The 56,982-nt window shown below is 58.9% G+C and carries 52 protein-coding genes, 1 tRNA gene and 3 pseudogenes (2 of these 56 running past the window's edge); 24 read left to right on the top strand and 32 right to left on the bottom strand.

All coding sequences use genetic code 11. The features are described from left to right. Positions 1–490 carry the final stretch of an MDR family MFS transporter gene (locus I6I72_RS02130; RefSeq protein ID WP_049145238.1) on the top strand. 1,112 nt of this gene lie to the left of the window's left edge, so the window shows 490 of its 1,602 coding nt (coding positions 1,113–1,602); its start codon lies beyond the left edge, outside the window; its stop codon occupies positions 488–490. Positions 491–591: 101 nt separating this feature from the next. Here I6I72_RS02130 and I6I72_RS02135 read toward each other — a convergent pair whose 3' ends face one another. The 5 genes from I6I72_RS02135 to I6I72_RS02155 all read right to left on the bottom strand — a co-directional run bounded on the left by I6I72_RS02135 (position 592) and on the right by I6I72_RS02155 (position 5,139). Beyond that, a complete protein-coding gene (locus tag I6I72_RS02135; RefSeq protein ID WP_049152252.1) occupies positions 592–1,125 on the bottom strand; it encodes a type 1 glutamine amidotransferase domain-containing protein in 534 nt (177 codons plus the stop codon). Positions 1,126–1,291: 166 nt separating this feature from the next. Beyond that, positions 1,292–1,861, bottom strand: a complete 570-nt coding sequence (locus tag I6I72_RS02140) for a GNAT family N-acetyltransferase (protein ID WP_049152251.1) — start codon at positions 1,859–1,861, stop codon at positions 1,292–1,294. Between the two features lie 121 nt (positions 1,862–1,982). Continuing rightward, positions 1,983–3,341, bottom strand: coding sequence for a PhoH family protein (locus I6I72_RS02145; RefSeq protein WP_049145242.1), 1,359 nt, complete (start codon positions 3,339–3,341; stop codon positions 1,983–1,985). Between the two features lie 296 nt (positions 3,342–3,637). Further along, positions 3,638–4,240: an LGFP repeat-containing protein gene (locus I6I72_RS02150; protein ID WP_049145245.1), complete on the bottom strand. Its 603-nt coding sequence runs from the start codon at positions 4,238–4,240 to the stop codon at positions 3,638–3,640. 107 nt (positions 4,241–4,347) lie between these two features. Then, positions 4,348–5,139, bottom strand: coding sequence for a LysR family transcriptional regulator substrate-binding protein (locus tag I6I72_RS02155; RefSeq protein ID WP_034657176.1), 792 nt, complete (start codon positions 5,137–5,139; stop codon positions 4,348–4,350). Between the two features lie 153 nt (positions 5,140–5,292). Between I6I72_RS02155 and I6I72_RS02160 the strand changes: the two genes are divergently transcribed. Further along, on the top strand, positions 5,293–5,655 hold the full coding sequence (locus I6I72_RS02160; RefSeq protein ID WP_046645446.1) for a DUF5997 family protein: 363 nt from the start codon (positions 5,293–5,295) through the stop codon (positions 5,653–5,655). A gap of 25 nt (positions 5,656–5,680) precedes the next feature. Here I6I72_RS02160 and I6I72_RS02165 read toward each other — a convergent pair whose 3' ends face one another. From I6I72_RS02165 to glyA, 3 genes are read right to left on the bottom strand one after another with little or no spacing between them, the layout of a single operon-like run. Continuing rightward, complete coding sequence (locus tag I6I72_RS02165; protein ID WP_049145248.1) at positions 5,681–6,388, bottom strand: aminotransferase class IV; 708 nt, start codon at positions 6,386–6,388, stop codon at positions 5,681–5,683. Next, positions 6,378–8,315: a chorismate-binding protein gene (locus I6I72_RS02170; protein ID WP_049145251.1), complete on the bottom strand. Its 1,938-nt coding sequence runs from the start codon at positions 8,313–8,315 to the stop codon at positions 6,378–6,380. The genes I6I72_RS02165 and I6I72_RS02170 overlap by 11 nt, the downstream gene beginning before the upstream one ends. A gap of 37 nt (positions 8,316–8,352) precedes the next feature. Then, positions 8,353–9,654, bottom strand: a complete 1,302-nt coding sequence (gene glyA, locus I6I72_RS02175; protein ID WP_005529962.1) for a serine hydroxymethyltransferase — start codon at positions 9,652–9,654, stop codon at positions 8,353–8,355. A gap of 147 nt (positions 9,655–9,801) precedes the next feature. Here glyA and coaA point away from each other — a divergent pair, with 147 nt between their 5' ends. Continuing rightward, complete coding sequence (gene coaA, locus I6I72_RS02180) at positions 9,802–10,728, top strand: type I pantothenate kinase (protein ID WP_049145253.1); 927 nt, start codon at positions 9,802–9,804, stop codon at positions 10,726–10,728. Here coaA and I6I72_RS02185 read toward each other — a convergent pair. Genes I6I72_RS02185 through mca form a run of 4 tightly spaced genes read right to left on the bottom strand, consistent with a single transcriptional unit; the run spans position 10,687 to position 13,093 of the window. Beyond that, positions 10,687–11,058 (bottom strand): flavodoxin domain-containing protein, encoded by a 372-nt coding sequence (locus I6I72_RS02185; RefSeq protein WP_152681346.1) that lies wholly within the window; start codon positions 11,056–11,058, stop codon positions 10,687–10,689. The genes coaA and I6I72_RS02185 overlap by 42 nt on opposite strands. A gap of 6 nt (positions 11,059–11,064) precedes the next feature. Continuing rightward, positions 11,065–11,835 (bottom strand): isoprenyl transferase, encoded by a 771-nt coding sequence (locus tag I6I72_RS02190; RefSeq protein WP_005529965.1) that lies wholly within the window; start codon positions 11,833–11,835, stop codon positions 11,065–11,067. Between the two features lie 46 nt (positions 11,836–11,881). Then, positions 11,882–12,196 carry a hypothetical protein gene (locus I6I72_RS02195; RefSeq protein ID WP_005529966.1) on the bottom strand — a complete coding sequence of 105 codons (315 nt, stop codon included), beginning with the start codon at positions 12,194–12,196 and terminating at the stop codon, positions 11,882–11,884. A gap of 3 nt (positions 12,197–12,199) precedes the next feature. Next, positions 12,200–13,093, bottom strand: a complete 894-nt coding sequence (gene mca, locus I6I72_RS02200; protein ID WP_005529967.1) for a mycothiol conjugate amidase Mca — start codon at positions 13,091–13,093, stop codon at positions 12,200–12,202. Positions 13,094–13,185: 92 nt separating this feature from the next. Between mca and I6I72_RS02205 the strand changes: the two genes are divergently transcribed. From I6I72_RS02205 to I6I72_RS02215, 3 genes are all read left to right on the top strand, one after another. After that, the gene (locus I6I72_RS02205; protein ID WP_049145254.1) at positions 13,186–13,671 is read left to right on the top strand and encodes a DUF4307 domain-containing protein; all 486 of its coding nucleotides are present in this window, start codon (positions 13,186–13,188) and stop codon (positions 13,669–13,671) included. 250 nt (positions 13,672–13,921) lie between these two features. Continuing rightward, on the top strand, positions 13,922–14,443 hold the full coding sequence (gene greA, locus I6I72_RS02210; RefSeq protein WP_201807384.1) for a transcription elongation factor GreA: 522 nt from the start codon (positions 13,922–13,924) through the stop codon (positions 14,441–14,443). 43 nt (positions 14,444–14,486) lie between these two features. Further along, positions 14,487–14,774 carry a hypothetical protein gene (locus tag I6I72_RS02215; protein WP_049145257.1) on the top strand — a complete coding sequence of 96 codons (288 nt, stop codon included), beginning with the start codon at positions 14,487–14,489 and terminating at the stop codon, positions 14,772–14,774. Between the two features lie 61 nt (positions 14,775–14,835). Here the strand turns inward: I6I72_RS02215 and I6I72_RS02220 are convergent, their stop codons facing one another. From I6I72_RS02220 to I6I72_RS02260, 9 genes are all read right to left on the bottom strand, one after another. Beyond that, positions 14,836–16,599 carry a hypothetical protein gene (locus tag I6I72_RS02220; RefSeq protein ID WP_236592654.1) on the bottom strand — a complete coding sequence of 588 codons (1,764 nt, stop codon included), beginning with the start codon at positions 16,597–16,599 and terminating at the stop codon, positions 14,836–14,838. Positions 16,600–16,617: 18 nt separating this feature from the next. Beyond that, positions 16,618–17,346, bottom strand: a complete 729-nt coding sequence (locus tag I6I72_RS02225) for a DUF3558 family protein (protein ID WP_201807387.1) — start codon at positions 17,344–17,346, stop codon at positions 16,618–16,620. A gap of 397 nt (positions 17,347–17,743) precedes the next feature. Next, positions 17,744–18,586: a Bax inhibitor-1/YccA family protein gene (locus I6I72_RS02230; RefSeq protein WP_005529976.1), complete on the bottom strand. Its 843-nt coding sequence runs from the start codon at positions 18,584–18,586 to the stop codon at positions 17,744–17,746. Positions 18,587–18,934: 348 nt separating this feature from the next. Then, positions 18,935–19,011: transfer RNA gene (locus I6I72_RS02235), tRNA-Leu, on the bottom strand. An 82-nt stretch (positions 19,012–19,093) separates the two neighbouring features. After that, positions 19,094–20,050: a Ppx/GppA phosphatase family protein gene (locus I6I72_RS02240; protein WP_049146931.1), complete on the bottom strand. Its 957-nt coding sequence runs from the start codon at positions 20,048–20,050 to the stop codon at positions 19,094–19,096. A 65-nt stretch (positions 20,051–20,115) separates the two neighbouring features. Further along, positions 20,116–20,664, bottom strand: a complete 549-nt coding sequence (locus tag I6I72_RS02245; protein WP_005529980.1) for a DUF501 domain-containing protein — start codon at positions 20,662–20,664, stop codon at positions 20,116–20,118. 87 nt (positions 20,665–20,751) lie between these two features. After that, a complete protein-coding gene (locus tag I6I72_RS02250) occupies positions 20,752–21,411 on the bottom strand; it encodes a septum formation initiator family protein (protein ID WP_046645434.1) in 660 nt (219 codons plus the stop codon). 182 nt (positions 21,412–21,593) lie between these two features. Continuing rightward, a complete protein-coding gene (gene eno / locus I6I72_RS02255; protein WP_201807392.1) occupies positions 21,594–22,871 on the bottom strand; it encodes a phosphopyruvate hydratase in 1,278 nt (425 codons plus the stop codon). Between the two features lie 143 nt (positions 22,872–23,014). After that, positions 23,015–23,806 carry a lysozyme family protein gene (locus I6I72_RS02260; protein ID WP_046645433.1) on the bottom strand — a complete coding sequence of 264 codons (792 nt, stop codon included), beginning with the start codon at positions 23,804–23,806 and terminating at the stop codon, positions 23,015–23,017. A 211-nt stretch (positions 23,807–24,017) separates the two neighbouring features. Between I6I72_RS02260 and I6I72_RS02265 the strand changes: the two genes are divergently transcribed. Continuing rightward, entirely contained in the window at positions 24,018–24,455 is a 438-nt protein-coding gene (locus I6I72_RS02265) for a hypothetical protein (protein WP_049146929.1), read from the top strand. Here the strand turns inward: I6I72_RS02265 and I6I72_RS02270 are convergent. Continuing rightward, positions 24,452–25,108 carry a MazG nucleotide pyrophosphohydrolase domain-containing protein gene (locus I6I72_RS02270; RefSeq protein ID WP_046645431.1) on the bottom strand — a complete coding sequence of 219 codons (657 nt, stop codon included), beginning with the start codon at positions 25,106–25,108 and terminating at the stop codon, positions 24,452–24,454. The genes I6I72_RS02265 and I6I72_RS02270 overlap by 4 nt on opposite strands. Before the next feature lie 82 nt (positions 25,109–25,190). Between I6I72_RS02270 and I6I72_RS02275 the strand changes: the two genes are divergently transcribed. The 4 genes and pseudogenes from I6I72_RS02275 (at position 25,191) to I6I72_RS02290 (ending at position 29,886) form a co-directional block, all read left to right on the top strand. Continuing rightward, positions 25,191–26,690 carry an amino acid permease gene (locus tag I6I72_RS02275; RefSeq protein ID WP_049063189.1) on the top strand — a complete coding sequence of 500 codons (1,500 nt, stop codon included), beginning with the start codon at positions 25,191–25,193 and terminating at the stop codon, positions 26,688–26,690. 209 nt (positions 26,691–26,899) lie between these two features. After that, positions 26,900–27,593: pseudogene (locus I6I72_RS02280) on the top strand (FTR1 family iron permease). A 54-nt stretch (positions 27,594–27,647) separates the two neighbouring features. Next, positions 27,648–28,661, top strand: a pseudogene (locus tag I6I72_RS02285) (imelysin family protein). A gap of 170 nt (positions 28,662–28,831) precedes the next feature. Next, positions 28,832–29,886 (top strand): annotated as a pseudogene (locus I6I72_RS02290) (Dyp-type peroxidase). Between the two features lie 38 nt (positions 29,887–29,924). Here I6I72_RS02290 and I6I72_RS02295 read toward each other — a convergent pair. The 4 genes from I6I72_RS02295 to I6I72_RS02310 form a co-directional block, all read right to left on the bottom strand. Further along, entirely contained in the window at positions 29,925–30,950 is a 1,026-nt protein-coding gene (locus I6I72_RS02295) for a zinc-dependent alcohol dehydrogenase (protein WP_005530002.1), read from the bottom strand. A 277-nt stretch (positions 30,951–31,227) separates the two neighbouring features. Continuing rightward, positions 31,228–32,187 carry an HNH endonuclease signature motif containing protein gene (locus tag I6I72_RS02300; protein ID WP_049062556.1) on the bottom strand — a complete coding sequence of 320 codons (960 nt, stop codon included), beginning with the start codon at positions 32,185–32,187 and terminating at the stop codon, positions 31,228–31,230. Between the two features lie 302 nt (positions 32,188–32,489). After that, on the bottom strand, positions 32,490–36,140 hold the full coding sequence (mfd, locus tag I6I72_RS02305) for a transcription-repair coupling factor (protein ID WP_049062776.1): 3,651 nt from the start codon (positions 36,138–36,140) through the stop codon (positions 32,490–32,492). A 12-nt stretch (positions 36,141–36,152) separates the two neighbouring features. After that, positions 36,153–36,761 (bottom strand): TetR/AcrR family transcriptional regulator, encoded by a 609-nt coding sequence (locus tag I6I72_RS02310; protein WP_065420416.1) that lies wholly within the window; start codon positions 36,759–36,761, stop codon positions 36,153–36,155. A gap of 798 nt (positions 36,762–37,559) precedes the next feature. Between I6I72_RS02310 and I6I72_RS02315 the strand changes: the two genes are divergently transcribed. Further along, positions 37,560–37,898, top strand: coding sequence for a hypothetical protein (locus I6I72_RS02315; RefSeq protein ID WP_049147582.1), 339 nt, complete (start codon positions 37,560–37,562; stop codon positions 37,896–37,898). 36 nt (positions 37,899–37,934) lie between these two features. Here I6I72_RS02315 and I6I72_RS02320 read toward each other — a convergent pair whose 3' ends face one another. Then, entirely contained in the window at positions 37,935–39,563 is a 1,629-nt protein-coding gene (locus tag I6I72_RS02320) for a multicopper oxidase family protein (protein WP_049062753.1), read from the bottom strand. Between the two features lie 79 nt (positions 39,564–39,642). Between I6I72_RS02320 and I6I72_RS02325 the strand changes: the two genes are divergently transcribed. The 8 genes from I6I72_RS02325 to ppk2 all read left to right on the top strand — a co-directional run bounded on the left by I6I72_RS02325 (position 39,643) and on the right by ppk2 (position 47,353). Continuing rightward, entirely contained in the window at positions 39,643–40,866 is a 1,224-nt protein-coding gene (locus I6I72_RS02325) for an MFS transporter (RefSeq protein ID WP_049062752.1), read from the top strand. A 102-nt stretch (positions 40,867–40,968) separates the two neighbouring features. After that, entirely contained in the window at positions 40,969–42,414 is a 1,446-nt protein-coding gene (glmU, locus tag I6I72_RS02330; RefSeq protein WP_049062751.1) for a bifunctional UDP-N-acetylglucosamine diphosphorylase/glucosamine-1-phosphate N-acetyltransferase GlmU, read from the top strand. A 15-nt stretch (positions 42,415–42,429) separates the two neighbouring features. Next, a complete protein-coding gene (locus I6I72_RS02335) occupies positions 42,430–43,404 on the top strand; it encodes a ribose-phosphate diphosphokinase (protein WP_049062750.1) in 975 nt (324 codons plus the stop codon). Between the two features lie 209 nt (positions 43,405–43,613). After that, positions 43,614–43,727: a DNA alkylation repair protein gene (locus I6I72_RS13950; protein WP_366557303.1), complete on the top strand. Its 114-nt coding sequence runs from the start codon at positions 43,614–43,616 to the stop codon at positions 43,725–43,727. 330 nt (positions 43,728–44,057) lie between these two features. Further along, on the top strand, positions 44,058–44,693 hold the full coding sequence (locus tag I6I72_RS02345; RefSeq protein ID WP_005530025.1) for a 50S ribosomal protein L25/general stress protein Ctc: 636 nt from the start codon (positions 44,058–44,060) through the stop codon (positions 44,691–44,693). A gap of 109 nt (positions 44,694–44,802) precedes the next feature. Continuing rightward, a complete protein-coding gene (pth, locus tag I6I72_RS02350) occupies positions 44,803–45,351 on the top strand; it encodes an aminoacyl-tRNA hydrolase (protein ID WP_005530027.1) in 549 nt (182 codons plus the stop codon). Between the two features lie 17 nt (positions 45,352–45,368). Further along, positions 45,369–46,241 (top strand): fumarylacetoacetate hydrolase family protein, encoded by an 873-nt coding sequence (locus tag I6I72_RS02355; RefSeq protein WP_049152295.1) that lies wholly within the window; start codon positions 45,369–45,371, stop codon positions 46,239–46,241. 233 nt (positions 46,242–46,474) lie between these two features. After that, positions 46,475–47,353 (top strand): polyphosphate kinase 2, encoded by an 879-nt coding sequence (gene ppk2 / locus I6I72_RS02360; protein ID WP_005530031.1) that lies wholly within the window; start codon positions 46,475–46,477, stop codon positions 47,351–47,353. A 66-nt stretch (positions 47,354–47,419) separates the two neighbouring features. On the opposite strand, the gene I6I72_RS02365 is transcribed toward ppk2, so the two are convergent. Next, a complete protein-coding gene (locus tag I6I72_RS02365) occupies positions 47,420–48,874 on the bottom strand; it encodes a glyceraldehyde-3-phosphate dehydrogenase (protein ID WP_046646387.1) in 1,455 nt (484 codons plus the stop codon). Positions 48,875–48,934: 60 nt separating this feature from the next. Then, positions 48,935–49,927, bottom strand: coding sequence for a nitronate monooxygenase (locus I6I72_RS02370; protein WP_049062748.1), 993 nt, complete (start codon positions 49,925–49,927; stop codon positions 48,935–48,937). A 37-nt stretch (positions 49,928–49,964) separates the two neighbouring features. Here I6I72_RS02370 and pth (I6I72_RS02375) point away from each other — a divergent pair, with 37 nt between their 5' ends. Genes pth (I6I72_RS02375) through I6I72_RS02385 form a run of 3 tightly spaced genes read left to right on the top strand, consistent with a single transcriptional unit; the run spans position 49,965 to position 53,252 of the window. Further along, the gene (pth, locus tag I6I72_RS02375) at positions 49,965–50,669 is read left to right on the top strand and encodes an aminoacyl-tRNA hydrolase (protein ID WP_070509186.1); all 705 of its coding nucleotides are present in this window, start codon (positions 49,965–49,967) and stop codon (positions 50,667–50,669) included. A gap of 39 nt (positions 50,670–50,708) precedes the next feature. Next, positions 50,709–51,548, top strand: coding sequence for an SDR family NAD(P)-dependent oxidoreductase (locus tag I6I72_RS02380; protein WP_070509185.1), 840 nt, complete (start codon positions 50,709–50,711; stop codon positions 51,546–51,548). A gap of 60 nt (positions 51,549–51,608) precedes the next feature. Beyond that, positions 51,609–53,252, top strand: a complete 1,644-nt coding sequence (locus tag I6I72_RS02385) for a peptide chain release factor 3 (protein WP_201807395.1) — start codon at positions 51,609–51,611, stop codon at positions 53,250–53,252. Positions 53,253–53,371: 119 nt separating this feature from the next. Here the strand turns inward: I6I72_RS02385 and I6I72_RS02390 are convergent, their stop codons facing one another. Further along, the gene (locus tag I6I72_RS02390) at positions 53,372–54,874 is read right to left on the bottom strand and encodes a GntP family permease (protein WP_005530045.1); all 1,503 of its coding nucleotides are present in this window, start codon (positions 54,872–54,874) and stop codon (positions 53,372–53,374) included. Positions 54,875–54,934: 60 nt separating this feature from the next. Here I6I72_RS02390 and I6I72_RS02395 point away from each other — a divergent pair, with 60 nt between their 5' ends. After that, positions 54,935–55,552 (top strand): TetR/AcrR family transcriptional regulator, encoded by a 618-nt coding sequence (locus I6I72_RS02395; protein ID WP_005530047.1) that lies wholly within the window; start codon positions 54,935–54,937, stop codon positions 55,550–55,552. 1 nt (position 55,553) lies between these two features. Here I6I72_RS02395 and mmsB read toward each other — a convergent pair whose 3' ends face one another. Both mmsB and I6I72_RS02405 read right to left on the bottom strand, forming a co-directional pair. Next, positions 55,554–56,432 (bottom strand): 3-hydroxyisobutyrate dehydrogenase, encoded by an 879-nt coding sequence (gene mmsB / locus I6I72_RS02400; RefSeq protein ID WP_005530049.1) that lies wholly within the window; start codon positions 56,430–56,432, stop codon positions 55,554–55,556. 16 nt (positions 56,433–56,448) lie between these two features. After that, positions 56,449–56,982: the 3' end of a CoA-acylating methylmalonate-semialdehyde dehydrogenase gene (locus I6I72_RS02405; RefSeq protein ID WP_005530051.1), read on the bottom strand. 981 nt of this gene lie beyond the right edge of the window; 534 of the gene's 1,515 nt are visible here — the last part of the coding sequence; the start codon falls outside the window, past its right edge — the gene reads right to left on this strand; it ends in the stop codon at positions 56,449–56,451.

Here is a 56,982-nt window from a genome sequence, read left to right on the forward strand (position 1 = left end):
GCTGACCGTGGATACGACCCTGGTTCAGCTCAGCGCTGAGTTCTTTGCCTTCGGCGTGGGCCTTGGCTTCGTGCAACAGGTTCTGGTCCTCATTGTCCAGAACTCCTTCCCCATCGCTTTGGTTGGTACTGCGACTGCGGCCAACAACTTCTTCCGCCAAATCGGCGCTGCGGTGGGAGCTTCCCTGGTTGGCTCGCTCTTCATCCACAACATGAAGGATGAAATGGCAGCAAATATGCCAGCAGCAATCCAGTCCATGGGTCCTGAGGGCGCGCAGTATGCACAGCAGTTCGCAGCCGCAAGCGGCGGTTCTTCCCACTTGACTCCTTCCCTCGTTGTACAGCTTCCGGATGCAATTCAGTCTGTCATCCTGAATGCCTACAACGACGGCCTCACCCCAGTCATCCTGCTGATGGTCCCACTAGCCATCGTGGCGCTGCTTCTCGTGCTTCCAATTACTGAGGAACACCTCAAGGAAGAAATCTCCTAGCGGCACCTTCTCTAGGACGGTAGCTTCGCAACCGATACGTCAAAATCCCCGGCTCAACAGCCAAAGTACCTGTTGAGCCGGGGATTCTTTGCTATATCTCGCTAGTGACTGCCCTCAGCAAATTCCTCAACGATCTTCGCATTGAACGCAGGAAGGTCATCCGGGGTGCGGGAAGATACGAGGCCCTGATCGACGTGGACTTCTTCATCCACCCAGGTTGCACCTGCGTTTCGCAGATCCGTTTTGAGCGATGGGAACGACGTAAGAGTGCGGTCCTTGAGCACGTCAGCGTCAGTAAGAATCCAACCACCGTGGCAGATAACGCCCAGTGGACGGCCTGCCTCAACGTGCTTCTTCACGATTTCCACTGCGGCTTCGTCCATACGCAGTGCATCTGCATTACCCGTGCCACCAGGGAGCACGATTCCGTCGAACTTCTCACCTCGTACATCAGCAGTGGTTGCATCGACGTCGATGCTTGCGCCCTTCTTACCGCTAATGGTGCCTGCCTCAGGGGCAATGACCTTTACGGTTGCACCCGCCTCGCGAACGGCATCGGCCGGCGACGTCAGTTCGGAATCCTCGAAACCGTCGGTTGCGATAATGGCAATTGTCTTAGTGGAAAGATCCGCCATGATTTACTCCTTAGTGTTTCGTTGCTAAGTACAGTTCCCACCATAACCGCGACTCGCAGTTCTCGCAGAGCCGTGGAGCCCATCCCTGTCAACGGCATGCCGGGCGTCAAGCCCCCTGCAATTCAAGCTCTTCGCACATTGAGAACAGCAAACACAGAGTTGGTACCTAATCGGCTACTGGTTGCGCCGCCTTGCGCTTTTCCTCCGGCTTAGGAAGCAGCAGCTCATAGACGTCGGTATCGCGCCACTGGCCCGCCAGTTCGCCGTACGTCATCTTCGCCATGTGCGAGTAAGTTCCAACCTTGACGAATCCGCGCGACTTGTGCAGGCCTGCCGAGCCTTCGTTCTCCGGGAAAATCCAGGAGTGAATGGCCCATTTATGTAGGTCGATGCAGGTCGCAATGAGCTTATCCAAAAGAGCACCTGCAATACCGCGCCCCTGTGCCTGGGAACTGATATAGATGGAGTCCTCAACAACGCCGTGGAACACCGACCGGGAGGAAATCTGGGCAGCGGAAACCCAGCCCAAGACTTTGGAGTCATCGTCAGCTTCAACTGCAACGAAGACGGAGGGCATGATCTTTGCCTTGGTGAATTGCTCAAGGGTAAGCGAACGCGTCTCATACGTCGCGTGGCCGGTGTTCAGGCCCTCTTCATAAATCGCCCGCATTTGGGGATAGTCGGCCGTGACGAACGGACGAATAGTGAAATTCTTCGCGGGTTTGTTTTCTGTCATGTTCTTTATTATTCCAAGACGGTTGCCTATACGGCTATATAAATAATGCAGCGTTAGCTAGCAGTGATCATCCCTGGGCACGTGGGATAAACGCGACGTCGCCAAGCACTGTGTGCACGGCTTATGTTTCGTTTTCCAACAAGTCCGTGACCAGCTCCGCGATGGCCGAGCGTTCCGATCGCTGCAACGTGATGTGTGCAAAGAGCTGATGCCCCTTAAGCTTCTCAATCACCGCCTGGACACCATCGTGGCGGCCCACGCGTAGATTGTCGCGCTGGGCGACGTCGTGAGTCAGCACCACGCGCGAACCCTTACCCAAGCGGGAAAGAACCGTGAGCAAGACATTACGCTCCAAAGACTGTGCCTCGTCCACGATGACGAATGAATCGTGAAGGCTGCGTCCGCGAATGTGCGTCAGCGGCAGGACCTCGAGCAAACCGCGATCCTGCACTTCCTCCATCACGTTGTCAGAGACCAGCCCCTCCAAGGTGTCGTAGACCGCCTGTGCCCACGGATTCATTTTCTCGGACTCGGTGCCTGGCAGGTAGCCCAGAGACTGGCCGCCCACTGCATACATCGGGCGGAAGACCACGATGCGGCGGTGCTCCCCCCGCTCGAGAACCGCTTCCAGTCCTGCGCACAACGCCAGGGCTGACTTACCTGTACCGGCGCGTCCGCCCAAAGATACGATCCCTACATCGGAGTCCAAGAGGAGGTCCAACGCCACTCGCTGCTCTGCTGAACGGCCCTGCAAGCCGAATGCATTGGCTTCGCCGCGGACCAGGCGAATGGTGCCCTCTGCTGTAACACGCCCCAATGCCGACTGACCGCCAGCGTTCAGAGTCACGCCACAATGCACAGGCAGCTCTTCTACGGCAACGCCCGCCTCCGTCAGTGCACCATCGACCATGACTTCCCCATCACGGTAGAGCGCGTCAACGACATCGGGAGAGGTCTGCACTACGGCCATGCCCGTGTAACCAGTAAGCACAACGTCCTGTGCGTGATACTCATCCGCGGGGAGCCCAACCGCGCCGGCTTTGACACGCAGCGGTACATCCTTGGTTACCAGTACCGTGTCCTTGCCCTCATGAGCCAGGTTCAACGCACACGCAAGGATACGGTGATCACCTTCGGACCCACGGAATGCTGCTGGCAGCAGGGACTGGTCTTGGTGATTGAGCTCTACGCGCAGCGTTCCGCCATCAATGTTTACTGGAACCGGCTGATCCAAGGCGTCATAAGAGCCACGAAGGTCCTCCAAAAAGCGAAGAGCTTGACGGGCGAACCAGCCAAGCTCAGGGTGATGACGCTTTCCTTCCAACTCGGAAATGACAACGATAGGAAGGACGACCTCGTGCTCTGCAAATTTGCGCAGCGCCCACGGGTCTGAAAGAAGGACGGAGGTATCAATAACGTAGGTCTTGGTGGCCACAGCGCCCGGGTGCATCGATTCGGTCAGGACAGACGGGTTAGTCATGATGGCAGGGTTCTCCCTTTAGCTGCCACCTCCCCGCGTGTTTCCACGTGCACTGCGCAATGTCAGCGCCGCATGGATTGCGAGGAAGTAGCGGTAGTGAAGCTGGTTAATTTTCGAAACCCAAGAAGCTCCGCCACGGTGATGGTCCTCGCCGATAGCTTTCCTCTTGGTTGTCTTCCAAGCTAGGGGCCGAAGGTTGAAATTACATGGGTGAAAGATGAACATTGCGAAAACGCGAAAAAATCCCTTGGCTCTTTGAACCAAGGGATAAAGCGGTGAAAGCTTAATCGACGAGCTTATTCAACGGTAGCTTCGTACTGGCCGGAGGCACCCTTCATCCACTTGATGGTGCCGTTGGTGAACTTCTGGACCCAGCCGTTGCCTTCTGCCTGCTCAGGAGCGGTCGGCAGACCAACCTTGTTAGCAAGGCCGCCCTCGCCCTTCCAGGTTTCAGCGATCTTACCGATGATTGGCTGCGCACCAGACTCTTCGTTGAAGGCAAGCAGCTTGTCTTCCGCGAAGGTTGCTAGGGAACCGGCGTCAGTGTTCTCGATGCTCTGGACATCGCCCCACTCGCCAGCCTTCTCCTCGATTGCGGAAGCGAATGCTGCCGGAACCTCAAAATCGCCCGCTGGGGTGCTAATGGTCTTCTTCTCGCCAGAGTCCTTGCCCGCAGCGCCTTCAGAAGCATCTGCGCCCTCAGATTCAGACTCAGAGCCCTTCGCGCCAGTTGCGTCAGCGACAGCGGAACCAGCCTTCTCGGTTGCCTCGTTGGCTGCAGACTTAGCTGCGTCACCTGCGGAGTTAGCTGCGTCCTCAGCGTCGGAGCACGCTACTAATGCAAGCGAAAGGGAAGCTGCTGCGAGCCCTGCTGTGAAACGACGGGTGATCTTCTGCATGGGCTACGTTCTTTTCTAAATTTGTTTTCGTAGGAACACAAATAACGCTACGGACGGAAGGCTCACAGCAGCCACCTAATTTTCCGCGATTTGACAAGGAAAATGGCCTATTTCCGCCGTTTCCCCCGCTGAGAGGATTTCTTACTTTTTGATAACAGATAATTTTTTCGTCCCTGAACAGCTCTTTTGTTACCAGCCTGTGACCCACCGCTGGTCTTTTTCTTAGCATTGTTCTGCTTGTGCGCCTTGCCTTGCTCCTTGGCCAGAGCCTCCCGGCGCGCCTGCTTTGCTTTGGACTTCTCTCGAGCACTGAGTTTTACCGCGGTACCGCGCGAAGAATTTTTGGTGCGCCCCTTGGCCACGCCAACGAAAGCCTGGACGTCATCAGCATCGCGTTCCTTTGACCACACCAGCGCAATAGCGGTCCGCGCAACGGTTGGATCATTAAGCCCCAGCGGGACCACCTGCTTTTTGCTCAGCACCTTGAGCAAAGGCCGCGGCGCGATGACGATACCCACGTTCGCGGCCACCACCTGGAGTCCTTCGCGGACCGCGGGAACATCGACCAGTGCGTCATCGCCAATGCGATAGTTCACGTACTCATCCGCCACGTCCGCAGGCTCCACATCCTCCCCTACCTCGGCATAGACGGAGTCCTTCGGCACGGCGATGCCCACGGCTTCTTCATACAGGCGCACCATATGGAAGTCATCGCTAATGCGCTTGTCGACGCCGTCCGCCGGCACGCGCGCCAGCGCCAAGTCGGCGTCGCCCGCCAGTAAGGTGTCGATGGCATCGTCGGAGTCGACCGTGGTGAGGCCACCGTAGTCCGGGTTCGACCGGTAGCGCTCAAACCATTTCCCTGGTTCTGTTCCGGTACTAAAGACGAGTCGCAGCATGCAGACAATATTAGACAATATTACTGGGTGCTATCGCGGGCATCGTTACGCGGCGGGCACAGCACCACCGGGATAACACGAGCCCTAACTTGCGGCATGACATAGGCATGACATGTACTGCGCAATACTGCTACCGTAGGCAACGTGAATGACATGAATAAACAACCTTCCGGCACCGCTATGCGCGCTCAGACCGCTGCTAAGAAGCTGGGCATTTTCCTGCCCGCTACCCCGGAAGAATTCCAAAATAACGCAGTATCGCACGCGGAGCTGCGCGAATTACAGGACAATCCGCCGGAGTGGCTGGTCAAGCTGCGCCTTGAGGGTCCGCACCCACGCCCGGTAGTCGCGCAGAAGCTCGGCATCTCGGTCACGGCCCTTAAGAAGAATGACGTGGATCGTCCGATGACCACCGCCGAGATCAAGGAGCTCCTCGCCGAAATGCCAGAGTGGCTGGAGGCTGCCCGCAAGGCACATGCCGAGAACCGCGATGGTTCGGGCGAGTCGGAAGACTAAGCTCCAGCAGACAAAAGCGGGGGAGCTACCGCGCGGTTACATCGACCGCGCTTTCCCACAGCCGGGCGTTGATGCGCCCGGTTTTTGTGTTTTCTGGGTCTGCTGTGTTTGCTGCTGCCTGCACCATCTTGCCCTCTACAATCCATCGGGTAACTCGCGTCCAGCCATGCAAAGCGCTCGCGCACCAGGCTTGCAGCTCCAGCGCTTCCGCAAGCCGAATCTCCGCCCGGCGCGGTTTAGGCATCAGACCTGCCTCAACCGTGGCGCGCAGCGTGGTCGATTCCAGCACCCAATTCGCGGGCCCCATGGCAGGCCCCTCCTCGTCGAAAAATATGAGAGCAGCGTTGGCCGCCTCGTGTACTACGCCTTCTTCACCATAAAGGAGTGCATCATCCGCGCCGTGGCTTTGGGCTTCGGCGCGCAGCGTGCCCAGCAGCGCTAGGTCCGGGCCCTTGGTCAGCGGATGTATGCGCGGATCAGGTGTGGGAGGTACCCACAGCGTGGTTTCAGTGCGCAGCCGTGGCGCCGGGCGCCACACGACGCCGCCGACCGTCACGCGGGGGAACCACTCGCCGTGCTGCGGGGCGTCGTCAAGCGCCGGGTAGCCCGCGCCAAAACGCGCGCGATGCAGATCCGGGCGGATGGCTCTCCCCTCCCGTACAAGGAAGGAATCCACCCGCGTATCGGCAAGCGCCTCATTGTGGGCCGCAGCTTTATCCTCACTACGCGCCATGACTGCCACCTTGCAGCTGCGCAGGGCTAAGCCCCAGGTGATTGAGAAGCGGGCGGGCCTTGACCATGGTTTCTTCCCATTCGGCTGCCGGATCACTCACGGCGAGGATCGCGCCGCCCACTCCGTAATAGGCACCTCGCTCATTGCTCACGACGGAGCGGATGACCATGGAGAAGTCCGCAGTACCGGTCAGCGAGAGGTAGCCGTAGGCACCCGAATAGACGCCACGCCACGTGCCCTCCAGCTCGCTGATGATGCGCATCGTGCGTTCCTTGGGCGCGCCTGTCATGGAACCACCGGGAAAGGCCGCGCGGATAGCGTCAACCGGGCTAGCGTTGGTCTTGAGCCGTCCGGTCACCTCGCACATAAGCTGATGCACCGTAGCGTAGCTGCGCACCTCAAAGCCACGTGGCACCGTGACGCCATCGCACACGCGGGCCAAGTCATGGCGAACCATGTCCACGACCATGAGCAGTTCAGAGGTGGTCTTGGCGTCCCGCAGCAGCTCCTTGTGCACAGCATCTTCTGCGGGGTCCGCGCTGCGCGGGCTGGTTCCCTTAATCGGTGTTGAGGAGACCATGCTCCATTCGTCGATGCTCAAGAAGTGCTCAGGCGACGTCGAGAGCAATGCGTTTCCAGCAAAGCCCAGGTATCCCGTGCGCTTGCTGGGATTGTCTTCGCGCAGCTTCAAAAAAGTCTCCAGCGGCTGCGGCAAAGGTTCCAGCTCAATGCGGTTGGTCAGGCATACCTCGTATGTCTCGCCGCGTACCTCAAAGTCTTGCGCTGCTGCGATGAGGCGCAAGTACTCCGCCTCGTCATGTATGAGCCTGCCCGAGGATTCCCACGGCTTTGATGTCCCCGTCTGAGCTTTAACTGGTGGCAAATCCCAATCGGCATCGTCCGCGAAGCTCAACAAATAGGTTTTGTTCTCTTCATGATCAATAACGATTGCTCGATCGCAGAACACGAACTCCGCGTCCGGGCCAGGTGCCGGCGGGAAGGCGGTATGTGCCTCCTCGAGTCCAATCTCGTATCCCAGGTAACCCACCCAGCCCAGCGCAAAGTCGCAGCCTGGAATGGGCGCGCCGACGCGCGGTGGCAGGACAAACTCTTCGTATTCACGCGCAGCATGATTAAAGAATCCCGCATCATCCCCTGCTGAAATTGTGTAACTCAGATGCCGCGCACGCGGGCCTGAATCGTCGCCCAGGATGCCGAACCGGCCAGCGTCTAGCCAAAAGACATTGCCGCGCAGTCTCCTGGCGATGTCTTTGATCGGCAGCGGCTCGTCGAGGGTACGCACCGCAAAGTACTCGGCTGCATAGTAGTGCCGAGCGAGTTGGAGGAAGTTGGCTATGAGCCGCTCCCCTGCGTCCGTCATCAGGGATTCAGGGTGAAACTGCACGCCCCAGCGCGGCAGGCTACGGTGTTGAATCGCCATGACGAGGGTGTTCAAGGAAACGTCGTGGGGCGCATCAGTGGCGCGACAGGTGGCGGTGACCTTGAAGCACTCAGGGACTTCGTGAGTGACCAGGGAGTGGTAGCGCACCACTCTATACGGGTTTTCAAGGCCCGCGAACAGGCCAGTCCCGTCATGGTCAACGTGGTCAACCACGCCGTGTGCAGGGGCGGGGGCTGGGCCGACTACACCGCCTTCTAGGTGCACCATCGCTTGGAGTCCAAGGCACACGCCGAGAATAGGACCGGCGAACTCGCGCAGCACATCCGCGCTGATTCCCAAGTCAGCAGGGTTGGCCGGGGTGCCTGGCCCGGGTGAGATGATGGCGGCGTCGTAAAGCGCCAGATCCACCTGAGCCCACGGGGTGTCATTAGGCACCACCGTAGGCTCAGTGCCAGTCACCCGCCGAACGTAGTCCACGAGGTTGAAGGTAAAAGAATCGTGATTATCGACGATCAGCAGGTGCATGGCAATGGGTTGTGTGAATTAGCTTGGAAGGAAGCTTTTAGACGAGCTTCCAGTCCTCGAGGCCATCGTAGAGCGGGTACTGCTCAGCGATCTTGGCAACGCGTCCGCGCAGGGTCTCGACATCAGCGTTCTTGCCCTGTGCCAGAGCAGTACCAATGATGTCAGCAACCTCAGTGAACGCAGCTGCGTCTAGGCCACGGGTAGCAAGCGCCGGGGTACCGATACGCAGGCCGGAGGTAACCATCGGCGGGCGAGGATCGTTCGGCACAGCGTTACGGTTCACGGTGATGCCCACCTCGTGGAGGAGGTCCTCAGCCTGCTGGCCGTCGAGCTCAGAGTTGCGCAGATCAGCCAGAACCAGGTGCACGTCGGTACCGCCGGTCAGAACGTCCACGCCGGCAGCCTTTGCGTCAGCAGCGGTCAGACGCTCAGCAAGGATGCGTGCGCCCTCGAGGGTACGCTCCTGGCGTTTCTTGAACTCCTCCGAAGCGGCGATCTTCAAAGCAATAGCCTTAGCAGCGATGACGTGCATCAGTGGGCCGCCCTGCTGACCTGGGAAGACGTTGGAGTTAATCTTCTTAGCGTAGTCCTGCTTAGCTAGGATCAGACCGGAGCGTGGGCCGCCCAAGGTCTTGTGAACCGTGGTGGAGACAACGTCAGCGTGCGGAACTGGAGATGGGTGCAGGCCTGCAGCAACCAGACCAGCGAAGTGGGCCATGTCCACCCACAGCTTGGCGCCAACTTCGTCGGCGATGGAGCGGAAGGCCGCAAAATCCAGGGTGCGCGGGTATGCGGACCAGCCGGCGATGATGACCTTCGGTTGCTCCTTGATGGCCTGCTCGCGCAGCTTGTCCATGTCGATGCGCATGGTCTCTGGGTCAACCTCATATGCGGCGACGTCGTACAGCTTGCCCGAGAAGTTCAACTTCATGCCGTGAGTGAGGTGGCCACCGTGTGCCAAGGACAGACCCAGGATCTTGTCGCCCGGCTCCGCCAGGGTGGACAGAACCGCAGCGTTTGCCTGCGCACCGGAGTGCGGCTGGACGTTAGCGAACTCAGCGCCGAAGAGCTCCTTGGCACGGTCACGCGCCAGATCTTCGATGACGTCAACGTGCTCGCAACCACCGTAGTAGCGGCGCCCTGGGTAGCCCTCAGCGTATTTGTTGGTGAGGACGGAACCCTGTGCCTGCAGAACGGCACGTGGGACGAAGTTCTCAGATGCAATCATCTCAAGGGTGTCGCGCTGGCGGGCGATCTCACCATTAATGGCGTTAAATACGTCCGGGTCCAGCTCGCGCATCTCTTGGTAGCGCACGTCTGCGGAGTTGTTGGCAGTCATGGAAGCGTTGATTCCCTTCTCGGTTGCTTACAAGGTCGGTTCAAACCTGCTCTACATATTAACTGCCACGCCCCCACGCGGGGGCTGTTGCAGCCACTAAATACATGCAACTTTCACCAAGGACCGATGAAGTGCGACAATTAGGCAATGGCGCGTATTACCGACACCAGTCCTTACCTCGACTTTGACCGCGAAACCTGGCGCCAGCGACGCTTGTCGATGCCCCAGGTTCTTACCGCCACAGAAGTTGAGGCGCTTCGCGGTATCGGTGATCGCATTGATCTCGACGAAGTTGCTGACGTCTACCTTCCGCTGTCGCGTCTTATTCACATGCAGGTCGCAGCACGCCAGGAACTGACCGCCGCCACCGAAGAATTCTTGGGCAACGACCCCGCACACGTTCCTTTTGTCATCGGCATCGCGGGTTCGGTGGCGGTAGGTAAATCCACCACCGCCCGTGTACTCCAATTGTTGCTCCAGCGTTGGGATTCCCACCCGAAAGTGGATCTGGTCACCACCGATGGCTTCCTCTACCCCGCGGATACTCTCAACGAGCGCGGCCTCATGCAGCGTAAAGGTTTTCCAGAGACCTATGACCGCCGCAAACTCATGCGTTTTGTCACCGACGTGAAGTCCGGCAAGGCTGAGGTCAAGGCGCCAGTGTATTCGCACATTTCCTACGACATTTTGCCCGATGAATACCAGGTGGTGCGCCGTCCCGACATCCTGATTCTGGAGGGCCTCAACGTCCTGCAGACGGGCCCTACCTTGATGGTCTCGGATCTGTTCGACTTCTCCGTCTACGTCGACGCGCGGGTGGACGACATTGAGCATTGGTACATCGAGCGCTTCCTCCACCTACGCCACACCGCGTTCCGTGAGCCGGGCGCGCACTTTGCTTCCTATGCGGAGATGGATGACAGCGAGGCCCGCGCGCAGGCCCGCGAGATTTGGCAGTCCATCAACTTGCCAAATCTTGTGGAAAATATTCTGCCCACGCGTCCCCGCGCCTCACTCGTGCTGCGCAAAGGCTCACACCATTTGGTGGAAAAGGTGCGCATGCGCAAGCTTTAGGAGTTGCGCTGTGCCCATTGAACGATGGGCGCCAGCTCCGCAAAGTTGATCCTTCGCGCGCGCTTCCTCAAGCAGCGTCATCCCAACGACCACGACGGCCACTGGGCGGTCACCAAAGTCATGCTTCTTTACAAAATCGGCGGCGGTAATCGATGGGCCATGCACCGGGGACATGACGATGAGCGGTTGCTTGTCGACGCCCAGCTTGTCCAGGTGTGCTTGATTCTTAGCGTCAGCGAGCGGCAAGATTTCGGCGTTGAGCTGATTTGCCAGCTCTTGGGCGTAGCGGTGGGTAGAACCGTAAACAGAGTCGAAGATTACGGTGGTCATGGAGACCTACTTTCCGAAACGGCGGGAGCGTTGCGAGTAATCACGCAGCGCTCGGAGGAAATCGACGCGGCGGAATGCCGGCCAATAAGTGTCAGTAAACCAGATCTCGGAGTATGCCGCCTGCCAGAGCAAGAATCCGGAAAGACGCTGTTCACCGGAGGTGCGGATGACCAGATCTGGGTCCGGCAGCCCCTTGGTGTAGAGGTGGCTAGTGATGGCATCTGCGGTCACCGAGTCGGCGATTTCCTCTGTACTATGCCCCTTCTGAGCCTCGTCGCGGATGAGATTTTGGACGGCGTCGACGATTTCCTGGCGGCCACCATAGCCCACGGCGATGTTGACGATGACGCCCTTGTTGTCCTCGGTGGCCTGCGCTGCGGCGCGCATCTTCTCGGTAACCTCAGCAGGTAATAAATCAAGGTGTCCAACGAGTCGGATTTGGCAGTCCAAGTCCCCCTCGGACAGGTGCTTTACCACGTCGGAGATGATGTCGAAGAGCAGCTGCACTTCTTGGGTGCTGCGCTTAAGATTCTCCGTGGACAGCAGATAGATGGTGACGACCTCAATGTCAGTGTCTTTGCACCACGAGATCATCTCACTGATCTTTTTTGCGCCCTGCCTGTGACCGTGGCTGATATCAGTAAAGCCGGCTTCCCGAGCCCAGCGGCGGTTTCCGTCCGCCATGATGGCTACGTGGCGTGGCTGCGGTTTTCCTTTAATCGCGCGCGCCAAACGTGCCTCATAGACGGGGTACAGCAACTGGCTCAGGAAGCTCACTATTTTTCCTTACACAACATTCCGGTTTCGACGCATAGAACTTCGCCTACAAGAAAGAACGCTTACTGTTGTCAAATACACCGGCTTCCTTCATTGCCGCATCGACGGCTTCGTCGTCGAAAGGATCAATGCCATGGTCTTGAGCAAACATGGTGCGACGGCGGAAACGGGAGTAGCGGCGGTGGAAGTTCCAGCCAGCAAACAGGACGGCCGCGCCCATCAGGGCGAGGATCAACAGGCCGATAGGTGAAGCTTTACCGAACTCTGGGCCCATGGGGCCTTCCTTTGCACCCTGGGCAAGGAAAAAGACATTGGTCTGGATGTCACTTGCAGCAAGAACTAGCGAATCAATTGCGCTCATATCTTAAGACTCCCCTACTTCAGTAATTCCTGCAAATAAATCGCTTTCTGGAAGCTCAGTCGACACACGAGTCTGCGCAAGCTCGAACTCCTCCGTTGGCCACAGGCGCTGCTGGACCTCTACGGATGTGGCCAAGAACGCGCCGGCCGGATCGATCTGCGTCGCATGCGCACGCAGGGCGTCATCACGGTTTTGGAAGTAGTCTGCACACTCAACCTGAGTGGTCACTCTTGCCATAATGTCGCCGAATGCTGTGTCCCATCGCGCGAGCATGGGGCCGTACGGGCTGGACTTGCCTTCTTCCTCGAGAAGGTCGTGGAAGAGCTTCATGCGCTGATAGACAAATCCGTGAGTGTAGTAAAGCTTCTGTGGCTCCCATGGCTCGCCGAGCCCTGGGTGGTAGGACGGATCTCCTGCCTTCTCCCAAGCAATCATGGATGCGCGGTGCACCATGAGGTGATCTGGGTGCGGGTAGCCGCCAATCTCGTCGTAGGTGATGATGACCTGGGGGCGGAACTCGCGAATCGTCTTCACTAGCTCTTGCGCTACCTCATCGTCTGGGATGAGAGCAAAACAGCCCTCGGGCAGCAATCTCTTAAGTTCCGGATCGAATGGATCACCACCGGGGAGACCAGAGTCAACATGGCCGAGCCACTGGTGCTTAACGCCGAGAGCCTTCGCGGCTTGTGCCATCTCTTCGTGGCGGATGGCTCCCATATTTTCTTTAACGCCTGGCTTATCCATGGCGGGATTAATAACGTCACCGCGCTCGCCGCCGGTGCAGGTAAGAACGAGCACTTCTGCGCCCTCGGCTGCATACTTAGCTGTAGTGGCGGCACCCTTGGAGGATTCATCATCGGGGTGCGCGTGGATGGCTAGCAGGCGCTTGTCGCTCACTGTGGGTTCATCTCCTCTAGCACTGGTATAGGAACAGGGGTCCAGTGTAGTGGATAGTTTGAAAATCTTGAGTGTTGGATAGACTATTGACTATGACTTCCGCCGGTACCCCTCGTTCAGGTGCTCGCTACGGTGCCCGCCCCTCGGCAGACAACTCTGCGACTAAGACCTCAAGCTTTACTAATAAGGCCATTGTGCTCGTTTTCGCGGCAATGTTCATCGCCGCGATTTTTTATGGTGTCCAGTACTTCCAAAAGCGCGAGGAGGTCAACGCCAGCATCTCCTACGTCACGCACGAGGTACTGTCCGACGACTCCATCCGCGTCTGGGCTGACGTCACCCGCAACCACATCGATGAGGACGCGTACTGCATTGTCCAGGCCTTCGATTACTCCAAGGCTGAGGTGGGCCGCCGCGAATTTGCTGTTCCTGCCGGCGGCGCTGAGGTGCAACGCATTGCTGTCGACGTCCCCACTAACCACCGCGCGGTAGCCGGCGGCGTTTACGGTTGTTCGGGCAACGTGCCGAGCTATCTCAACATGAATAAACCGGACTATGTGGAGCAGTCCACTAGCTAAACCGGCTCATCTGCTCAGCACAGCAGCAAAGCTGACTCACAACGGTTCTATCCCACAACAGCTTCCCGAACTGTTGCGCTAGGCGACGCCGTGATAATCACCCGCGTGTGCTAGGATTTGTAGCGCTTAGGATAGGTCGCACCTCCTGCGAGTTTGCACGGTGGGAGCTGACCTTTTCCATTAGGTGGGCCCGCAATTGTATAAGGCCCACAATATTTTAGATTCTCCCCGCTTTACGGAAGGTTGCACTATGGCTGAGCAGCAGAAGCAGTACATCACCCCGGAAACCAAGGCCAAGCTTGAAGCAGAGCTGCAAGCGCTTATTGACCACCGCCCGGTAGTCGCTGCGGAAATCAACGAGCGACGCGAAGAAGGCGACCTTAAGGAGAACGCTGGCTACGACGCAGCCCGCGAGATGCAGGACCAGGAAGAGGCCCGCATTAAGCAGATCTCTGAGGTTCTGGCAAACGCCACCACTGAGCGCACCGCTATCCAGGAGGGTGTTGCCGCCATCGGTTCCGTGGTTCACGTTTACTACAACGGTGACAAGGACGATAAGGAAACCTTCCTCATCGGTACCCGCGCTGCTGCTTCTGACAACAAGGATCTTGAGACCTACTCTGAGCAGTCCCCGCTGGGTGCCGCCCTGATCGGAGCGCATGAAGGTGAGACCCGCGAGTACACCGCACCAAATGGCAAGACCATTTCGGTCACGGTGGAATCCGCAGCGCCGTATGCTTCAGCTAAGGCCGCAACTCCGCGCCAGGCCTAATTTCATATTCTTAGTTTCAACTCATTCTGGAGAAAGAGCACCCATGAAGAAGTTCTCCCGCTTCGCAACCGCCGGTTTGGTATTCGCTGCAGGTCTGTCTCTGGCAGCTTGCCACCCACCGAACGAGCAGGATTCCACCAGCGAGAAGATCGACAACGCTTCCACCTACACTGGCAAGGCTCCGAAGCCTGCTGAGTCCACGAAGCCTGCTGAGTCCACGTCTTCGAGCGAGGCATCCGAAAGCACCGCGGCAAACAATCCGGCTGCTTCCGAGTCTGCTGCTGCTAACCCGAACGTCGTGGTTGAGACTCAGGTAGTACCGGCTCTGTAAAACTAAGAAATGGCGCCCATGCACTGTGCATGGGCGCCATTCTTTTTAGTCCGAGTCGGTTCTATCCTTCTTCACGTGCCCATGCTCCGATGACGCCGGGCAGTGCGGCTGGCGGCTCCCCTAATAGATCCCGTCGATTTGGGTCGCTTTCGACTTTGCTGGTGACTGACTTGATACGTCGATCTTCGCCACCACCACGCCCCATCCCGGCCATCATGGGCATCATCCCGCGCCCCATAGTGCCACGAGCAGCGGCTCCCCCACGTGCCGCAGTCAGGGTTGTGTTGGTGCCACCTCCCATGTGCGAACCATTGCCGATGCTTCCTGTGCTGAGCGATCCACCACGAGCGCCCGCCGTGCCCGCCGAACCGGCAAGTGCACCTCCGCCCGCTCCGCTTCCGGTGCTAAATGCCCCAGGTACACCGGCTCCATTGCCTTGATTTAGCGCACCCGTGTTGCTTAGCCCCAGGGCATGCTTACCAGAACCGTAGCTCTTGCTTGCTGGTGCGCCAATCATGGCGGGAACTCCCACATGTGAATTCGCTGGTGTTAGCCCCACACCGCTATTGGCTGCAAGCGTCGCTGGATTGATGTGTTGGTTGGCGCCAGTACTCTGCGGGATGGAGCCAACCCCACCCAAACCAGCCGTGGTGTGGCCTGTCGGCGCGCCTACCGATGGGCTGGCATTGGCACCACTAGTGACAAGGTCTGCTGCAGAGATCGGCGCACCAAGCTGCGCTAGCGACGCCCTGCCACCGTTAAGCAGGTCTTGGTTAAACTTTTGGATCTCAGAATCTGTCATCCCAAGGCCTTCCAGCCCTTCGACCTGACCATCGACGATTCCAAAAGAGCCAGGGCCCAATTTCCCGCTAGCGATTGCTTCTGCAATCCTTCGCGGCCATACGACCGTGTTGGTGTCGAAACGTTGGCCATTGCCATTTACGCCACCAAATTGGCTGCTTACATCGCCGCCGCCTGACGGTGGCATGGTTGTCATTAGCGCATGTTGGAAAGGCATCGCGGCGACCACTTGGGTTTGGAGTGCGTTTTGCATAAACGCCAGGCCTGCCTGCTCGGCGGCCATGCGTGCTGCTGGATCAGGAATCGCCATCGCGGACATGGCCAAGGACATTGCTTTGGGCTGCGACGCCATCAGGTTGGCTTGGAAGCCGAAAAGCTTCTGGCTCATCACCTCAGCATTAGCGATGAAATGATTACCTGATTCCGCCACAGATCGGATCTTTTGTGCTGCCCGCGCGGTTGCTTCACTATCATTTTCGGATTCCAGCGAAGAAGCCGCCTCATTCAATCCATCAACAATTGCCGTGACCTCGTCGGCGAGGCTCTTCCACCGTGAATTGGTTTCTGAGACACTCCAGATTTTCGTATTGAGCAAATCCATTGCAAGGCCAAGAAGGTTATTGCCTACATTCACCACGGGCGTCGTAAACCCGAAAGGACTATATCCAGGTTCCGGTTGGTTCATTACCGGCATTGCTTCGCCCTCAACTGAACCACCGGCGTCAGCGATATCAAGCCCCCGGCTATTCGCTAAATCTTGTGATTCGAAGCCATTGGCATCAGCTTGCAGCGTGTCTGCCAGCCACTGAAGCTGTTGATCAAATGCCTTCAACGAGTTACTTGCCGAGCCAGGATCAGTAGCGATCACCCTCTGATGAATCGTGCCCACATCCCCAACACCATGCACACTCGAAAAGCTTCCGTCGATTGGCGAAGTCGCCATACCGACAGCGCTCGCACTACGACGAGCTAGCCCCAAAATCACCTGATTCGCCGAGTTCAAGCCTTCAATGTTAATTTTCATTTATCCCCCGTACTGTATTTAAAACAAGAGCGTCCCAAGTACGCCCTCAGCAGCTAAGCACTTTTCTAGAAAAGTCTTTTGGTTTCCGGCATACGTATACCCAACACTGACATGTCCTCTTTTTGTGTCAAGAGATAAAGTGCAGTTATTGTCGCCCCCAAATGGACTCTCGAACGCTATCGCCCCCGTCGTCCGACTTTCATATAACACGCGGGAACCATTCTTCAGATCATGGTCGGACATAGATACGTCGCTTGAGGACAAGCCGACCACACCACCATTTTCTTGTTCCTCGACTAAAGAAAAAACGCACATCACAGAATCCGTAAAATTAAACCCCCCTTCTAGTCTCCGCCCTAGGCTGGCTTCAGCGAGCTTTTCGGCGGGGATTTCGGTGCACGGGTCGAACAGGTCAAAGTCCGGGTCCGTGCGGTCGAAGTCGCCGAGCGGGGGCAGAACGCCGTTCCCCTCCCCCTTTGCGGTGATGCTGGAATCCGCACCAGCATCACCGCTGTCGCTCGTGCCATTGGAATCGATGAATCCCCCATCCCCGGTAGCTTCCACAGCGTCCCCCGGATTGTCGGCGTTTTCTGCCGCCTTGTCCATACTTGTGCCGAAAGTGTCCCCCGCCTCCTTTACGGTATCTGGCTGGTTTTCTTTCGCGCTCCATGGAGCAAGTCCTATAGCGCAGCCCGTCAGCACCCCCATGCTGACAATCAGCGCTACGACAATCCCCTGCTGCTTCATGATTACCCTTCATCAGACTTCAATGACGAGCCGGAAGGCCGCTGTTGTAGCTGCTAGCCGCTTGCTGCCTCCCGCAAATAGGATGCACGAATCTGCGCGGTCTGTCGCGCCAAGATGTGAATTGGGTCAAATTCGGGGAGTCTTCTACGACATAAAGATGCCTTGCCTAAACCTCGAAATGGGAAAAATTTCCTGCTCAAACCATATGAAAAGGCTGTAAAAGAGTTGGAAGAACCATGAACTCTCAACCATTTATTAATTCCCCCATTTCTACACCCGAATTACAAGAATGTTACTTAGCAGACTTATGCCCTACCGCTCATATAAGAAACCCCAGCCGCCAAGGGCTCGCCTTGGAAGCTGGGGTCTAAGAAAAGCTATTTTATTCAGAACACCGTTAGCGGTCTTGGAAATAGGACAGCAGGCGCAGAATCTCAGTGTAGAGCCAGACCAAGGTGACAGTCAGGCCGAGTGCAACGCCCCACGCAGTCTTGGACGGAGCGCCAAGTCGGATGAGACGGTCAGCGTGGTCGAAGTCCGTAAGGAAGGACATCGCAGCAAGCACGATGCAGACCAAAGAGAAGATGATGGCAATCGCGCCGCCATCGCGCAGTGGGCTGAACCCGAAGAAGATCGCACCGATGAAGTTACCCAGAGCCAGAACCGCCACACCAGCGATGAGACCGAACATGATCTTGTTGAACTTCGGGGTGACCTTCACAGCACCAGTCTTGTAGATGACAAGCATGCCGATGAATACGCCAACGGTACCCATGATTGCTTGGCCGATAAGTGCCATACCGTCAGAACCAGCAACGTTAACGCCAGCAAAAAGAAGCGAGAAGCCACCAACAAAGAAACCATCGAGTACAGCGTAGGTAAGCGTCAGCGGCGCAGAGCCGAACTTCTTACTAAACGCAGCAATTAGCGTGACGATGAAGCTACCCAAGCCACCAACTACAGTCAACAAGATTGCCGCACCATAGTTGACCTGAGTGCCGATGAAGAAGTTGGCAACTGCAAAGACGATCAACACCGCGAGCGTAATGCCGGTCTTAGTAACAACGTCGTCGACAGTCATTGGTCGCTCAGAAGTCTGACCGGCTGATTGTCCATATCCCTGCTGGCCAAATGAGTTTACATTCTGGCCAGCATCGTAAGGGTTGTTGTTACCGAACGGGTTGGTAGAAGTTCCTTGACTCTTCGTCAAAGAGTTCATTACCGGGTTGCTTGAACGCATTGAGGTACCGATTCCTTTCACAGGTTTAGTCACTAGGGTTAGCGAACGCCCAGCCTAACAGTAATCACGCACCATTTGGGCCAAGCGGTTTCATTTAAGATTCCACTAAGTTCAACGTGTGCAATACTTCAAAAGTTCCCAGCCGTACGGTTTTACTTTGAACTATTTTGCAGTGCCTCGGGGAATCGAAATCCCGGGTTTCACTTATCGTTACGCTTGGGGTTCATTGCGCACGCGCTTTCCGACGTCCCACCTCACCCAATTCACGAAATGACAGGTTTAGCGCACAAATGCAAACTGGTTCTGCAGAGCAAAAGGTCATGGACAAAAGTCCATGACCTACAAATTTGGTGCCCCCAGTGGGACTCGAACCCACACTGAATTGATTTTAAGTCAACTGCCTCTGCCGATTGGGCTATAGGGGCTTTAAGGTGTGCTCCTATTTTAAGGCACCCCACATGCACACGCCGACAGTGGGGTACCCGAGAGGGATGGCGTTTGCGATACTTACAGGTCAGCCGCAATACCGACAACGATCCCATCGAGGATGTCCTTCTCACTAATGAAGAAGGACTTTGCATCACTGTTACGTTCAATCATTCGGATAATTCCCACAACAGCCACCGATCCGCCACCAATAACGTCGGCACGACCAGGATGAATGACTGGGTTAAGCGCGCGGACGTCGGAAGGCACGCCCATCAATTGACGCGTCAGCACACGAAGCGCATCAAAACGCAGCTCAGAACCATGGATAGCATCGGCGTCGTAGCGCTCTAAGCCCTGTGCCAAGGCTGACAGAGTGGTGAAGGTACCAGCACAGCCCACAAAGGTCTGTGCGTCCGAAATCGGAACGATCTTCTCTACTTCCTGCATACGCTGTTCCACGTAGTCAGCAGCGATCTCAATCTCTGCCTCCGTCGGCGGATCCGTCCTCATGATGCGCTCAGTCAAACGGACACAACCCATCTGTGCCGAGTGCGCACCCAGGATCTCACCTTCTGCTGTTCCCACCACGAACTCGGTAGAACCGCCGCCGAGATCGATGACGCAGAATGGTCCCTTGTGTGACGCCAAGTCAGTGACCGCTCCCTTGAAAGACAACAAAGCCTCTTCTTCGCCGGTGATGACCTCAGCCTGTGCCCCTTGTTGGATTTGGCCAAGCAGCTGCGCCGCCATGTCGAAGAATTCACGCTGGTTCTTTACATCTCGCGTAGCGGATGTAGCCACCATGCGCACACGTTTGACATTCTCGAACTTCATCTGCTGGACGTAGCCTTCGAGCGCCACGCGAGTACGCTCCAGAGCTTCAGCAGCGAACTCCCCTGTTGCGTCAACTCCTTGGCCTAAGCGGACGATTTCCATCGTGCGTACGATGTCACGAATCTTTCCGTCTTCCTGAACCTCACAGATGAGGAGTCGAATTGAGTTGGTTCCGCAATCAACGGCGGCGACGCGAGTCATTGAAACTCTTTCCCTTCAAAAATTAAGTGTGCGTTGGCAGCAACGGGGTTCTTATTACGCGTGTGCTACTCGGCGTTCGAGAAATCGAACTGGCTCAAGTCGATACCGAGATCCTCGGTGGTGGGCCATTCTTGCGGAATAGCAGTGCCACGCAGTCGGCCGTGGTCTGCTGCCAATGCAACTGCCTCCGTGCCCAAACGGAAGTGCTGTGGCCCCTCAGCGAGGGCATACGCGATAAGCACGTGGAGACACTTCACGCGATCAGGCATGCCACCGCCGGAAAAGGTGGTTCCTAGGTCCTCGATTTCGTTGCGCTTAGCGAGGAAATACTCGTGCGCACGCTTGTAATCTTCAGCTAGTTCCTTATCCTCTGCCAATCGAGCTTCCATCCACTTCATAACGTGAGCTACCTCGAGGCGCGAAGCCTCCGCAGTCAGGCGCGGGTCAGTCAAGTAGTAGAGGGTAGGAAATGGCGTGCCGTCAGGTAGTTTTGGGGAAGTCTTCACCACGGCCGGCTGGTTGTCCGGCGTGCGATAAGCAATGTCGAGCACACCACGCGGAGCGCGGCCAAGTTGCTCTTTAACAATTTCGAGATCTGCATCGTTGACGGTCATGACCGTTATTGTCTCATGCCAGTGCAACTCTAAGACGCTTAGGATTCACTGCGACCACAAAACTGCACGGTTCTAGACTACAAAGCGCTACTGCGCTGCAGGAGCTGCCGGCGCTGCGGGAGCTCCTGGAACTGCAGGCTCACCGTCGCCAGCAGGGACTTCCTGCCCCGGCACTGCCTCCGGGCCAGACGACGGCGCAACCGTCGGCAGGTGTCCTGGATCGGTGTTTGTCGACCCCGTCACGCTTGTGTCTTCGTCTTCAGAGATAGACCCCCAAAGAATTTCATACCACGGACGAGAATCTACATCGCTCAGCCTGTCGGTAGTCACCGTATTGTTGTGATTCATCCGGTTATCCATGATGCGGTATGCGGTCTCCCCCTCCGCAATAACGCCAAAGCGGCGACGCGCTTCCTGCTGCAAGTAGTCCTCGGAGCGGTACTTATCAATTTCTTCCAGCAGCTCTTCCTTTTCCGCTTGCTTTGCGGCAATGGATCTCTCGAGCCGGGCTGTTTCAGAACGCACGTGATAATAGTTGCGTAATGGCACCGCGATGGTGAGCAGCACGATTAGCACAACCACGAGAATTACGGCAAAGCCAACAATATCCATGCGGCCCATTGACTTAATGCGTTGCGACGCCCCCTTGGCTTTCGCCTTAGCCGCGGCTTCTCGCTGTCTAGTGGCACGCGAAACCACTGGAACAGTGGTCCGGGATTTCTTGGAAGTGTGATTCTGGCGTGCCATAGGGTTCCTATCCTAGCGGCGGGCACTGTTTGAAACGGGTGACGCGCGTGTGATTGGAGTAAATTCTCACAAAAAGAAGCGCCGCCCGCGGCGGTCCCTCCTTGAATGGGAGGAATTACCTGCGGACGGCGGCGTCGTTAACGCTCAAAGGCAATTAACTCTGGGGCGCTAGCCCCGAGGAATTACCCCTGAAAGCGAGGGAATGCGGAGCGGCCTGCGTAGACAGCGCCCTCGCCGAGCTCCTGCTCGATGCGCAGCAGCTGGTTGTACTTAGCAACGCGCTCGGAACGAGCCGGTGCACCAGTCTTGATCTGGCCACAGTTCAGTGCCACTGCAAGGTCAGCGATGGTGGTGTCCTCGGTCTCACCGGAGCGGTGAGACATCATGGTGCGGTAGCCGTTGCGGTGAGCCAACTCGACAGCGTCGAAGGTCTCAGTCAGGGTACCGATCTGGTTAACCTTCACGAGCAAAGCGTTAGCAGCCTTCTTCTCGATGCCCTCAGCCAGACGGGCTGGGTTGGTGACGAAGAAGTCGTCGCCAACGATCTGGACCTTGTCACCAATGGTTGCGGTGAGCTTGGTGTAGCCCTCCCAGTCATCCTCCTGCAACGGATCCTCGATGGAGACGATTGGGTACTCGTTGATGAGCTCCTCGTAAACCTTGGCCATCTCCTCAGCGATGTGCTCGCCGCCCTCGAAGTGGTACTTGCCGTCCTTGAAGAACTCAGAGGAAGCAACGTCGAGTGCCAGGGCAATGTCCTTGCCTGGCTCGAAGCCAGCTTTCTTGATTGCCTCAACGATAAGGTCCAGAGCAGCCTTGGTGGACTCAGCTTCTGGTGCGAAGCCGCCCTCGTCACCGAGACCGGTGGACAGTCCCTTTTCCTTAATGACGGACTTCAGGGAGTGGTAAACCTCAGCGCCCATGCGCAGTGCTTCTGCGAAGGACTCAGCACCGATTGGAGCAATCATGAACTCCTGAACGTCAACGCCAGAGTCAGCGTGTGCGCCACCGTTAACAATGTTCATCATTGGAACTGGAAGAACGTGGGCGTTCGGGCCGCCGATATAACGGTACAGCGGTAGGGCTGCGGACTCAGCAGCAGCCTTAGCAGCAGCGATGGAAACACCCAGGATGGCGTTTGCGCCGAGGCGAGACTTGTTCTCGGTGCCGTCGAGGGCAATGAGGGCCTGGTCGATGAGGCGCTGGTCGTCGGCCTCGAAGCCAGCAATCTCGTCAGCGATCTCTTCGTTGACGTTCTCAACAGCCTTGAGAACGCCCTTGCCCAGGTAGCGCTCGCCACCGTCACGAAGCTCGTGTGCCTCGTGAACACCTGTGGAAGCACCAGACGGGACGCCGGCTACGCCGTGTGCACCGTCATCAAGGAAAACCTCTGCCTCGACGGTCGGGTTACCGCGGGAATCAAGAATCTCTCGAGCAAATACGTGGATGATGTCAGCCATGCTGCTTTCACTCCTATTGAGCCAAATTGGTTTAGATATGTGCTTTGGGTTTCTTGCCCCAAATCACCTGCCGCCAATTGTTCCAGAAAACTTCGGAACGTGTCGGACAGAAAGTCACATAGTGAGCTAAAACGTGATTTTTTCTACGAAGCAGCGGGCTGCGGAATCGAATAAGCATTGGCTGCAGCAGCCACGCGTCGCAGGTAGTCCTCCGACTGGTTGTAATTAAGTACGCCTGCACGCCAATCTTCAGGAACCGACAAATTTCTTCCACCAAAGCATAAGAGTGCCGCCGCACCGAGTGCTGCATCGTCGATTTGGTTGGGATCGGCTACACCATCCCCGTTTGCGTCACGGCCGACATGTTCCCACGAGGAAGGGATGAATTGGAGCGGGCCAACTGCGCGATCAAACTCGGCATCGCCATCAAAATGCCCACCATCGGTATCCGGCGTATGGGCCGTCCCATTCGTTCCATCCAACGCAATGCCAATAATCGGCGGATCGGGATAGCCATTCTCATCCAACTTCGACGGACGGAACCAGTTTCCGTTGTATGTGCCGTGGCGGGTCTCCACCCATCCCAGCCCCGCAAGGGTCGTCCAGTGAAGATTGCATTCTGGCCATGCGTCACGAGCAATAAGCTCTGCATTTCCATAGGCCCGCAACGCTTGACCGGAGATACCGGTTTCAGCTTCCAGTTGGGAGGACCAATACGTTAGTTTGTCGGCTGTACGCCCCTCAGCGTGCACGTCGATATCGGGAACCGCCATTCCCGCCAACGGTGGCATGGCATCTGGCACGGGTTGCAGCTGTTTCAAGGTCGCTGGCTTGCCCAATGCGGAGAGAACCCAGCCCACAAGGGAAACGATAACGACCACAGCGAGGACTGCGGCTAGGCCGCAGCCCCCGAGTTTCCGCAGCCGCTTAGTCATGGGTAGCAATCTTAACGGGCAACACATCCCTGCCCCACCTGACACTTCGACAGAGAGCATCCTCCCAGAAGAAATCCAGCAAACTAGCAAAAATTATGTCGCTATATTCACACCCGTAACATTTTGCGCTACAGTAACCCTGTTAAGTCTGGACTTTTTGACCTAACCCTCCTCTTACTCAACCCCGCATTTCCCCTCCCGAAGGAGTCACATGAACATCCGCCGAATCGCCGCCGCAGCCCTGGCCACCATCGCCCTTGGCGCCGCCACTCCGGCTGCTGCACAGGCCCAGAACCTGCTGGGCGACATCAACAGCCTCGCAGCGCAGCTCATCTCCGGAGCCGACTGCGGCACCGTCCGCACCGCCCTGACACTAATTGATCAGAACACCCCGGGCGTTTTGCTCGATGAAAACACCACCCGCAATCAACTCGCACACAACCTGCAGAATCTCGGTGGCGAGCGGAAGGCTCAGATCTCCCCGCTGACTATCGCAGCCATCAAGTACTCCGGCCTGACCGCCGACCGCGCACTGGCTTGCGGCATCGTCAAGCAGGACACCCTGCTCACCGGCGGCACCGGCCTGTCATCCCAGATTTCGGACTACCTGCCAATGCTCTCCTCCACCCTGAACCTGCCGAAGCTTTAAGACTCCGATTCCAAATTCCCGGAGTCTAAACCCAAGGCTTGCGACTTCTCGCGGGCCTTTCCTTCTGCCCACAGGAGCTCTTGCTTTTCGACGTCGACTAGCTCGCGGGTTCCATCAAAAAGATACGGTGCGCGCGAGCGAAGTTTGGTCACGAAGGAAGCCGCGACGTCGTCAAGCGTAAACGCGCCTCGCCGCGAGGCGAGCTCGGCATGGAAGAGAACTTGCAGGAGGACGTCGCCAAGCTCCTTGCACAATTCTTCATCCCCCGCGCGTTCCCGGACCGCCTCCGCAAACTCTTGAGATTCTTCCGCCAAGTACGGCAAAAGGCTTTCATGAGTCTGCGCCCGCTCCCATTGCCCTATCCGCACCGCTTGCATCATCGCTTCGCGGGCTTGGAGCATCGGATCCTGGCGCGAGGGTGCCTCAATCAGTTTTTCGCCTGCCGCCAGGCGCGCTTCTACCTCTTCGTCGTGCGCGTCGGTAGAAACGAGCAGCCCGAGCCCGGTTGGATCCTCTCCCGAAAGGAGATCGCTGAAGTTCCATCGCACACGCACTGGAACTTCACCCGTAAATGAAACTGGACCCAAGAGCAAGCCCTGGGCCTCCATCGGAATCATCGTGGGCCAGCGTTCATCGAGCAGCAGAACAGTCATGGCCACAAAGTATAGGGCAGTTTAGTAATCAGGTTTTAAATGCTGACTTCGCTCCGTGGCTTTTGCGGGGTATTTTAGTCGAATGACCTCCACTACTTCCTCCCTGGCGAACGCCGAGTCATCGCGCAATCACACGGTGACTCTGTGGACTCTCGTCGCCTTGATTATCGGCTCCACCGTGGGCAGTGGAATATTCTCGCTCCCTCAAAACATCGCCTCGGTTGCAGGTCCCGGCGCAATGCTCATCGGTTGGCTCATCGCCGGCGTGGGCATGCTCTCTGTCGCGTTCGTGTTCCAGTACTTGGCGCACCGCAAGCCGCACCTCGACTCCGGCGTGTACTCCTACGCCCGCGCGGGCCTAGGTGATTTCATCGGCTTTACCGCAGGCTGGGGCTACTGGATTGGCTCCGTAATCGCACAGGTGGGGTATGCCACACTCTTCTTTAACACCGTGGGCCACTATGTGCCGCTTTTCGACGCCGATCATCGCTGGGCCTCCGCCATCGCAGTGTCAGTAATGTCTTGGGCCATTTTTGCAGTTTTGGCGCGCGGCATTAAGCAGGCCGCTGTGATGAACATGGTGACCTCGATTGCCAAGATAGTGCCGATTCTGGCCTTCATGGTCTTCATTGCTTTCCTCGGCTTTAGCTGGGATAAGTTCACCTTTGATTTCTGGGGCGAGGACTCCGGCTCAACCGTCTTTGAGCAGATTCAGGGCATCATGCTCTATACCGTGTGGGTATTCATCGGTGTGGAGGGTGCCTCCGTCTACTCCAAGCAGGCCCGCTCCCGCAACGACGTCGGCCGTGCCACCGTCATCGGTTTCTTCTCCGTGCTGGCACTTTTGGTTTCGGTCTCCACCTTGTCATTCGGCGTGCTCTCCCAAGCTGAACTGGCAGCATTGCCGGATAACTCCATGGCTTCCGTATTAGAGGCTGTCGTCGGCCCATGGGGCGCGGCTTTTATCTCCATCGGCCTCTGCCTTTCTGTGCTGGGCGCTTACGTGTCTTGGCAGATGCTGTGTGCTGAGCCCATCGTAATGATGGCTATCGACGGCCTGCTGCCTCGCAAGATCGGCACCATCAACGTGGCCGGCGCCCCATGGGTAGCGCAGCTTATCTCCACCTCTGTTATTCAGGTCTTCATCATCGTGTTCTTCCTGAATGAGACCTCATATAACGCCATGGTGCAGCTGGCCACCATCATGTACCTGCTGCCTTATATCTTCACCTCGCTCTACCTGCTTTTACTGGGTATCCGCGGCAAGGGCCTTTCACACCCGCACGCAGGTGTGAAGTTCGATCTTTCGGGCCCGGAAATCTCGAAGCGGGAAAACCGCCGTCATATCGTCATCGGCGCCATCGCATTCGTTTACTCGCTGTGGCTTATCTACGCCGCCGACCTGGTTTATGTCTTGCTCGGTGTGCTCGCCGTTATTCCAGGTCTTATCCCTTACGTGGGAACGCGCCTGTATAAGAAGGAGCGCGTCTTCAACGCATTTGAATGGTGCGTCGTGGCCATCGTCTTCATCGGCGCGATCGCTGCGATTTGGGGTCTGAGCACCGGCAGTCTGGCACTCTAAGCTTCTTAACTCCTAAAAGGGGTAGCCACACGACGTGTGAGTTGCCTCTTTTCTTTTTGCGCCAAATCACGCCAAATAAATTTCAAGTTAGCCTTACCTTGGTTAGATAGTTCAAGTGGCGGAACACCGTCCCTTCGTCACTGCCCTGAAAGAAATTGCTGCTTTTTGCTAACTTGCTCATCGGCCTGCGCGAAGGCCTTGAAGCAGCCATGGTCGTTATGATCCTCGCCGCCTACCTAGCCAAGTCCGGCCGCAAGGACCTGATGCGGTGGGTGTGGGTCGGCGTCGCCAGTGGCGTTGGTCACCTACATGCTGCTGTGGATGCGCGGTGCTTCGAAGAACATGAAGGCAGAACTCGAGGGAAAGCTGGAGGCGGCCATCACAGTGGGCGCGGGTTCCGTCTTCGTCCTGGCATTCATGGCCGTGGTCCGCGAGGGCATCGAGACAGCGCTGCTGGTGTTCGATACCTTTGCCTACGGCTCCACCATGACGCCGGCGCTCGGCCTTTCCCTAGGCATCCTCATCGCCGTAGCCGTAGCCGTAGCGATGTACTACGGCGCAGTGCGCATCAACCTCGGCACCTTCTTTAAAGTCACCGGCATCTTGCTGGTCGTCGTGGCTGCGGGCATCCTGCGCTATGGCATCACGGACTTGCAGGAAGCTGGCCTGCTGCCGGGCCTGCACACACTCGCCTTCGACATCTCTAACGTCATTGCGCCTGGCACTGCACTTGCGACCTTCATCGAAGGAATCTTCAACCTCGTGCCGGCGCCGACCTTGCTGTCCATGATCGCATGGGCGGTCTATCTCGTCGTCGCCATGTATCTCTTCCTCCGCCCTGCCCCAGCGCCAAAGCCAGCTAAGCAGGAGCAGCAAGCAGACACGCAAAGCATGGCGCACTAACAACTTTTCTAACTCTTCGCCTCACAACTTTTTAAACCAAGGAGAACAAACCCAATGAAGCGCATCCTCGCTGCCGTCGCCGGCACCGCTGCCGTACTGAGCCTTTCCGCGTGTGCGAACAAGGTCGACGAGGCAGAGTCCACCAACTTCACGGTCACCGCCTCCGACGAGTCCTGTGAGGTCTCCGGAACCGAGGCCACCACTGGTACCTCCACGTTCGACGTGACGAACAACAGCAAGAAGACCACTGAGTTTTACGTCTACACCTCTGGCGGCCGCGTGGTTGGTGAGGTCGAGAACATCAGCTCGGGTGCTACCCGCAAGCTGGTTGTGCAGATCACCGATCCGGGCGAGTACACCCTGACCTGTAACCCAGGCATGGTGGGCGACGGCATTTCCCAGAAGCTCAACGTCACCGGCGAGGCAGTTGCCGCCACCAAGGATGAGGTTCTGACCCAGGCTGTTGACGGTTACATCTCCTACGTCCGCTCCCAAACCAATAACTTGTAGGGCCAGGTAGACGAGTTCGTTGCCGCCATCGAGCCCGTGGCGGAGTCCTTCCCAGATGACCTCGACCCGCGCATCGACCTGCGCGAGGCCGACATCGAAGAGGGCGACACCTGGACCGGCTTCCACAAGATTGAGAAGGATCTGTGGGTGAACAGGAAGATCACCGACGAGACCAAGAAGGATGCCGCCCAGCTCAAGAAGGACATCGCTGAGCTTGTCGACGGCGTCGCAGCCGACGATTACACTCTGACTCCGGTTCAGATTGCCTCCAGCGCCCAGGGCCTGTTGGACGAGATTGCAACCTCGAAGATCACCGGTGAAGAAGACATCTTCTCCCACACCGACCTCTATGACTTCCAGGCCAACCTGGACGGCTCGAAAGCAGCCATCGCCTCCCTGGAGAAGGCTCTCAATGAGCGCGATCCACAGCTGCTGACCGACATCAATGAGCGCTTCGAGAAGGTGCAGACTCTGCTGGACAAGTACAAGGAGCTTTCCGACGCCCTCGATGTCCTGACTGAGAAGGTCTCCACCGTCCAGGAAGTTGTGGCTAAATAATGTCATTCGCATTCAGCCGCCGCGCATTTCTGACGGGCGCATCCGCTTTGGGCGCCACCACGCTTGTGGCTGGTTGCGCGACTAATTCTGCCGGTACCACTTCTGGCGACGCTGCCATCAAGTTCGACGGCGAGCACCAGGCGGGCATCACCACGGCCCAGCAGGACCGCATGCACTTCGCGGCTTTTAACGTGGTGACTAAGGAGCGCTCTGAGTTGGAGGAGCTGCTCAAGAAGTGGACCGCTATGGCGCGCCGCATGACCCGCGGCGAGACCACAGTGGATGAGACGATTGAGGACGTGGGCCAGCACTCGGTGCCGAAGGACACCGGCGAGGCCTACGACTTGGAGCCTGCGAACCTCACAATCACCATTGGGTTTGGGCCTTCGCTTTTCGACGATCGCTTTGGCCTGGCATCGGCGCGTCCGAAAGAGCTCAAAGACTTGCCGAAGTTCTCCGGCGACATGCTGGTGGACAAGCTTTGTGGCGGCGACATCGCCATCCAGGCGTGCTCTGACAACCCGCAGGTGGCTATCCACGCCATCCGCAACCTGGCGCGCGCTGGCAGCGGAGTCGTGGAATACAAGTGGTCCCAGCTAGGATTCGGCCACGCCACTGCCACCACGCGCGGCCAGCAAACGCCGCGCAACCTCTTTGGATTCAAAGACGGTACGAACAACATCAAGGCTGAAGATAAGGACATCGTCAACGAACACGTGTGGGTCTCTGGGACCGACTCGTGGTTTGACGGCGGTACTTTCGCCGCATCCGCATGCTCCTGGAAAACTGGGACCGCCAGGTACTTGCCGACCAAGAGGAGACCTTTGGACGCTCCAAGGGCAGCGGCGCTCCCCTGGGCCGCAGCGACGAATTCGACGAGCTGCCATTGGACGAATACCACGGCACTTCTGGCCCGGTGATTCCGCTGACGGCACACTCGCACTTAGCGAGCCATCAGGAAAACCAGGGCGCGCGCATGCTGCGCCGCGCGTACAACTTCACGGATGGAATCGACGACTTCGGCCACCTCGATGCGGGCCTATTCTTCGTGGCCATCGTGAACTCGCCCGAGCAACGCTTCATCCCGATCCAGTCCAAGCTGGCAAAGTCGGACAAGATGAACGAATACGTGCGCTACGAGTCCTCCTCTATCTTCGCCTGCCCTCCGGGCACCACCGGCGAAGACGACTGGTGGGGCCGCACGCTGTTCGAGGCCACGGCCTAGATGCGTCCGCGCCGCGTTCGTGCGGCGCGGACTCCGCCCTAATAGCGAATGACGCGGCGGCCTTCGATGCCGCCCTTGATAAGCCCCTCGAAGACCTCGTTGACCTCGTTGAGCTTGACTTCCTCGACCGTCGGCTTAATCATGCCGCGGGCGTAGAAGTCGAGCGCCTCCTCGAGATCCTGGCGTGTACCCACGAGCGAGCCGCGGATGGTGAGGCCCTTGAATACGATGTCGAAGATGGGCGCGGGGAACTCTCCCGGCGGCAGGCCGTTGAAGACGATGGTGCCGCCCTTGCGCGCCATGCCGATGGCCTGGCCGAACGCCTGCGGGTGGACGGCCGTAACGAGCACGCCGTGGGCGCCGCCCTTGGTATACTCAGTAACGGCCTCGGCCGGGTCCGCTTCCTTGGCGTTGACGGTGTACTCGGCGCCGTGCTTCTTCGCCAGCGCTAGCTTCTCTTCTGAGATATCCACCGCGATGACGCGCATGCCCATGGCGACGGCGTATTGCACCGCGATGTGGCCCAGTCCACCGATGCCGGAGATGACCATGAACTGGCCCGGGCGCGTCTCTGAGACCTTGAGCCCCTTGTAAACCGTGACGCCAGCGCAGAGAATCGGCGCGACCTCGATCGGGTCCGAGCCTTCCGGAATGCGTGCGCAGTAGCGGGTGTCCACGAGCATGTACTCGCCAAACGAGCCGTCCACGGTGTAGCCGCCATATTCCGCCTCGTCACACAGCGTTTCCCAGCCGGTGCGGCACTTCTCGCACACACCGCAGGCGGACCACAGCCAGACGTTGCCCACGATGTCGCCCACCTCGACGGTGTGCTCGCCTGGTCCCAGCTTGACCACTTCGCCCACACCCTCGTGCCCCGGGATGAAGGGTGGCTCCGGCTTAACCGGCCAGTCGCCTTCCGCGGCGTGGACGTCCGTGTGGCAGATGCCCGACGCAAGGTTACGCACGAGCGCTTGGTTGCGCCCCGGTTCCGGAAGATCCGCCTCACGGATATTCAGGGTAGGTCCGAATTCTTCGACGACAGCGGCGGTGAATGTATCACTCATTATGTACTCCTTTACTACGGGTCGATGACGTCACCCAGACTAGAAATCTCGCCCGCGCGCGTGTACCGCTCTACCCCGCTGCAAATTCCGCAAATCTGTGAATTAACACGAATCCGACGCGATGAGTGATATAGAGCATTCAGCCTGCAAAGATTGCATTTTTACCCCCGACCTGCATAAATGAATACCTATTTCATTAACCGCGGTCGTTTCCCCCCATACCGCGCGAAGGCATGCCGAATCGCCCCGGCCGCGGCCGGGGTTTCGTTTGTGGGGGTTAGTCCACGGTGCAGAGGTAGCGCTTGCCGTAGGGCGTGACGTACCAATAGTTGCCCTCGGCATCACGGGTATACGAGTCCCCGTCGGCCTTGCGTCCGTTATGGAACCGGCATAACGGTACGAGGTTCGCGACGTTCGTGTCGCCGCCCTTGTTCCGCGGGATGAAGTGGTCACGCTCGCACAACAGAGCCGGGGTCACACATCCTGGGTGAATACACTGCGGATGCAGCGCAAACGCCATGAGTGTTTGCTTCTCGTTGAAGATCGGCGTCGACTTAAAACAATCCACCGGCTCGCCCCAATTGGTCACCAGGGTGACGTAGCCGACCTCGGCCAGCTTTTCCTGAGCCAATAGGCGCGCCGGGCGCACCGTCCCGTCCGTGGCGCGAATGAGCTTGTCTTCTTTGAGGTATTCCTCGTGCTCGTCGAGACGAATAACTACGTGCGCAGCACGGGCTGGGGCCTGAATTTGCTCCCCGCCAGCGACGAACTGTTTGAACCCGTCGAGCAGGTCGTCGCCAGGCAGCGCGCCGAGCATGTCCATCAGCCACGGGTCTTGGGTGTTAATCACCAAACGGTGCCAGCCGTCTTTGCCATAGGTATGGCGGGCAGACTCCACGCGGGTCTTCGGCTTGGCAAGACTCGCGCCGACCTCATCGAGCTTGGTCTCCGCCGTGCCACACAAGGTCACGCGGGCGGCGTTGGGGTCGTCGCAGCGCGCGGCGAGCACCTCGATGCGGGCGAGCACGCGCAGGGAATGGCCGGCAGCGCGGGCGGCCTTGCGGGCCTCGGCGATGCCTTTGGGCTTAGTGCGCCAGTAGACGGCGGCCAAGGGGTAGATGAACTTCGCGTCGGCGAGTGTTAGGCCGCGGTCGCGGAGTTCAGCCACGGTGAGGCCAGCGGCTTCCTTGAGAGAATCGACACCGAGAGCAAGAGCATCGAAGATCGAGACGGTCATGCCACGGAGGATAAAGAGGCATCGGAAAGCCTGCAACCGATTGTCCAATGTATTAGTCGAACAGGGGTATTCGAACAGGGGTAATGAGGGGATAAACGTGCAGGTCAGCACTTTTCGACGCGAGCGTGCCGGTGGAATCGCGAGGCGGACACCCCTATCAATTGCGTGGGCCTCGGTTAGCCTGAAGGTCCACTATCAATTTCGCCGCGGCCAGCGAGGCCGGGCTTGGCCCGCTGCTTGCGGGCCCGGCGATGCTCTTTGCACTGAGCTCGCTGTCGTTCCTGCGCAACTTCTAGAAAGCGCTACTCGCTCACGGAAATAACGTTGCCCATCTTCCGCGGGGTCTTGCCGCCGGTGACGTCCGCCTGATCGATGTCGAACATCTGCGACAGGAAGTCCGCGACCCACTGCAGCAGCTCGACGTCGCGTAGCTTCGGGTCCGTGACGTTGCGGCCCGCCTTGGGGAAGTTGAGCTGAATAGCCTTCGCCGCGGCGCGGTAGTTCGAGCCGGGGAACAGGCGCTTGAGACGAACCTGCTTGGAGTCTGGCAGCTCCACTGGGTGGACCTTGATGCGCGTGCCTTGGACCGTGATGTCCGAGACGCCGGCGCGGCGGGCCTGGTGGCGCAAGCGTGCTACCGCAAGCAAACGAGTAACCGGCTGCGGCAGCGGGCCGTAGCGGTCCTCCATCTCCTCCACTGCCAGCTGCAGGTCCGCATTGTCTTTGGACGCCGCAAACTTGCGGTAGACCTCCAAGCGCAAACGCTCAGAGTTGATGTAATCCTCAGGGATGTGGGCGTCGACTGGCAGGTCGAGGCGGATCTCCTTCGGGCCGTCGTCAGTGGCCTTGGGAACCTCGCCACGTGCCAAGGCCTTGAAGGTCTCAACCGCCTCGCCCACCAACCGCACGTACAGGTCGAAGCCCACGCCTGCAATGTGACCGGACTGCTGGGCACCCAGCACGTTACCGGCACCACGCATCTCCAAGTCCTTCATCGCCACGGCCATGCCGGCGCCCAGATCATTGTTCTGCGCAATGGTGGCCAGGCGGTCGTAGGAAGTCTCCGTCAGCGTGGCGCCCTTCGGGTACAGGAAGTAGGCATAGCCGCGCTCACGGGAACGACCCACGCGCCCGCGTAGCTGATGTAACTGGGACAAGCCCATGTGGTGGGCGTTCTCCACGATGAGCGTATTGGCATTCGCGATATCCAAGCCTGTCTCCACGATGGTGGTACAAACCAGGACGTCGTACTCGCGATCCCAGAAACCCTGCACGGTCTGTTCGAGGGCTTCCTCGTTCATCTGGCCGTGCGCAACCACGATGCGGGCCTCTGGCACGAGTTCGCGGAGCTCGCGCGCCTTCTTCTCAATATCAGAGACCTTGTTGTGGATGAAGAAAGTCTGGCCATCACGCAACAGCTCGCGACGAATGGCCGCGGCAATCTGCTTGTCCTCGTAGGCACCCACATAAGTCAGGACCGGATGGCGGTCCTCCGGCGGGGTCAGAATAGTAGACATTTCGCGGATACCCGCCATGGACATCTCGAGGGTGCGCGGAATTGGCGTCGCCGACATCGTCAGCACGTCCACCGAAGCCTTAAGCGCCTTGATGTGTTCCTTGTGCTCGACGCCGAAGCGTTGCTCCTCGTCAACCACAATGAGGCCCAGGTTCTTCCAATGCACACCTGTTTGCAGCAGGCGATGCGTTCCGATGACGATATCGACAGAACCGTCTGCTAGGCCGGAGACAATCTCCTTGGCATCCTTCGTCGACGTAAAGCGGGACAGCACCTGGATATTGACAGGGAAACCCGTCATGCGTTCGCGGAAGGTATCCGCATGCTGCTGCGCAAGCAGAGTGGTAGGTACGAGAACCGCCACCTGCATTCCGTCCTGCACTGCCTTGAAGGCTGCGCGCACCGCTACCTCGGTCTTGCCGTAGCCCACGTCGCCCACGACCACCCGGTCCATGGGAACGGTGGACTCCATGTCCTCTTTGACCGCGTCGATGGCCAGCATTTGGTCCTCAGTCTCGACGTACGGGAAGTTGTCTTCCATCTCCGCCTGCCACGGTGTATCCGGCGCAAACTGGTGGCCCGGCGAAGCCTGACGCTTGGCATAAAGTTCCACCAACTCGCCCGCGATCTCGCGGACAGCGGCACGCGCCTTCTTCTTGGTGTTCTTCCAGTCCGAGCCGCCCATCTTGGACAGCGTCGGCTTCTCGCCGCCGGTGTACTTCGACAACAGGTCCAGCGAGTCCATCGGCACCCAGAGCTGATCGGCCGGCTGGCCGCGCTTCGACGCCGCGTATTCCAAGACGATGTACTCGCGGCGCGAGGTCTCGTCACCAGACTGGATCGTGCGCTCAGCCATCTTCAGGAAGCGGCCGATGCCGTGGGTCTCATGCACCACGTGATCGCCCTGCTTCAATGCGAGCGGATCGACGCGGTTGCGGCGCTTGGCGGGGCGTCGCTTAGCGCCGGCAATGTCGCCCACGCGGTTACCCGTCAGGTCCGTCTCCGTCACCACAACCAGCGGCAGGGCCTCCTTGGTGGCGCCACCCTGGCTGCGTGCCTTGGGGAACACCAGGCCCGCATGCGAGAGCGCCTGGTATAGCGTGACCTCACCCGGGGTCGGTTCCCAGCCGGGCGTTGCGACCTTGGTGCGAATCCCCTTCTCGGCAAAGCGTTCCACCATGCGCTTGATAGCACCCTGAGCCGGCGCGATAAACGCCGCACGCCCGCCATCGCGGGTATGCGCGAGCAGCTGCGCCATCATGGCGTCGATCTCCTTGACGTCACCACGTGGCGTCGGGCCCGGTTCATACTCGAGCGGCAAGGTCTGCGACTCGTCGGCCATGAACATTCCAGGAGGAGCAAAGGTCCACAGCGGCAAATTCGCGTTAGCGCACGTTGCTTCCAAAGACTCGTAGGAACGGTAGCTAGCGGCCTCGGTATCCAGGCCTTCAGCAGCCAAAGGACCATCCGCCCCCATGGCAGCGGCTTCCCAACCGGCAGCCAAGAATTCCGCGTCCGTGGACTCTAGATCCGCAATACGGGTGCGAATCTTTTCCGGCGCGACCAGCAGCACGTGGGTACCCTCCGGCATGAATTCGGGAAGGGTAACCAGCGGGGCGTCGCTAAGCACCGCAAGCAGCGCCTCCATGCCGTCGGCCGGAATATGCTCACCTACCCTGGTCAAAAGCTCCACGAGGGCAGCATTGCCCGGGTGCTGGAGGGCAAGGTCTTGGGCACGCTTGGCGACGTCGTCAGTAATCGGAAGCTCACGCGCCGGGAAGATGTCCACCGCGCCGACCTCAATCTCTGGAATCGCGCGCTGGTCGGCGACGGAAAACTGCCTGATATCGGTAATTTCATCGCCCCAGAACTCCACACGCACCGGGTAATCGAGCGTCGTGGGAAAGACATCCAAGATGCCGCCGCGGACGGCATACTCGCCGCGCTTGGCCACCATGTCCACGTGCTTATAGGCACGAAACTCCAGCTGGGAGACGATGGCCTCGAGCTCTATTTCCATGTCCTCGGCCAGGCTGATCGGGCTGCGGCCTTCCACGTTTTTCAAGATCGGTTGGCTATATCCACGCGCTGCCGTGACGACGACGCGCAGCTTGCCTTCTGCAATGCGGTGCAGCACCTGCGCGCGGCGGCCCACGATATCCGCGCCGGGCGAAAGGCGTTCGTGCGGAAGGGTTTCCCACGCCGGGAACTGGGCAACCTTGTCCCCCATCATCGCGGTTAGCTCCGCGGTGAGGTCCTCGGCCTCACGGCCGGTGGCGGTGACGACAAGCACGGGCGCCTGATTCGCCAGCGTGCCGATAGCCCACGGGCGCGCTTGGTCGATGCCGGTGATGTGCAGGTGTGGCTCGCCTACCTGGGTGGCAAGCCCTTTGAGTTTCGGGTCGGAAGCCGCGACCTTGAGTAGTCCGGCGAGCATCGGCGTTGCCACTTAGTTAGTTCCTCTCAATTTTGGCTTAGCTTCCATTCCAGACAGCCCATTCCAGCACAAGTTTACGATGTGCGCAGCCACCACTTCCTTTGCCGGCTGGCGGGTGTCCAGCCACCATTGGGCGGTCATCGAGACCATGCCGACTAGCGCTTGGGCATAAAGTCCTGCCAGTTTCGCGTCGAGGCCGCGGCGCTCGAAGGCGGAGCCTAGGATATAGGAAACCTGCCCCACGGAGGAATTAAGCAAAGTGGAATAGGAGCGTTCGTCGCCGGGCTTGGAGTCACGCACGAGGATTAAGAACCCATCGGTTTCTTGCTCCACGTAGTTTAAAAGTGCAACAGTGGCTTTCTCGATGCGCTCGCGCCACGTGCCGTCGCTAAGCGAATGCGTAATCACCTCCTCCAGCGCGAGCATCTCACGGTCCACGATGACCGCATAGAGGCCTTCTTTCCCTCCGAAGTGCTCATAGACCACGGGCTTGGAAACGCCAGCTCGCGCCGCAATCTCCTCCACACTGGCGCCGTCGAAGCCCAGCTCGGCAAAAGCCGCTCGGCCAATCACGATCAATTGCTCGCGACGTTCGCGTCCAGTCATCCTCTGTCGAACCATGCGATCAAGCTTAGTGGGTGGCATTTGTAATTAAGGCATGTGCGTCAGGTACTATTAGCAACGCACGCCTTGAGCGCGCGGTTATTCCCCATGGTGTAATCGGCAACACTACGGTTTTTGGTACCGTCATTCTAGGTTCGAGTCCTGGTGGGGAAGCTTCTTCCGGCCCTCGCCGACCATTAAAAATGCTGGTCGGTGGGGGTTTCTAGCTTCGATAATAAGGCCCAAGGCCTAAGTAGCAAAAGGGCATGCGGACGAAATCTTGAAGGATTTCCCGTCTTTCTAGGTTGAGCCGTTGCTCTTTGTAGATTTCTCCTTAACTGGCACAAATACCGCAGCCAAAGCAACAACATCGATTCCTACAAGGAATGCAGCAATCCACGTTTTGCCCAAATACGCGCACCAACCACCCAGGAGCAGCACTGCAACTACGCTGAAAGCGCCGATTAGCTGACCTCTCCTAGCAAGTTTAAATGAACCATCAACCGTTTTTCTGCGGGCATAGTTCTCCGTCTCAATCGAGTCCTGAGTCGTCGCAATCCAAGTTTCATAAACCTCGGGAGCTTTAGCCTTTAGCGACTCAGCTACATCAGGATCTGGGTAGTACTGCTTAAACTCTTGATGAGTTAAAGGAATTAGAGCTTAGACGAGAGTGCGCTCTGAAATTGTCTGTTATTTTCGCCTCGAAAACTTCAAATATTACACATCGTGCCAAGCCTAGTTTTGAAACAGATACTAAACTCTCTTGCGCGACAGCCCCGAGCCTGTAGTTAACCGCTAACGCTAAATAGGGAAAACATGCTGGAAACTCTTTACCTGCACGCCACGGCCACGGATGCCGAGCGCCTGTTGCTCTGCCTGGAAAGTCACCTGCAGGATCAGCTCACCGCAGCCACTGTGATATCCGTAGTTCTAGATATGGATCCGCAAGAAGATTTTGAAATACCACCAGAGGATTCAAGTGGCCAGTGTCAAAAGAGCAATTGTCAGGTGCGCATCGAGCTGCGGCCGACAGACGGGCAAGCGCTCACTGAAGACTACCTAGATCACCTCGGTGAACGACTGCTCGAAATCTTCTTTGCCGTAATGACGGACTTTCCGGAAGTTTGCTTCTTCAGCATCTTGGATCCTGACTAAATCATCTGCACGGCCACAATAAAGGACACTTAAGCGCTAGGAAGCCTCCGCGCTCGGCGTCGCGTACGGGCTACGGGATGAGTCCACTACTTGCCCAGCATGTACGCTATGTGACGACCCAGCAGCCTTCTCGAATACAAGCGCCGCCGGCTTGACGCGAACGTCAGGTTTTTCGCCCTTGTTCACCACAACCATCTGACCCATCATGCCCTTGTCCTCGTGCAGGAGCATGTGGCAGTGGTACATGTACGGAATGGTCTTATCCGGGAAGTAGCCCAACTCCACGAGCAGCTTGGCGGTTGCCTTGGGCGGAAGATTGACGATGTCCTTCCAGCCCATCGTCGGAACCGCGATGTCTTTGCCATCGCCATAGTCATAAGACAAGACCTTGAAACGCGAATTGTGGATGTGGAAGTTGTGCGGCCAATCGCTATTTTCGTTGGTCACAGTCCATACCTCAGGCTTGTCTTCCTCGATCACGGTGTCCACGCGGGCCATGTCCATGGTCTCACCGTTAATCATGAAGGTATTGAGCACGAACTCGCGCTCAGTCAGCCCCTCGGCCGATGGGACGTCGGCAGCCGCGGGGTCCAAGGTTTGCGGCAGAGCTGGCGCTGCAGGCGCATCCTCCCCCGGCGCGGTGATATGCAGGATGTCAAAGCTGTCCCTGAAGCCAAAGTCCGCGGAGTACTCATCTTCGGGGATGCTGAAGTTGTCCTTGCGCGGCACCGACTGCAACACCACGTCCTTGCCGGGCTCCAAGTCCACGAGGACCTCGATGCGCTCGCCTGGTCCGATGAGCAGCTCGTCGACCTCGACGGGGGCGTCGAGAAGCCCGGAGTCAGTAGCGATGACGTTAAACGGCGTCCCATTATCCAGGGCCAGCGTGTAGAAACGCATCGAAGCGCCGTTGAGCAAGCGCAGACGAACCCGGCGCGTGGTCGCGGCGAAAGAAGCATTCGTGATGCCGTTAACCACAGGGGTAGTGCCCAGGAGACCGAGCGTGCCGTCAACCTGGTGATCGAGCTGGCCGTCCTCAGTGAACTTCGCATCCATAATGACCACCGGAATGTCATCCACGCCGTACTCAGAAGGAATGTCGAGCTTATCCGATACGTCGTCGTCCAAGATAAACATGCCAGCAAGTCCGCGGTAGGCATGGGTTGCCGTGGCCATATGCGGGTGCGGGTGGTACCAAACGGTAGCCGCTGGCTGCACGATCTCCCACTGTGGCTTCCAGGTCTTGCCTACCTCAATCGGCGAGTGTGGTCCACCATCGGAATAGGCCGGAAGCTTCATTCCGTGCCAATGCACTGTGGTCATTTCCACCAGGTTGTTGGTGATTTCCGCGCGAACCTTGTCGCCCTTGTGGGCGCGCAGCGTCGGGCCGAGGAACGGGCCGTTAAAGCCCCAGGTGCGGGTGTTCTTGTTGCCCGGAATGACCTCGGAGTATCCGTCTTGGGCGGTGAGCTTGAATACTCGGGTATCGCCTTCCATCTCGCCTTTCAATACCGGCGGGATGGGAAGCGGGCGCGGTTCGGAGTCGTAACCCACCGGCGCAGGCTGATCCTTATTCGAAGAACAAGCTGCCAGCGCAGACCCCGCGACCACTGCCGTAGTAACGAGCAATCCGCCTTTGAAAAACACTCGACGCGAAAAAGCCATGTACCCCAGATTATTAAAATAGCGACGCCACCGCGCCGGATTAGGCTAAAGCGGTCCTGAATCACATACGCTTTAAACCATGTCAATCCCAGACAATGAAACTCGTCCTGCCCGCCTTTTCGCGTGGTCCAATGCGCTGCAAGGAATCGGCGACCAACTGGTGTCCGGCAAGACGGTTCTCCCCTGGCTTTTCGCACAGGTCGGAGTCCCTCACTTCTTCACCGCGCTCCTCGTCCCTATCCGCGAGTCTGGATCGATGCTGCCGCAGGCCGCACTCAGCCCCTGGGTAACCTCCCGGCCAGCGCGCAAGAAGCTGTGGGTCTGGGGCTCGCTCATCCAGGGCTGCTGTGCCGTCGTTGTTGCCGTCGCTGCAGCACTGTTCCACGGATGGCTTCTCGGTGTTGTCACCATTGCCGCATTGGCAGTGCTTTCCGTCTTTCGCGCTTTGTGTTCGCTCACCGGCAAGGACGTTCAGGGACGCACCATCTCAAAGGGCAGCCGCGGTGAGGTCACCGGCCTTGCTGCCCAAGCCACGGGCGCGGTGACGCTGCTTATCGGTTTGGTGCTCGCGGCCCTCGGCCAACTTCCACCGCTCGGGCTAGCCGCGGTCCTGGGATGCGGCGCGGCCAGCTGGTTCATCGCCGCGGCGGTCTTCCACGCCATCGATGAGCCGGTTCCAGACAATGCCCAAGACCCCAGCAAGTCGCATTGGTGGCGCGACACGTGGGGACTCTATACCGAGGATGCGGACTTCCGCCGCTTCGTCAACGTGCGTGCGCTTCTCCTCGTGACGGCATTGTCCACGACGTTCATTGTCACACTGTCTCACCAAGTCGGCAGTACTGCGCTCAGCGGTCTAGGCGGGTTCGTGCTCGCTTCCAGCCTGGCCAGCCTGGTCGGCGGCAAGATTTCCGGCATCTGGTCCGATCGATCTTCCCGGCTGGTCATGGCATGGGCCTCTGCCGCCGCATCAGTGACGTTGCTGGCAGTCGTTGCCTGCGCGCAGTGGGCCCCTCACTGGGTAACTGCGTGGGCGCTGCCGTTGGGATTCTTCCTTGTCAATCTGGCACACACGGCAATTCGCGTGGCACGCAAGACCTACATCGTGGACATCGCTGGCGGTGACAAGCGCACTTTTTATGTGGGCGCCGCTAACACCATGATGGGCGCCATCTTGCTCATGGTGGGCGGAATCTCGGCGGTGATTTCACTGGCCGGCCCAACTGCCGCGTTGCTCTTCCTCGCGGCATTGGGTTGTGTGGGCGCCTGGCGAGCCCGCATGTTGCGTGAGGTCTCGGAATAAAAGACGGCATTCTTGCCGTCGCTTGCTCCCAGTGCGCACCCCGGCGTTAAGATGTGAGGCAATACTCCCCTAAGACCCAACCACAGGAGAACGAAGAAACTCGTGGCAGATACAACTGACTGCGCCATTGTTGTTTTAGCGGCAGGCGCTGGCACCCGCATGAAGTCCGCCAAGCAAAAGACACTGCACGAAATCGGAGGGCGCCCACTCATCGGCCACGCATTACACGCTGCAGCTGGTCTTAACCCCAAGCACCTCGTTGCTGTGGTCGGTCACCAGCGCGACCAGGTCTCCCCTGCCGTCGAGGCTATTGCGGCAGAGCTCGGCCGCGAGGTCGCACAGGCTGTTCAGGAGGAGCAGAACGGCACAGGCCACGCGGTACAGTGCGGCCTTGCCCCACTCCCCGACTTCACCGGCACCGTCATCGTCACCAACGGCGACGTTCCGCTGCTGCGTCCGGAAACCATCCGCGGGCTTTACGACGCCCACGTGGCCGCCGGTAACGCAGTCACCGTTCTGTCGATGCAGCTGGATGACCCAACCGGTTACGGCCGCATCGTGCGTGACACGGACGGTTCCGTCAAGGCCATCGTCGAGCAAAAGGACGCTGCGCCTGAGCAACTGAGCATCGATGAGGTAAACTCCGGGGTTTTCGCTTTCGACGGCGCTATTTTGCGAGCCGCCCTGACCAAGCTGGATTCCAACAACGCCCAGGGCGAGCTCTACATCACCGATGTTCTGGAAATCGCCCGCACCGCCGGTCACAACGTCGGCGCGCACATTGCTGCCGACGCCGGCGAGCTGGCAGGCGTCAATGACCGCGTCCAGCTCGCCGCTGCTGGCCGCGAGCTCAACCGCCGCACCGTGGAAACCGCCATGCGCGGTGGCGCCACCATCGTGGATCCGGAAACCACCTGGATCGGCGTGGACGTGACCATCGGCTCCGACGTTCTCATCCATCCGGGCACCCAATTGTGGGGAAAGACTTCCATCGCGGACAACGCCGAGATCGGCCCTGACACCACCCTGACCGACATGACCATCGGTGAGGGCGCCAAGGTCATCCGCACCCACGGTTCCGAGTCTGTGATTGGCGCTAACGCCAATGTCGGCCCGTTTACCTTCATCCGCCCGAAGACCGAGGTCGGTGAAAACGGCAAGCTCGGCGGCTTCGTCGAGGCAAAGAATGCCCAGATTGGACGCGGTTCCAAGGTTCCGCACTTGACCTACATCGGCGACGCCACCGTTGGCGAGGAGTCCAACATCGGCGCTTCCTCCGTATTCGTCAACTACGACGGTGTTAACAAGCATCACACCGTAATCGGCAGCCACGTGCGCACCGGATCTGACACGATGTTTATCGCACCAGTCAATGTCGGTGATGGCGCGTACTCGGGTGCGGGTACAGTTATCAAGGAAGATGTTCCTCCGGGAGCACTCGTGGTCTCCGGTGGCAAGCAGCGCAACATCGAAGGCTGGGTTCAAAAGAAGCGTCCGGGAACTCCGGCAGCTGAGGCTGCCGCCCGCGCACAGGACAACAACAAGTAAGGGGAATTACCGCCCATGACAGGCAAGGTAACCGGCAGCAGCAAGAACATGAAGCTCTTTTCTGGGCGTGCACACCCAGAACTGGCTGAGGCTGTGGCCAAGGAACTGAAGACGGACCTCGTTCCAACCACTGCTCGCGACTTCGCTAACGGTGAAATCTTCATCCGCTTCGAGGAATCCGTGCGTGGTGCAGACTGCTTCGTGATGCAGTCCCACACCCAGCCGCTGAACAAGTGGCTGGTGGAACAGCTCATCATGATCGATGCGCTCAAGCGTGGTTCCGCAAAGCGCATCACCGCCATCCTGCCGTTCTACCCATACGCACGCCAGGATAAGAAGCACCGTGGCCGCGAGCCGATTTCCGCTCGCCTCGTTGCTGACCTGCTGCAGGCTGCTGGCGCGGACCGCATCGTTTCCGTGGATCTGCACACCGACCAGATTCAGGGCTTCTTCGACGGCCCCGTTGATCACATGCACGCAATGCCGATCCTCGTGGACTACATCAAGTCCAAGTACTCCCTGGATAACCTCGCTGTGGTTTCCCCGGATGCTGGCCGCGTCAAGGTGGCTGAGAAGTGGGCACATGAGCTTGGCGACGCTCCACTGTCCTTCGTTCACAAGACCCGTTCCACCGAGGTTGCTAACGAGACCGTATCTAACCGCGTTGTCGGCGAGGTCGAGGGCAAGGACTGCGTCCTGCTCGACGACATGATCGATACCGGCGGAACCATCGCCGGCGCTGTCCGCGTCCTGAAGGAAGCTGGCGCGAAGTCCGTCGTTATCGCTTGTACCCACGGCGTCTTCTCCGACCCGGCTCGCGAGCGTCTGTCCGAGTGTGGTGCTGAGGAAGTCATCACCACTGACACCCTTCCGCAGTCCACTGAGGGCTGGTCCAACCTGACTGTTCTTTCGATTGCTCCGTTGCTGGCTCGTACCATCAACGAGATCTTCGAAAACGGCTCCGTAACCACGCTCTTCGAGTCGAACTAAGCGCTTAATAAGCAGCACGTAAAAGGACCGACCAGCACACAGCTGGGCGGTCTTTCCATTCCCCCCAAAAAACAGAAATAGATGACCTTGACCGATAATCTCTCAGAGGCCTTCTGCGAAGTGCGCGCGGTTTTGGAGCCTTTGCGCAACGACGCCGCGCCGCGATTATCAGTCAGCTCGGCAAACGTGAGGCTACCGATCTGCAACTACTGGCGGATGCCATCAAAGAAAACCTCCCAGGAACCCGCTTTGGCAATGAATTCTTCATTAGCAAAGCCATCGGCTGGGCGTTGCGCGATCTCTATCGCACCAATCCCACCTGAGTTTTGGGCTTCCTAGGCTCGCATGACGTCGCAAACCTCACGCGCAGAGAAGCATTGAAACACCACCGCTAAGCAACTCAATTTCGATAGTTCTGTAGTTGGCGAAGAAGAGCAGAAGTAACTTGCCTGCTCTCGGCGCTGCGTGTTAGGATTCTCGCTGTCTCGGCGAGGGCTGCCCGGAATCGGAAAGCCGTTATCGACGCGATTAGAAGTTATTTCACACGTTTTAAGCCTGCGATGACTCGACCAAGACGACCATCGGCAGGCTTTCGCCGTTTTCGAACTCGCTAAAGTCTCGCCGCACCAATCTTTGACACTAGGAGTTTTACTATGGCAAACACCCGCCCGGTATTGAAGGCAGAAGTACGTAACGAGTTCGGCAAGGGCTTCGCTCGCCGCCTGCGCGTTGCTGGCAAGGTCCCAGGCGTTGTCTACGGTCACGCCGTTGACGTTCTGCACTTCGCTGTTGACCGCATCGAGCTGACCGCACTGGTTCGCGCACACGGCGTCAACGCTGTTTTCGAGCTCGAGCTCGAGGGCGAGCAGCACCTCGTCATGGTCAAGCACGTTGACCAGAACGTTCTGACCCTGGACATCGACCACATCGACCTCCTCTCCATTAAGCGTGGCGAGAAGGTTGAGGTTGAGGTTCCGGTTACCCTCGAGGGCGAGCCGGCACCGGGCCTCATGTTCATCCAGGATGCTGACGTCCTCCTCGTTGAGGCAGACGTTCTGAACATCCCAGAGGAGATCTCCGTTTCCATCGAGGGCCTCGAGGACGGCGCTGTTGTCACCGCTGGCGACATCACCCTGCCAGAAGACACCACCCTGGTTGCAGATGCAGAGACCATCATCGCTTCTATCTCCCTGCCTGAGGTTGACGAAGAGCTCGAGGAAGCTGCTGAGGCTGCTGAGGAAGGCGGCGCTGAGGCTGGCGCTGAGTCCGCCGAAGAGACTGAAGAGTAAATCACTCTTCTCTGCGCCCGCGCTAGATTTACGTCTAGCTCGGGCGTTTCGCCGTTTTACTATGTCCTTCTCGGGGTCAAGATCCCTCGCAGCATGAGACAATAGCGCAGTGAATAGTTTTCTCATTGTTGGCCTTGGCAATCCAGGCCCCAAATACGCAGGAACACGCCACAACATCGGCTTTGACGTGGTCGATGAGATCGTGGGCCAGAACTACACAAACTTCTCAGTGCACAAGAAATCCAACACTGAGCTCGCTGAGACCCGCCTCGGTTCCGCCAAACTCGTTTTGGCCAAGCCGCGAAGCTTCATGAACCTATCCGGGGGACCAATCAAGGCCCTTCTGCAGTACTTTTCAATCAACCCTGCTCAGCTCATCGTGGTACACGATGAGCTGGAGCTTGATTTCGGCGTCGTCAAGCACCGCTTCGGCGGTGGCGATCATGGACATAACGGTCTGCGCTCCACCACCAAATCCTTGGGAACCAAGGACTACCAGCGCCTCTCGGTCGGTATTGGGCGCCCACCGGGACGTATGGACCCCGCGAGCTTTGTGCTCAAGCCTTGGTCGAAACAGGAAAACGCGGAAATCCCCATTATTTGTGCCGACGCAGCCGACGAAATTATTCGGGTAGTTCAGGAAACTCGTCTTCCTTAACGCGTAAACTATCCGCCATGAGACTTGCCACGCTACGCACCCAATACGGAACCACAGCCATTCGCGTCGACGGCCCAGGCGTCGGCGTGGGGCTCGATTTCGAGGACGTCGGCGAGCTGTTGCGCTCCGAAGATTGGCAGAAGTCGGCGCAATTGTCTGGCGAACCCATTGTCTTTCGCAATGAGGACCTCGCGCCAGTTATCCCCTCCCCTGGAAAAATCATCTGCGTTGGTGTTAATTACGCTAAACACGCGCGGGAAATGGGCCGCGAGCTTCCCACGCAGCCGACTCTGTTCATCAAGTTCCCGGAAGCCCTCACCGGGCCTTTCGATGATATTTACATTCCTGAATGGGCCACCAAGCAGCTCGATTATGAGGGCGAACTAGCCGTGGTCATTGGTACTCGTGCGCACAACGTGCCGGTTGCTGAGGCGCTCAACTACGCCGCTGGTTATGCCATCATGAATGACTACACGCTACGCGACTACCAGCGTCGTACCACTCAGTTCCACGCCGGTAAGTCCTTCTACCGCACCGCTGGTTTCGGGCCGTGGCTAACCACCGCTGATGAGTGGGCACCAGGTGGGCATGCAGCTGTGAAGACCACCGTCGATGGGGATATCCGCCAGGACGACGACACCGATGACCTCATTTTCTCTGTGGCTGAGCTCATCGCTTTTTGTTCGAAGCTCTACCCACTCAATCCCGGCGATGTGATTGTGACTGGCACCCCAGAGGGCGTGGGCTTTGCGCGCGACCCGCAAGCTTTTATCCAGGATGGGCAAAATGTACGGATTGCTATCGACGGCTTGGGAGAGATTTCCAACACCACGCATTTTGGTGAGCCCCCGGTCGGCTGCGGCGCGGAATGCACCTGCCAAGGTAGCTAGGTAACTTCCTTTCAAATCCCCTTCCCATAGCCATACCTGTTAAAACTAATACTGTTTGCGTGACCCGCACACGACTACCTTGGACTGAGTCAGCGACGCGCGGCATGCTCTGTTAACGGTGCTCAGGCTTTCCACCGCGCATCGCGGCCGCAGAGGCCGACTCAGCGCAATGCGGGGTGAGTTTCTATCCAAACCATTAAACATTTCTGCAGCTAGAGGCTAAAATTAATAGAATGAGCAAAGATAAGAAAAAGTCCCCCGCAAAGCTCGATAAGGCAGCGTACGAGGAAGAGCTCAAGCGCCTGCAAGCAGAACTCGTGGAAATGCAGCAGTGGGTAGTTGAGACCGGCGCCCGTGTTGTCATCATCATGGAAGGCCGCGACGCCGCAGGTAAGGGCTCTGCAATCAAGCGCATCACCCAGTACCTGAACCCTCGCACCTGCCGAATCGAAGCACTGCCCAAGCCCACCGACCGTGAGGCTGGCCAGTGGTACTTCCAGCGCTACATCGAAAAGCTTCCTACAGAGGGCGAGATCGTCATCTTTGACCGCTCCTGGTACAACCGCGCCGGCGTCGAGCGTGTCATGGGCTTTTGCTCCCAGCAGGAGTACGTTCGCTTCCTACACCAGGCCCCACAGCTGGAGAACATGCTCGTCGAAGATGGAATCATCCTGCTGAAGTACTGGTTCTCCGTATCTGATGAAGAGCAGATCGCACGCTTCAAGTCTCGTCGCAACGATCCGCTTCGCCGCTGGAAGCTCTCCCCTATGGATCTTCAATCCATCACCCGTTGGGAAGACTACTCCCGCGCTAAGGACGAGATGTTTGTGCATACCAATACCCCGAACGCACCGTGGTACACGGTCGAATCTGAGGACAAGAAGCGCTCGCGCATCAACGTCATCAACCACATCTTGAAGACGGTTCCTTATCAGCACGTCGAGCAAGACGTCCCAGAAGTTCCGGAGCGCCCTGATTCTTCCGGCGAGGAGTACGAGCGCCCGCCACGCGACGAGTTTGCCTACGTCCCAGACGTGGCCTCGAACCTTGAGCGCAGCAAGGTATCCGCCGCCAAGAAGTCCGGTGGAAAGAAGAAGAAAAAGAAAAAGTAGCGCCCACTGCAACTAAAAGGCCGCTGGTCCCCCTTCAGAGAAAGGGAGCCAGCGGCATTTTAAGTTTTAGAGCTCAGTTGCATCAACGCGGGTTGGGAACACGCGTGGGCGCGCGCCTGCGATCTCCTCAACGATGCGGATGACCTGGTTCGAGTAGCCGAACTCGTTGTCGTACCACACGTAAAGAACCAGGTGCTTACCGGAAGCGATGGTTGCCAAACCATCCACAATGCCTGCGTGGGTGGATCCCACGAAGTCAGAGGAAACAACCTCTGGGGAAGCAATGTAGGAAATCTGCTGGCGCAGGTCGGAGTGCAGGGAAACGTTACGCAGGAAGTCGTTGACCTCGTCGCGCTCAACTTCCTTCTCCAGCTCCAGGTTCAGCACAGCCATGGACACGTCCGGGGTAGGAACGCGAATAGCGTTACCAGTCAGCTTGCCCTCGAACTCCGGAACGGCCTTGGACACGGCCTTTGCAGCGCCGGTCTCCGTCAGAACCATGTTGAGGCCAGCTGCGCGGCCGCGGCGATCGCCCTTGTGGAAGTTATCGATCAGGTTCTGGTCGTTGGTGAAAGAGTGCGCGGTCTCCACATGACCGTGGACAACGCCGTAACGGTCGTTGATGACCTTGAGAACAGGGGTGATGCCGTTGGTGGTGCAGGATGCAGCCGAGATGATCTTGTCGGAGTCCTCGATGGTGTCGTGGTTGATGCCGTAGACGATGTTCTTCAGGTCACCCTTGCCCGGTGCGGTCAGCAGGACGCGGGAGATACCCTTGGATTCCAGGTGCTGCTCCAGGCCCTTGCGGTCGCGCCATACACCAGTGTTGTCCACGAGGACGGCGTTGTCGATGCCGTAGGAGGTGTAATCGATGTCGGTTGGGTCGTTGGCGTAGATCATCTGAATCTTGGTGCCGTTTGCCCAGATGACCTCGTTCTCTTCGTCCACACCGATGGTGCCGTTGAAAGCACCGTGGACGGAGTCACGGCGCAGCAGAGAGGCGCGCTTGAAGATGTCGCCGTCGCCCTTCTTGCGGACCACAATTGCGCGCAGGCGAACGCCACCGTAAGCAGCCTCACGAGCGATCAGGATGCGGGCCAGCAGACGGCCGATGCGGCCGAAGCCATAAAGCACAACGTCGGTGCACTCCTTGTCCACGGCAGCGCCAACCAGGTCAACGAGCTCCTGCTCGAGGTAGTTGCGCAGACTGGTGGAGTTGGACTCAGCGTAGCCAGATGCCAGGCGGCCCAAGTCGATGGAGGCAGTGCCGAGGTTCATGTCGCACAGTTCCTTCAGGATGGGAAGGGTCTCTGCGGTGGACAATTCGCGGTTCGCGATACGGCGAGCGTAGCGGTGAGCCTTCATGATGTCGATGTCCGTCACGCCACTCAAGACGCGACCGTAGATGGTGGTCACGACATTGTTGGTGCGGTGCAGTTGGTGGATGAGCGGAATCATCTCCTGAGCAAGCTCGAGACGTTCGTTCCAGTCAGCGTGTCCAACCTGTGCGTTCGCAGTCACGTGTTCTTTTCCTTTACTCGTCATGGGGGTAAACCAACATTCAACCGTAAATATTAACTGTTATGAGTGCCCGTTTGGGCATAGATGGTGCAGGATCTCCGCCACACTACCCCCGTTGATTTTCTCAACCTCTTCTCCCACGAGGCAATAGCCCACCGCCGGGTCCTTTTGGGCACGCCGCGCCTTCAACATCGAATTGAGATAGGGGTAAAGCGGAGAAAGCTGCGGGTTGCTTCGTGTAAATTCCGTTTCCAATCCACGCGCATAACGCCCGGAAAAGGCACGCGTAGAAACGCTCCTCCCGCCACGCGCAAGAAGCTTACGGTTAACCGGCGAAGTGCCCGCTTCCGACGCCAAAAGGAAGGCCGAGCCACAGCTCACCGCAACCACCCCCGGCCAGGCCAACGCTCGTTCGACATCCGCGGAGCTGCGCATGCCACCGGCGGCGATGAGAGGAATGGGGGCGTCGCCAAGCGCGGCGTGCACAGCGAACACGAGCTCCTCCAGCGGCCGCCAATCAGGTTCTGCCTCCGCATCCCACACGCCGCGATGGCCGCCTGCCTCGGGGCCCTGCACGCACAACGCGTCGACGCCGCGGCGCGCCGCCTCCACTGCCTCGGCCGGGGTGGTCACCGTGGTCCACGCCTCTGCCCCAGCGGCGTGAATGCACGTGATTTCCTCCTCCGTAAACGTCCCGAACATCGACCACAGCACCGCAGCGCCCGCGTCGAGCGCCATGTTCAGTTTCTCCGTCCAGCCGAATTCCAGGTCCGCCTCCAGCACCGAAACGCCCAGCTCCTGTGCCATAGCACTCACCGCCTCCATATTGGCTGGGCTTAGCGGTTCCTGCGCGTGAAAAAGGTTAACGCCGAAGCGGTGTCCCCGGCACGCCTCGATCTGCTCTTGAGCAGCGCTTAACGACGCCGTCCCCAGCGCCAACGCACCAAAGGAGCCGTTGTGCTCTGCAGCAATGACGCTGTCAGGCGTGGTGGGGCCACCCGCCATGGGGGCGGGAAGTACTCTGATTTTTAGGCTTTTTAGAATGGCGCTCATAGCGTCCACCTTAGATCTCGACCAATTGTGAGGGCACATGACTGCTTCTGCTTCATCTTCTGCTGACTCTTCCGCGGGCAGCTTCTTCGCGCGGCTCGTGTCGCGGCTTTTCGGGTCCTCCGTTAAGGAAACGGGGGCGTCGTCAATGGCGGCTCTCGAGGCTGCAGACCTCGACGCCGAATGGCTCGTGGTGGGCTTAGGCAATCCGGGCGCCAAGTACGCAGCCACCCGCCATAACGTGGGATACATGGCCGTCGACGATTTGCTGGCGGAATCCGGGGAACTCTTGCAGCCGGTGGCCGGCCACTCCCTCACCGCCGCACCGTTGAATGTTGCAGACACGCCGATTCTGGTGGTGCGCTCGGCGACGTTTATGAACTTGTCCGGCGATCCTATTGCTCCCTTGGCGCAGCAGTTGGGCATTCCGGCTGAGCGGGTCCTCGTTATCCATGACGAGCTGGATCTGCCGCCGAACAAGATTCGAATCAAGGTTGGAGGTAATGAAAACGGCCACAACGGGCTGAAATCGCTGACGGAGCGGCTGGGTACTCGCGACTATCCTCGTGTGCGCATCGGCATTGGCCGCCCGCCCAAGGGTTCTTCGATTCCTGATTACGTTTTGGGTCCGATCGACGCGGACGTAGGTTTCGACGCCGCGATCGAGACGGCTGCCGACGCCGTGCGCCTCATCGTAAGTTCTGGGATCCAAAGCGCACAGAATGAGATTCATTCCCGCAAGTAACCCACCACGCGGACCTGTTTACGCCTAAACTAAATTTTCATGAGCCACGCCCCACACGAACCGCAGACCATAGTCATTACTGGCGCTTCCGATGGCATCGGTGCCGCAGCCGCGCGCACCCTGCGTGCGAAGCGCCCACAAGACACATTGGTGCTGGTGGGGCGTAATCCGGACAAAACTCGCGCGGTAGCCGAAAGCGTGGGCGCGAGCTACCACGTAGCGGATTTTGAATCCCTCGGGCAGGTGCGGCGCTTGGCGGACGAACTCGGCGAACTTGAGGAAATTCACGCACTGGGCAACAACGCTGGGGGCATTTTTGACGGCCCCTTCACCACCGCCGATGGTTTCGAACGCACGTGGCAGGTAAACGTCGTGGCTCCATTTTTGTTGACCTCCCTGCTGCGGGACAAGCTCCGCAAGACCGACGCCACCATCGTGCAGACTGCATCCGTGGCTAATCTCTTGATGTCTGCCTTCGACCCAGGTGACCCAAATACCTTCCAGAAATTCACCGCCGAGCGTGCCTACGGCAACGCGAAGTTGGGGGACATCCTGCTCACCAGCTACTTGCACAACCACGACATGACCTCCGTGGCCTTCCACCCCGGTGTCCTAGCCACCAATTTTGCGCGCACTTCTCATAGCCGGACTCGGAAGTTCTACTCCGGCGCACTGTCCAAGAGCTTTGGTAGAGCGGAGGAAGGCGGCGACAATCTAGCGTATTTCCTCACCGGCACGCCGGGGATTCACTTCGAGTCCGGCGAGTACTACAACAGCAAACGCAAGCTGGGTCTGCGGCGCCCGATGGCTAAGAAGTCGGCCGTGGCCCGCCGCATCTTCGATGATTTGGGCGAGCAGTTGGGTGTTAGTTGGGACTAGCCGTGCGTCTGTGGTGGCGCAATTCAGGGGCCGACGCAAAGGGCAGCTAAACTAGCCCGCATGAGTATTGCCTCCGAAGCCACCCGCCGCCGCACGTTTGCCGTCATCGCCCACCCGGACGCCGGTAAGTCCACATTGACTGAGGCGTTGGCGCTACACGCGCACATTATTAATGAAGCCGGTGCGGTGCACGGCAAGGGCAACCGCAAGGCCACTGTCTCCGACTGGATGGAGATGGAAAAGGACCGCGGTATTTCGGTAGCTTCCTCCGCGCTGCAGTTTGAGTACGCGCCGGAGAACCATGAGGGCGAGCCCTTCATGATCAACCTCGTTGACACCCCAGGTCACGCGGACTTCTCGGAGGATACCTACCGCGTTCTCACGGCCGTGGATGCCGCGGTCATGCTTATCGACGCCGCCAAGGGCCTCGAGCCCCAAACCCTCAAGCTCTTCCGCGTGTGCAAGGCCCGCGGATTGCCGATCATTACGGTTATCAACAAGTGGGACCGCGTGGGCCGCGAGCCGCTGGAGCTGGTCGATGAAATCGTCAACGAGATTCAGCTGCAGCCGACTCCCCTGTACTGGCCGGTAGGCATCGCTGGCGACTTCCGCGGCTTGGCGCACATCAATGAGGACGGCGAGGCCGACAACTACATCCACTTCATCCGTACTGCGGGTGGCTCGACGATCGCACCTGAGGAGCATTACGATCCGAGCGACGCTGAAGCCAAGGAAGGTGATGCCTGGGAGACCGCTGTCGAGGAGGCAGAGCTCCTGGCTGCCGACGGCGCCCTGCACGATCAAGAGCTCTTCGAGCAGTGCGTCACTTCCCCGCTCATCTTCGCATCCGCGATGCTCAATTTTGGCGTGCACCAGATTCTGGACACTCTGTGCGCCATCGCCCCAGCGCCGCGTTCGCGCGATTCCGATCCGAAGGCCATCGAGGCAGCCGGCTCTGGCGGCGCGGCGGCAATCGACGAGACGCGTGAGATCACCGATGACTTCTCAGGTGTCATCTTCAAGGTGCAGGCAGGCATGGACCGCAAGCACCGCGATAACCTCGCGTTTATGCGCGTGGTCTCCGGTGAGTTCGAGCGTGGCATGCAGGTCAGCCACGCCCAGTCGGGCCGCAGCTTCTCCACGAAGTACGCGCTGACCGTCTTCGGACGCGCCCGCGACACAGTGGACAGTGCCTTCCCTGGCGACATTGTTGGCTTGGTCAACGCTGGTTCCTTGGCGCCTGGCGATACCATCTACGCCGGCAAGAAGGTTCAGTTCAAGCCGATGCCGCAGTTCGCCCCGGAGGCCTTCCGCATTTTGCGCGCGAAGTCTTTGGGCGATTACAAGGCGTTCCGTAAGGGACTCGACCAGCTGGCGGCCGAGGGCGTCGTCCAGATCCTGCGCAACGAAACCCGTGGCGACGCCGCGCCTGTCATGGCTGCGGTGGGTCCCATGCAGTTCGAGGTCATGCAGGCCCGCATGGAGGTCGAGTACAACGTGGAGACGGTCACCGAGCCCATCCCCTACTCCGTCGCCCGCCGCACCGACGCCGAGTCCGCGCCGGAGCTCGGCCGCCAGCGTGGCGTGGAAATTTTCACCCGCACTGACGGCGAGCTCATCGCTCTCTTCGGCGACAAGTGGAAGCTCGCCTTCGTGGAGAAGGAGCACCCGGAGCTGACAATTGAACCGCTCGTCGCGGACTAACCTGCGGCGCAGAAGATTTTCGTTTCAGGCCGAGGAAGCCCCACAAAGTCGCATGGATTGGGGCTTCCCCGGCCTGAAGTGTCAATAACCCACCGCGCTCGTTACCCAGCGAGCATCTTTTAGGACAAGCCGGGAATCACGATGTTGAGTCCCAGCATGATGGCCAACGTCGCGAGCGGGATGATGATGGTCACGACGGCCGCGTCCTTGTAGGACAGGCGATGGGTCATGCCGCAGACCATGAGCATGGTGAGCACCGCACCGTTGTGCGGCAGCGAGTCGAAGCTCACGGAGGCCATGGCTGTCACGCGGTGCATAAGCTCGAGGCTGATCCCCTGCTCCGTGGCCAGTTGCGCGAGCTGTTCGCCGAGGGTTTCCATCGTGATGGACAGACCGCCGGAAGACGAGCCGGTGATGCCGGAGATGACCCCGGTGGACACGGTGGAGACCACGAGCGCGTTATCCGCGATGGCGAGCATGTTGTTCTTGATGACGGCAAAGACGGCCAGCGCCGCGATGACGGCACCGTAGCCCACCTCAGACGCGGTGGTAAAACACGGGAGGATGGCGTTCTTCGCGCCTTCGGATAGCTCCTTAAGCGAGGTGCTCACGCGCGAGGGGAACATCGCGATGATGACCACGACGGCGAGCGCCAGGGCGATGGTCGGCGACCAGATGCCGAGCAGCGCTGTGAGAGAGGTCTCGCCGTATTTTTCTCGGGCAAGGTAGTCAGCGGTCCAGGACTTGGAGAAGAAGTAGACAATCGCGAAGTTCACCACGATGACCACGAGAATGGGCAGCAGACCCAACATGCCTTGGACCTTGACGGACGGTTCCTTGATACCCAGTGGCGCGTGGGTGGTCAGATGACCGCCGGAATTGGTGTCGAAGGACTCGCCGCCGATGTCAACGGAGGCTTCGTCGCCAGTATCGCCGATGCCCTCGGGTGTTGGGATGACGTTGCCCTTTGCGTCGATGGGCTCGAAGCGCTCGCCGCCGCGCTGGAGTTGCTTGATGCGGAACTCGAGCCAGGCCATTCCAGCCACCAGCATGAGGAGGGCCGAGAGGATGCCGAACACCGGCGCGGCGTACGTATTCGTGCCGAAGTAGCTCGTCGGAATGGCGTTGTGGATCTGTGGGGAGCCCGGCAACGCGGCGAGCGCGAAGGTGATGGTGCCCAGCGCGATGGCGCCGGGCATAAGCCGCTTGGGGATGCCGGTTTCTTTAAAGAGCGCGGTCGCAATCGGCACGATGGTAAAGGCCACGACCCACGCGGAGACGCCGCCGTAGGTAAGCAGCGCGGTGGCGATAACGGTGGAGAGCATCGCGCGTTTCGGCCCGAAGAGCGCGGTGATACCGCGGGCGAGGTAGCGTGCCAGGCCTGTCGAGGTCATGAGGTAGCCAAAGATCGCGCCGAAGAGGAAGAGCGGGAAATACTTCCCGATGAACCCAGCGAGCGTCGGCATGAAGATCTGGGTGTACGTGCCCATGACCGGTTCGCGGGCAAAGAGCACCGCAATGAGCGCGGCGGCGGGGCCGACGACGACCACGGAGTGGCCGCGATAAGCGAAGACGACAAGGAATATGAGTGAGAGGACCACGCCTATGAGCGAGATGACCATCGAAAGAACCTTCCTAGAAAAGCATCGTGCGCCCGCGGGGCGGGCGCTACGATAAGCGACATGGATACAGGCCCGGCACAGGAGCCGAACGAGGTAAAGCCGAGCGCGCGGGAGCGGATTTTGGAATGCTCGCGCGTGCTCTTTAGCGAGCACACGTTCGCGCAGGTCTCGCTCAAAGACATCGCGGAGGCCGCGGGCGTGTCCGTGGCGCTCGTGGTCAAGCACTTTGGTAACAAGGACAGCCTCTTCGAGGCCACCGTGGATTTCACGGCTTCTTCAGCCGCGCTGTTTGCCGGACCGTTTGGCGAGCTCGGGCGGACCGCGGTCATCGAAACGCTCACGGCCCCGCACAATGCGCCCTACTCGATGGCGCGGACCATCTCCGTGGCCGCGGGTGCGCCGGAGAGCCTCAACGCGATTGGCAAGCGCATCAAGTCAGACCTGCTGCAAGTACTCGCCCAGCGCATCCGGGACGAGGCCCCGCACCCGAGTCCCTCGCCGGAGCTGCGGGCGCAGTCGGCGGTGGCACTGCTCATGGGTTTGAGCTTCATGCGCCGCTTCGGGGATACGGAATTCGAGGCCTTCCACACGGACACGCTCATCGAGTACTACGCGCCCGTCCTCCAGGAGATGCTGGACGGGCACTCGCCGGAACGCTGCACGCACCGGCGAGCATGAACTACTTCGCGCGCACGTCGTTGATAATCGCGCCGAAGTCGAGGCCGCCGTGCCCCTCGTCCACGAGCTTGGCGTACTGCTGGGTGGCAATCTTGCCCAGGACGGTATCGGTCTTCGTCTCATCCGCCGCGGCCATGGCGAGCTTCAGATCCTTGAGCATGAGTGCTGCGGCGAAGCCCGGCTTGAAGTCGTTGTCGCCCGGCGAGCCCGGCACGATGTCTGGCACCGGCGCGTTAACGGTGAGCGACCAGGAGCTACCCGTCGCGTTGGAGACCACGTCGTAGAAGGCCTGGTGGTCGAGGCCGAGGCGCTCGCCGAGGACGAGGGCCTCGGACAGGGCAATCTGCTGGATGGCCAGAATCATGTTGTTGCAGGCCTTCACGGCCTGGCCGTTGCCGGTCTGGCCGCAGTGCGTCACAGACTTGCCCATGACCTCAAGTACCGGCTTGACCTTGTCGAAGTCCTCCTTCTCGCCGCCGACCATAAAGGCCAAGGTGCCGTTGGCGGCGCCGGCCATGCCGCCGGAGACTGGGGCGTCGAGGAAGCGGGAGCCGACGGCGGAGACGGCATCGGCAAGCTCGCGGGCTTCGGAAACGGCGATGGTGGAGACATCGACGAAGAGCGGGGCGGTGTCCTCGGCCGCGATGATGGGCTCGAGGACCTGCTTGACCAGGCCGCCGTTAGGCAGGCTGGTGATGACGATGTCAGCGCCTTGGGCGGCCTCCTCAGCCGAAGCGATGATCTCCACGCCGTTGTCCTTGGCGCGCTCGCGGGCCTCCTCCACGACGTCGAAGCCGTGGACCGTGTGGCCTGCCTTGACCAGGTTGGCGGCCATGCCGCCGCCCATGTTGCCCAGGCCGATGAATGCGATGGTGGTCATTGAAATCAGTCCTTTCTTACATGACCGGCATGGTGAACTGCGGGCCGGCGTTCTGGTCATCCGGCCAGCGGGAGGTGACGGTCTTGGTCTTGGTGTAGAAGCGGAAAGCGTCCGGGCCGTGCTGGTTGAGGTCGCCGAAGCCGGAGGCCTTCCAGCCACCGAAGGTGTGGTAAGCGATGGGGACCGGGATAGGGACGTTGACGCCCACCATGCCGACGTTGATGTTCTTGACGAAGTCGCGGGCCGCGCCGCCGTTCTGGGTGAAGATGGCCACGCCGTTGCCGTACATGTGGTCGTTCGGGTAGGAGATGGCTTCCTCGAGGGTCTCCGCGCGGACCATGGAGAGGACCGGGCCGAAAATTTCCTCGGTGTAGATGGACATGTCTGCGGTGACGTTGTCGAAGAAGGAGGGGCCGCAGTAGAAGCCGCCCGCGAGGGACTCGCCCTCGAATTCTTTGCCGGACATGTCGATGTCACGGCCATCGACGACGAGGTCAGCGCCAGCCTCGACGCCCTCGCCGATGAGGCGATTGACGCGGTCACGGGCGTC

Source organism: Corynebacterium striatum (assembly GCF_016728105.1).
Classification (GTDB): Bacteria; Actinomycetota; Actinomycetes; order Mycobacteriales; family Mycobacteriaceae; genus Corynebacterium; species Corynebacterium striatum.

Bases quoted from the DNA above. Each gene is read 5' to 3' on its own strand.
- I6I72_RS02205 (WP_049145254.1), top strand. From the start codon at position 13,186: ATGACTTCCGCCGGTACCCCTCGTTCAGGTGCTCGCTACGGTGCCCGC.
- I6I72_RS02240 (WP_049146931.1), bottom strand. From the start codon at position 20,050: ATGACTCGCGTCGCCGCCGTTGATTGCGGAACCAACTCAATTCGACTC.
- greA (WP_201807384.1), top strand. From the start codon at position 13,922: ATGGCTGAGCAGCAGAAGCAGTACATCACCCCGGAAACCAAGGCCAAG.
- I6I72_RS02150 (WP_049145245.1), bottom strand. From the start codon at position 4,240: ATGCAGAAGATCACCCGTCGTTTCACAGCAGGGCTCGCAGCAGCTTCC.
- I6I72_RS02145 (WP_049145242.1), bottom strand. From the start codon at position 3,341: ATGACTAACCCGTCTGTCCTGACCGAATCGATGCACCCGGGCGCTGTG.
- I6I72_RS02160 (WP_046645446.1), top strand. From the start codon at position 5,293: ATGAATAAACAACCTTCCGGCACCGCTATGCGCGCTCAGACCGCTGCT.
- I6I72_RS02170 (WP_049145251.1), bottom strand. From the start codon at position 8,315: ATGCACCTGCTGATCGTCGATAATCACGATTCTTTTACCTTCAACCTC.
- I6I72_RS02250 (WP_046645434.1), bottom strand. From the start codon at position 21,411: ATGGCACGCCAGAATCACACTTCCAAGAAATCCCGGACCACTGTTCCA.
- I6I72_RS02275 (WP_049063189.1), top strand. From the start codon at position 25,191: ATGACCTCCACTACTTCCTCCCTGGCGAACGCCGAGTCATCGCGCAAT.
- I6I72_RS02245 (WP_005529980.1), bottom strand. From the start codon at position 20,664: ATGACCGTCAACGATGCAGATCTCGAAATTGTTAAAGAGCAACTTGGC.
- I6I72_RS02390 (WP_005530045.1), bottom strand. From the start codon at position 54,874: ATGGTCATCTCGCTCATAGGCGTGGTCCTCTCACTCATATTCCTTGTC.
- I6I72_RS02215 (WP_049145257.1), top strand. From the start codon at position 14,487: ATGAAGAAGTTCTCCCGCTTCGCAACCGCCGGTTTGGTATTCGCTGCA.
- I6I72_RS02155 (WP_034657176.1), bottom strand. From the start codon at position 5,139: ATGCTGCGACTCGTCTTTAGTACCGGAACAGAACCAGGGAAATGGTTT.
- I6I72_RS02265 (WP_049146929.1), top strand. From the start codon at position 24,018: ATGAACATCCGCCGAATCGCCGCCGCAGCCCTGGCCACCATCGCCCTT.
- I6I72_RS02335 (WP_049062750.1), top strand. From the start codon at position 42,430: ATGACAGGCAAGGTAACCGGCAGCAGCAAGAACATGAAGCTCTTTTCT.
- I6I72_RS02370 (WP_049062748.1), bottom strand. From the start codon at position 49,927: ATGAGCGCCATTCTAAAAAGCCTAAAAATCAGAGTACTTCCCGCCCCC.
- I6I72_RS02325 (WP_049062752.1), top strand. From the start codon at position 39,643: ATGTCAATCCCAGACAATGAAACTCGTCCTGCCCGCCTTTTCGCGTGG.
- I6I72_RS02345 (WP_005530025.1), top strand. From the start codon at position 44,058: ATGGCAAACACCCGCCCGGTATTGAAGGCAGAAGTACGTAACGAGTTC.
- I6I72_RS02270 (WP_046645431.1), bottom strand. From the start codon at position 25,108: ATGACTGTTCTGCTGCTCGATGAACGCTGGCCCACGATGATTCCGATG.
- I6I72_RS02220 (WP_236592654.1), bottom strand. From the start codon at position 16,599: ATGAAAATTAACATTGAAGGCTTGAACTCGGCGAATCAGGTGATTTTG.
- I6I72_RS02395 (WP_005530047.1), top strand. From the start codon at position 54,935: ATGGATACAGGCCCGGCACAGGAGCCGAACGAGGTAAAGCCGAGCGCG.
- I6I72_RS02380 (WP_070509185.1), top strand. From the start codon at position 50,709: ATGAGCCACGCCCCACACGAACCGCAGACCATAGTCATTACTGGCGCT.
- pth (WP_070509186.1), top strand. From the start codon at position 49,965: ATGACTGCTTCTGCTTCATCTTCTGCTGACTCTTCCGCGGGCAGCTTC.
- I6I72_RS02140 (WP_049152251.1), bottom strand. From the start codon at position 1,861: ATGACAGAAAACAAACCCGCGAAGAATTTCACTATTCGTCCGTTCGTC.
- I6I72_RS02225 (WP_201807387.1), bottom strand. From the start codon at position 17,346: ATGAAGCAGCAGGGGATTGTCGTAGCGCTGATTGTCAGCATGGGGGTG.
- mmsB (WP_005530049.1), bottom strand. From the start codon at position 56,432: ATGACCACCATCGCATTCATCGGCCTGGGCAACATGGGCGGCGGCATG.
- I6I72_RS02320 (WP_049062753.1), bottom strand. From the start codon at position 39,563: ATGGCTTTTTCGCGTCGAGTGTTTTTCAAAGGCGGATTGCTCGTTACT.
- I6I72_RS02230 (WP_005529976.1), bottom strand. From the start codon at position 18,586: ATGCGTTCAAGCAACCCGGTAATGAACTCTTTGACGAAGAGTCAAGGA.
- coaA (WP_049145253.1), top strand. From the start codon at position 9,802: ATGGCGCGTATTACCGACACCAGTCCTTACCTCGACTTTGACCGCGAA.
- I6I72_RS02185 (WP_152681346.1), bottom strand. From the start codon at position 11,058: ATGACCACCGTAATCTTCGACTCTGTTTACGGTTCTACCCACCGCTAC.
- eno (WP_201807392.1), bottom strand. From the start codon at position 22,871: ATGGCTGACATCATCCACGTATTTGCTCGAGAGATTCTTGATTCCCGC.
- I6I72_RS02310 (WP_065420416.1), bottom strand. From the start codon at position 36,761: ATGGTTCGACAGAGGATGACTGGACGCGAACGTCGCGAGCAATTGATC.
- I6I72_RS02195 (WP_005529966.1), bottom strand. From the start codon at position 12,196: ATGAGCGCAATTGATTCGCTAGTTCTTGCTGCAAGTGACATCCAGACC.
- I6I72_RS02165 (WP_049145248.1), bottom strand. From the start codon at position 6,388: ATGGCGCGTAGTGAGGATAAAGCTGCGGCCCACAATGAGGCGCTTGCC.
- I6I72_RS02295 (WP_005530002.1), bottom strand. From the start codon at position 30,950: ATGAGTGATACATTCACCGCCGCTGTCGTCGAAGAATTCGGACCTACC.
- I6I72_RS02260 (WP_046645433.1), bottom strand. From the start codon at position 23,806: ATGACTAAGCGGCTGCGGAAACTCGGGGGCTGCGGCCTAGCCGCAGTC.
- mfd (WP_049062776.1), bottom strand. From the start codon at position 36,140: ATGCTCGCCGGACTACTCAAGGTCGCGGCTTCCGACCCGAAACTCAAA.
- I6I72_RS02315 (WP_049147582.1), top strand. From the start codon at position 37,560: ATGCTGGAAACTCTTTACCTGCACGCCACGGCCACGGATGCCGAGCGC.
- I6I72_RS02300 (WP_049062556.1), bottom strand. From the start codon at position 32,187: ATGACCGTCTCGATCTTCGATGCTCTTGCTCTCGGTGTCGATTCTCTC.
- I6I72_RS02135 (WP_049152252.1), bottom strand. From the start codon at position 1,125: ATGGCGGATCTTTCCACTAAGACAATTGCCATTATCGCAACCGACGGT.
- glyA (WP_005529962.1), bottom strand. From the start codon at position 9,654: ATGACTGCCAACAACTCCGCAGACGTGCGCTACCAAGAGATGCGCGAG.
- I6I72_RS02385 (WP_201807395.1), top strand. From the start codon at position 51,609: ATGAGTATTGCCTCCGAAGCCACCCGCCGCCGCACGTTTGCCGTCATC.
- I6I72_RS02355 (WP_049152295.1), top strand. From the start codon at position 45,369: ATGAGACTTGCCACGCTACGCACCCAATACGGAACCACAGCCATTCGC.
- ppk2 (WP_005530031.1), top strand. From the start codon at position 46,475: ATGAGCAAAGATAAGAAAAAGTCCCCCGCAAAGCTCGATAAGGCAGCG.